General features: G+C 70.2%; 57 protein-coding genes and 2 tRNA genes (2 of these 59 running past the window's edge). 24 read left to right on the top strand and 35 right to left on the bottom strand.

Annotated elements, in window-relative coordinates; translation table 11 throughout:
* The 6 genes from FVQ89_RS07485 to FVQ89_RS07460 all read right to left on the bottom strand — a co-directional run.
* Positions 1 to 5 carry the beginning of a carbohydrate ABC transporter permease gene (locus FVQ89_RS07485; RefSeq protein ID WP_147901203.1) on the bottom strand. Its footprint begins 931 nt before the window's first position, so only the first 5 of its 936 coding nucleotides appear in the window; its start codon is at positions 3 to 5; the stop codon falls past the left edge of the window.
* A gap of 59 nt (positions 6 to 64) precedes the next feature.
* Positions 65 to 1330 (bottom strand): extracellular solute-binding protein, encoded by a 1266-nt coding sequence (locus FVQ89_RS07480; protein ID WP_147901202.1) that lies wholly within the window; start codon positions 1328 to 1330, stop codon positions 65 to 67.
* A gap of 57 nt (positions 1331 to 1387) precedes the next feature.
* Complete coding sequence (locus FVQ89_RS07475; protein ID WP_147901201.1) at positions 1388 to 2605, bottom strand: ROK family transcriptional regulator; 1218 nt, start codon at positions 2603 to 2605, stop codon at positions 1388 to 1390.
* 220 nt (positions 2606 to 2825) lie between these two features.
* Positions 2826 to 4103, bottom strand: coding sequence for an ATP-dependent Clp protease ATP-binding subunit ClpX (gene clpX, locus FVQ89_RS07470; RefSeq protein ID WP_147901200.1), 1278 nt, complete (start codon positions 4101 to 4103; stop codon positions 2826 to 2828).
* Between the two features lie 195 nt (positions 4104 to 4298).
* Positions 4299 to 4970, bottom strand: a complete 672-nt coding sequence (locus FVQ89_RS07465) for an ATP-dependent Clp protease proteolytic subunit (RefSeq protein WP_147901199.1) — start codon at positions 4968 to 4970, stop codon at positions 4299 to 4301.
* Positions 4971 to 4997: 27 nt separating this feature from the next.
* The gene (locus FVQ89_RS07460; RefSeq protein WP_147901198.1) at positions 4998 to 5585 is read right to left on the bottom strand and encodes an ATP-dependent Clp protease proteolytic subunit; all 588 of its coding nucleotides are present in this window, start codon (positions 5583 to 5585) and stop codon (positions 4998 to 5000) included.
* A gap of 317 nt (positions 5586 to 5902) precedes the next feature.
* Between FVQ89_RS07460 and FVQ89_RS07455 the strand changes: the two genes are divergently transcribed.
* Complete coding sequence (locus FVQ89_RS07455; RefSeq protein ID WP_147901197.1) at positions 5903 to 6394, top strand: tetratricopeptide repeat protein; 492 nt, start codon at positions 5903 to 5905, stop codon at positions 6392 to 6394.
* Here the strand turns inward: FVQ89_RS07455 and FVQ89_RS07450 are convergent.
* The 3 genes from FVQ89_RS07450 to FVQ89_RS07440 all read right to left on the bottom strand — a co-directional run bounded on the left by FVQ89_RS07450 (position 6391) and on the right by FVQ89_RS07440 (position 8502).
* The gene (locus FVQ89_RS07450; protein WP_147901196.1) at positions 6391 to 6906 is read right to left on the bottom strand and encodes a DUF1697 domain-containing protein; all 516 of its coding nucleotides are present in this window, start codon (positions 6904 to 6906) and stop codon (positions 6391 to 6393) included. The genes FVQ89_RS07455 and FVQ89_RS07450 overlap by 4 nt on opposite strands.
* Before the next feature lie 102 nt (positions 6907 to 7008).
* Complete coding sequence (tig, locus tag FVQ89_RS07445; RefSeq protein WP_147901195.1) at positions 7009 to 8388, bottom strand: trigger factor; 1380 nt, start codon at positions 8386 to 8388, stop codon at positions 7009 to 7011.
* 39 nt (positions 8389 to 8427) lie between these two features.
* Positions 8428 to 8502, bottom strand: a tRNA-Pro gene (locus FVQ89_RS07440).
* Between the two features lie 137 nt (positions 8503 to 8639).
* Here FVQ89_RS07440 and FVQ89_RS07435 point away from each other — a divergent pair.
* The 3 genes from FVQ89_RS07435 (at position 8640) to FVQ89_RS07425 (ending at position 9685) form a co-directional block, all read left to right on the top strand.
* Positions 8640 to 8825: a hypothetical protein gene (locus FVQ89_RS07435; RefSeq protein WP_147901194.1), complete on the top strand. Its 186-nt coding sequence runs from the start codon at positions 8640 to 8642 to the stop codon at positions 8823 to 8825.
* Between the two features lie 86 nt (positions 8826 to 8911).
* Positions 8912 to 8985, top strand: a tRNA-Gly gene (locus FVQ89_RS07430).
* 37 nt (positions 8986 to 9022) lie between these two features.
* Positions 9023 to 9685: a class I SAM-dependent methyltransferase gene (locus FVQ89_RS07425; RefSeq protein WP_147901193.1), complete on the top strand. Its 663-nt coding sequence runs from the start codon at positions 9023 to 9025 to the stop codon at positions 9683 to 9685.
* A gap of 105 nt (positions 9686 to 9790) precedes the next feature.
* Here FVQ89_RS07425 and FVQ89_RS07420 read toward each other — a convergent pair whose 3' ends face one another.
* The gene (locus FVQ89_RS07420; RefSeq protein ID WP_147901192.1) at positions 9791 to 10192 is read right to left on the bottom strand and encodes a GNAT family N-acetyltransferase; all 402 of its coding nucleotides are present in this window, start codon (positions 10190 to 10192) and stop codon (positions 9791 to 9793) included.
* Between the two features lie 200 nt (positions 10193 to 10392).
* On the opposite strand from FVQ89_RS07420, the gene FVQ89_RS07415 reads away from it, so the two are divergent.
* Positions 10393 to 10812 carry a hypothetical protein gene (locus FVQ89_RS07415; RefSeq protein WP_147901191.1) on the top strand — a complete coding sequence of 140 codons (420 nt, stop codon included), beginning with the start codon at positions 10393 to 10395 and terminating at the stop codon, positions 10810 to 10812.
* 33 nt (positions 10813 to 10845) lie between these two features.
* On the opposite strand, the gene FVQ89_RS07410 is transcribed toward FVQ89_RS07415, so the two are convergent.
* From FVQ89_RS07410 to FVQ89_RS07390, 5 genes are read right to left on the bottom strand one after another with little or no spacing between them, the layout of a single operon-like run.
* The gene (locus FVQ89_RS07410; protein ID WP_147901190.1) at positions 10846 to 11562 is read right to left on the bottom strand and encodes a hypothetical protein; all 717 of its coding nucleotides are present in this window, start codon (positions 11560 to 11562) and stop codon (positions 10846 to 10848) included.
* Positions 11563 to 11604: 42 nt separating this feature from the next.
* A complete protein-coding gene (locus FVQ89_RS07405) occupies positions 11605 to 12840 on the bottom strand; it encodes an MFS transporter (protein WP_147901189.1) in 1236 nt (411 codons plus the stop codon).
* Complete coding sequence (locus FVQ89_RS07400; RefSeq protein WP_147901188.1) at positions 12837 to 13442, bottom strand: helix-turn-helix transcriptional regulator; 606 nt, start codon at positions 13440 to 13442, stop codon at positions 12837 to 12839. The genes FVQ89_RS07405 and FVQ89_RS07400 overlap by 4 nt, the downstream gene beginning before the upstream one ends.
* Before the next feature lie 57 nt (positions 13443 to 13499).
* The gene (locus FVQ89_RS07395) at positions 13500 to 14051 is read right to left on the bottom strand and encodes a dihydrofolate reductase family protein (RefSeq protein ID WP_147901187.1); all 552 of its coding nucleotides are present in this window, start codon (positions 14049 to 14051) and stop codon (positions 13500 to 13502) included.
* A 36-nt stretch (positions 14052 to 14087) separates the two neighbouring features.
* Positions 14088 to 14588 carry a helix-turn-helix domain-containing protein gene (locus tag FVQ89_RS07390; RefSeq protein ID WP_147901186.1) on the bottom strand — a complete coding sequence of 167 codons (501 nt, stop codon included), beginning with the start codon at positions 14586 to 14588 and terminating at the stop codon, positions 14088 to 14090.
* A 154-nt stretch (positions 14589 to 14742) separates the two neighbouring features.
* On the opposite strand from FVQ89_RS07390, the gene FVQ89_RS07385 reads away from it, so the two are divergent.
* Entirely contained in the window at positions 14743 to 14928 is a 186-nt protein-coding gene (locus tag FVQ89_RS07385) for a DUF2510 domain-containing protein (protein WP_255513473.1), read from the top strand.
* 184 nt (positions 14929 to 15112) lie between these two features.
* Here the strand turns inward: FVQ89_RS07385 and FVQ89_RS07380 are convergent, their stop codons facing one another.
* The 6 genes from FVQ89_RS07380 to FVQ89_RS07355 form a co-directional block, all read right to left on the bottom strand.
* On the bottom strand, positions 15113 to 15751 hold the full coding sequence (locus tag FVQ89_RS07380; protein WP_222706073.1) for a response regulator transcription factor: 639 nt from the start codon (positions 15749 to 15751) through the stop codon (positions 15113 to 15115).
* A 15-nt stretch (positions 15752 to 15766) separates the two neighbouring features.
* Positions 15767 to 17125, bottom strand: coding sequence for a sensor domain-containing protein (locus FVQ89_RS07375; protein WP_147901184.1), 1359 nt, complete (start codon positions 17123 to 17125; stop codon positions 15767 to 15769).
* 64 nt (positions 17126 to 17189) lie between these two features.
* Positions 17190 to 20501, bottom strand: a complete 3312-nt coding sequence (gene cydC / locus FVQ89_RS07370; RefSeq protein WP_147901183.1) for a thiol reductant ABC exporter subunit CydC — start codon at positions 20499 to 20501, stop codon at positions 17190 to 17192.
* Positions 20502 to 20505: 4 nt separating this feature from the next.
* Entirely contained in the window at positions 20506 to 21546 is a 1041-nt protein-coding gene (cydB, locus tag FVQ89_RS07365; RefSeq protein WP_147901182.1) for a cytochrome d ubiquinol oxidase subunit II, read from the bottom strand.
* A 19-nt stretch (positions 21547 to 21565) separates the two neighbouring features.
* Positions 21566 to 23143, bottom strand: coding sequence for a cytochrome ubiquinol oxidase subunit I (locus tag FVQ89_RS07360; protein WP_147901181.1), 1578 nt, complete (start codon positions 23141 to 23143; stop codon positions 21566 to 21568).
* 103 nt (positions 23144 to 23246) lie between these two features.
* A complete protein-coding gene (locus FVQ89_RS07355; protein WP_147901180.1) occupies positions 23247 to 23819 on the bottom strand; it encodes a helix-turn-helix domain-containing protein in 573 nt (190 codons plus the stop codon).
* A gap of 66 nt (positions 23820 to 23885) precedes the next feature.
* Between FVQ89_RS07355 and FVQ89_RS07350 the strand changes: the two genes are divergently transcribed.
* From FVQ89_RS07350 to FVQ89_RS07340, 3 genes are read left to right on the top strand one after another with little or no spacing between them, the layout of a single operon-like run.
* Positions 23886 to 24842 carry an NAD(P)/FAD-dependent oxidoreductase gene (locus tag FVQ89_RS07350; RefSeq protein WP_147901179.1) on the top strand — a complete coding sequence of 319 codons (957 nt, stop codon included), beginning with the start codon at positions 23886 to 23888 and terminating at the stop codon, positions 24840 to 24842.
* 49 nt (positions 24843 to 24891) lie between these two features.
* Positions 24892 to 26976, top strand: coding sequence for a phosphate acetyltransferase (gene pta / locus FVQ89_RS07345; RefSeq protein WP_147901178.1), 2085 nt, complete (start codon positions 24892 to 24894; stop codon positions 26974 to 26976).
* Positions 26973 to 28112 carry an acetate/propionate family kinase gene (locus FVQ89_RS07340; RefSeq protein ID WP_147901177.1) on the top strand — a complete coding sequence of 380 codons (1140 nt, stop codon included), beginning with the start codon at positions 26973 to 26975 and terminating at the stop codon, positions 28110 to 28112. Before pta ends, FVQ89_RS07340 begins: the two co-directional genes overlap by 4 nt.
* A gap of 33 nt (positions 28113 to 28145) precedes the next feature.
* Here the strand turns inward: FVQ89_RS07340 and FVQ89_RS07335 are convergent, their stop codons facing one another.
* The gene (locus tag FVQ89_RS07335) at positions 28146 to 28955 is read right to left on the bottom strand and encodes a universal stress protein (RefSeq protein WP_147901176.1); all 810 of its coding nucleotides are present in this window, start codon (positions 28953 to 28955) and stop codon (positions 28146 to 28148) included.
* 72 nt (positions 28956 to 29027) lie between these two features.
* Here FVQ89_RS07335 and FVQ89_RS07330 point away from each other — a divergent pair, with 72 nt between their 5' ends.
* From FVQ89_RS07330 to FVQ89_RS07320, 3 genes are all read left to right on the top strand, one after another.
* Positions 29028 to 30656, top strand: a complete 1629-nt coding sequence (locus FVQ89_RS07330) for a GAF domain-containing protein (protein WP_147901175.1) — start codon at positions 29028 to 29030, stop codon at positions 30654 to 30656.
* The gene (locus FVQ89_RS07325) at positions 30653 to 31273 is read left to right on the top strand and encodes a response regulator transcription factor (RefSeq protein ID WP_147901174.1); all 621 of its coding nucleotides are present in this window, start codon (positions 30653 to 30655) and stop codon (positions 31271 to 31273) included. The genes FVQ89_RS07330 and FVQ89_RS07325 overlap by 4 nt, the downstream gene beginning before the upstream one ends.
* 113 nt (positions 31274 to 31386) lie before the next feature.
* Positions 31387 to 31881: a Dps family protein gene (locus tag FVQ89_RS07320; protein ID WP_147901173.1), complete on the top strand. Its 495-nt coding sequence runs from the start codon at positions 31387 to 31389 to the stop codon at positions 31879 to 31881.
* Positions 31882 to 31954: 73 nt separating this feature from the next.
* Here the strand turns inward: FVQ89_RS07320 and FVQ89_RS07315 are convergent, their stop codons facing one another.
* From FVQ89_RS07315 to FVQ89_RS07300, 4 genes are all read right to left on the bottom strand, one after another.
* Positions 31955 to 33460, bottom strand: coding sequence for an amidohydrolase (locus FVQ89_RS07315; RefSeq protein WP_147901172.1), 1506 nt, complete (start codon positions 33458 to 33460; stop codon positions 31955 to 31957).
* Positions 33457 to 34077: an FMN-binding negative transcriptional regulator gene (locus FVQ89_RS07310; RefSeq protein ID WP_147901171.1), complete on the bottom strand. Its 621-nt coding sequence runs from the start codon at positions 34075 to 34077 to the stop codon at positions 33457 to 33459. Before FVQ89_RS07310 ends, FVQ89_RS07315 begins: the two co-directional genes overlap by 4 nt.
* 38 nt (positions 34078 to 34115) lie before the next feature.
* Complete coding sequence (locus tag FVQ89_RS07305; RefSeq protein WP_147901170.1) at positions 34116 to 35063, bottom strand: Fpg/Nei family DNA glycosylase; 948 nt, start codon at positions 35061 to 35063, stop codon at positions 34116 to 34118.
* An 83-nt stretch (positions 35064 to 35146) separates the two neighbouring features.
* Positions 35147 to 35632 carry a ribose-5-phosphate isomerase gene (locus FVQ89_RS07300; protein WP_147901169.1) on the bottom strand — a complete coding sequence of 162 codons (486 nt, stop codon included), beginning with the start codon at positions 35630 to 35632 and terminating at the stop codon, positions 35147 to 35149.
* A 171-nt stretch (positions 35633 to 35803) separates the two neighbouring features.
* On the opposite strand from FVQ89_RS07300, the gene FVQ89_RS07295 reads away from it, so the two are divergent.
* From FVQ89_RS07295 to FVQ89_RS07275, 5 genes are all read left to right on the top strand, one after another.
* Complete coding sequence (locus FVQ89_RS07295; protein WP_147901168.1) at positions 35804 to 36391, top strand: hypothetical protein; 588 nt, start codon at positions 35804 to 35806, stop codon at positions 36389 to 36391.
* A gap of 85 nt (positions 36392 to 36476) precedes the next feature.
* Complete coding sequence (gene pepN / locus FVQ89_RS07290) at positions 36477 to 39035, top strand: aminopeptidase N (protein ID WP_147901167.1); 2559 nt, start codon at positions 36477 to 36479, stop codon at positions 39033 to 39035.
* Positions 39036 to 39092: 57 nt separating this feature from the next.
* Positions 39093 to 40046 carry a DUF2510 domain-containing protein gene (locus FVQ89_RS07285; protein WP_370454451.1) on the top strand — a complete coding sequence of 318 codons (954 nt, stop codon included), beginning with the start codon at positions 39093 to 39095 and terminating at the stop codon, positions 40044 to 40046.
* A 2-nt stretch (positions 40047 to 40048) separates the two neighbouring features.
* Positions 40049 to 40603, top strand: coding sequence for an ATP/GTP-binding protein (locus tag FVQ89_RS07280; protein WP_147901165.1), 555 nt, complete (start codon positions 40049 to 40051; stop codon positions 40601 to 40603).
* On the top strand, positions 40600 to 41031 hold the full coding sequence (locus FVQ89_RS07275; protein WP_147901164.1) for a roadblock/LC7 domain-containing protein: 432 nt from the start codon (positions 40600 to 40602) through the stop codon (positions 41029 to 41031). Before FVQ89_RS07280 ends, FVQ89_RS07275 begins: the two co-directional genes overlap by 4 nt.
* Here the strand turns inward: FVQ89_RS07275 and FVQ89_RS07270 are convergent.
* Genes FVQ89_RS07270 through FVQ89_RS07255 form a run of 4 tightly spaced genes read right to left on the bottom strand, consistent with a single transcriptional unit; the run spans position 41018 to position 43630 of the window.
* A complete protein-coding gene (locus FVQ89_RS07270) occupies positions 41018 to 41299 on the bottom strand; it encodes a metal-sensitive transcriptional regulator (protein WP_147901163.1) in 282 nt (93 codons plus the stop codon). The genes FVQ89_RS07275 and FVQ89_RS07270 overlap by 14 nt on opposite strands.
* Positions 41296 to 41598, bottom strand: coding sequence for a rhodanese-like domain-containing protein (locus tag FVQ89_RS07265; protein WP_255513472.1), 303 nt, complete (start codon positions 41596 to 41598; stop codon positions 41296 to 41298). Before FVQ89_RS07265 ends, FVQ89_RS07270 begins: the two co-directional genes overlap by 4 nt.
* Positions 41599 to 41621: 23 nt before the next feature.
* The gene (locus tag FVQ89_RS07260; RefSeq protein ID WP_147901161.1) at positions 41622 to 41927 is read right to left on the bottom strand and encodes a rhodanese-like domain-containing protein; all 306 of its coding nucleotides are present in this window, start codon (positions 41925 to 41927) and stop codon (positions 41622 to 41624) included.
* A gap of 50 nt (positions 41928 to 41977) precedes the next feature.
* Positions 41978 to 43630: an FAD-dependent oxidoreductase gene (locus FVQ89_RS07255; RefSeq protein ID WP_147901160.1), complete on the bottom strand. Its 1653-nt coding sequence runs from the start codon at positions 43628 to 43630 to the stop codon at positions 41978 to 41980.
* A 70-nt stretch (positions 43631 to 43700) separates the two neighbouring features.
* On the opposite strand from FVQ89_RS07255, the gene FVQ89_RS07250 reads away from it, so the two are divergent.
* From FVQ89_RS07250 to FVQ89_RS07240, 3 genes are read left to right on the top strand one after another with little or no spacing between them, the layout of a single operon-like run.
* Entirely contained in the window at positions 43701 to 44738 is a 1038-nt protein-coding gene (locus tag FVQ89_RS07250; RefSeq protein WP_147901159.1) for a mechanosensitive ion channel family protein, read from the top strand.
* A 14-nt stretch (positions 44739 to 44752) separates the two neighbouring features.
* Positions 44753 to 45151 (top strand): globin, encoded by a 399-nt coding sequence (locus tag FVQ89_RS07245; protein ID WP_147901552.1) that lies wholly within the window; start codon positions 44753 to 44755, stop codon positions 45149 to 45151.
* Positions 45152 to 45189: 38 nt separating this feature from the next.
* Entirely contained in the window at positions 45190 to 46845 is a 1656-nt protein-coding gene (locus FVQ89_RS07240; RefSeq protein WP_147901158.1) for an FAD-binding dehydrogenase, read from the top strand.
* A gap of 87 nt (positions 46846 to 46932) precedes the next feature.
* On the opposite strand, the gene FVQ89_RS07235 is transcribed toward FVQ89_RS07240, so the two are convergent.
* On the bottom strand, positions 46933 to 47607 hold the full coding sequence (locus FVQ89_RS07235; protein WP_147901157.1) for a hypothetical protein: 675 nt from the start codon (positions 47605 to 47607) through the stop codon (positions 46933 to 46935).
* Positions 47608 to 47659: 52 nt separating this feature from the next.
* Between FVQ89_RS07235 and FVQ89_RS07230 the strand changes: the two genes are divergently transcribed.
* The 4 genes from FVQ89_RS07230 (at position 47660) to FVQ89_RS07215 (ending at position 52115) form a co-directional block, all read left to right on the top strand.
* On the top strand, positions 47660 to 48574 hold the full coding sequence (locus tag FVQ89_RS07230) for an acyl-CoA thioesterase II (protein ID WP_147901156.1): 915 nt from the start codon (positions 47660 to 47662) through the stop codon (positions 48572 to 48574).
* A gap of 350 nt (positions 48575 to 48924) precedes the next feature.
* Positions 48925 to 50205: a glycine betaine/L-proline ABC transporter ATP-binding protein gene (locus FVQ89_RS07225; protein ID WP_147901155.1), complete on the top strand. Its 1281-nt coding sequence runs from the start codon at positions 48925 to 48927 to the stop codon at positions 50203 to 50205.
* Positions 50205 to 51113: a proline/glycine betaine ABC transporter permease gene (locus FVQ89_RS07220; RefSeq protein ID WP_147901154.1), complete on the top strand. Its 909-nt coding sequence runs from the start codon at positions 50205 to 50207 to the stop codon at positions 51111 to 51113. Before FVQ89_RS07225 ends, FVQ89_RS07220 begins: the two co-directional genes overlap by 1 nt.
* Before the next feature lie 114 nt (positions 51114 to 51227).
* A complete protein-coding gene (locus FVQ89_RS07215) occupies positions 51228 to 52115 on the top strand; it encodes a glycine betaine ABC transporter substrate-binding protein (protein ID WP_187264944.1) in 888 nt (295 codons plus the stop codon).
* A gap of 77 nt (positions 52116 to 52192) precedes the next feature.
* Here the strand turns inward: FVQ89_RS07215 and FVQ89_RS07210 are convergent, their stop codons facing one another.
* The 4 genes in view from FVQ89_RS07210 to FVQ89_RS07195 are tightly spaced (at most 51 nt apart) and all read right to left on the bottom strand, a layout consistent with a single transcriptional unit that may run on beyond the window.
* The gene (locus tag FVQ89_RS07210; RefSeq protein ID WP_147901152.1) at positions 52193 to 52597 is read right to left on the bottom strand and encodes a RidA family protein; all 405 of its coding nucleotides are present in this window, start codon (positions 52595 to 52597) and stop codon (positions 52193 to 52195) included.
* A 22-nt stretch (positions 52598 to 52619) separates the two neighbouring features.
* On the bottom strand, positions 52620 to 53102 hold the full coding sequence (locus FVQ89_RS07205; protein ID WP_147901151.1) for a thioesterase family protein: 483 nt from the start codon (positions 53100 to 53102) through the stop codon (positions 52620 to 52622).
* A 17-nt stretch (positions 53103 to 53119) separates the two neighbouring features.
* Positions 53120 to 54799, bottom strand: a complete 1680-nt coding sequence (ettA, locus tag FVQ89_RS07200) for an energy-dependent translational throttle protein EttA (RefSeq protein WP_147901150.1) — start codon at positions 54797 to 54799, stop codon at positions 53120 to 53122.
* A gap of 51 nt (positions 54800 to 54850) precedes the next feature.
* Positions 54851 to 54886: the 3' end of a hypothetical protein gene (locus FVQ89_RS07195; RefSeq protein ID WP_147901149.1), read on the bottom strand. Its footprint extends 426 nt past the window's final position; the window shows 36 of its 462 coding nt (coding positions 427-462); its start codon lies off the right edge, out of view — the gene reads right to left on this strand; it ends in the stop codon at positions 54851 to 54853.

Here is a 54886-nt window from a genome sequence, read left to right as displayed (position 1 = left end):
ACCATCTCGGCTCCGATGGGGGGCGGGGGCGGCGTCGGTGCCGCCCCCGCCGGGGTGGATGAGGTCAGTCGCCCGCGAGCAGCGGGTCGATCTGCGATGCGGCGTCGCTCAGGGCCTGATCGACGGGCTTCGAGCCGCGGAGGGCGGCCGTGAAGGCGTCGGTGAGGATCTGGTCGATCTGCGGCCACGCGGGCACCGGGGTGCGGGCCTGCGCGTTCTGCAGCTGCTGCACGTAGGCGGCGAGGTACGGAACACTCGTCACCGCGTCGGACTCGAGTCCCGCCTGCGTGACCGGCAGCTGGCCGACCTCCGCCATCGCACCCTGCGCGAAGTCGGAGAGCATGAACTTCGAGAACTCCCACGCGGCGGCCTGCTTGTCGGAGGTCGCGAAGGTCACGAGGTTCTCACCGCCCACGACCGAGATCGAGCCGCCGGGGCCGGCCGGAAGCGGTGCGCCCGTGATCTTGTCGCCCATGTCGCCCGAGAGCGAGGGGAAGATCCACGGTCCATCGCTCAGGGAGGCGTAGTCGCCGCCGCTGAAGCCGCCCCAGCTATCCGGGGATCCGCCGATCGACGACGGCCCGAGCAGGCCGGCATCGTTGAAGTCGACGAGCCATTGCAGCGCTGCCTGCGATGCCGCGGAATCGAGGTACCCGGTCGCCTTCGTGTAGGAGTCGTCGGTAACCGTGCCACCCGCGCTCCAGAACCAGGGGAACACGTTCCAGGGCCCGGCGCCTCCGAGTGCGAGGCCGTACACGCCCTGGCTCTTGAGCGCTTCGGCGTCGGCCGTCAGCTCCTCGAACGTGGTGGGCGGCTCCGGCAGCAGCTCGGAGTTGTAGACGAGCACCTGGGTGTTGGTGTCGAGAGGCAGCCCGTAGTGCTGGCCCTCGAACTCGTTCGTCGAGAGCGGTCCGGGAAGAACCGTGTTCGCGATGTCCGAGAAGCCGTCGAGGTCGTCGAGCGGCGTCAGCACGCCGAGGTCGGCGAACTCGGGCGTCCAGATGATGTCCATGCGCATCACGTCCGGCAGCCCTCCGCCACTCACAGCCGCGATGAGCTGATCATGCAGCCCGTCGTAGGGCATCACGACGGCGTCGACGGTGACGCCCGGGCACTCCTTCTCGAACTCCGGCAGCAGGACGTCGTTCAGTTGCGTGTTCTCGGCGCTATCGGTGCTGTAGGTGTGCCAGAACGTGATCGTTACCGGCGTTTCCGACGCGCACACGTCGTCTCCTGCTTGCGGTTGCTCTCCTCCGTCGCCGGAACATCCGGCGAGCAGGGTGAGCGCGGCGAGCCCGGCGATGGTGGGGATGATCGCCCGTCTCCTCATAGTGCAGACCTCCTTGTCAGCGTGATTGCAGATCCGCGGTCGTCCGCGGCGGGTATTTCAGGTGGTGCCGGGAGCGAGCGCCGCGCCGGAACTCAGCCGGGCACGGACGAGACGCCCCTGTTCTCCGCTCGCGCCATTGCTGTCGAACGGCGTGGCGAGAACGAGTGCAGCCGCCCCGAGGGCCCATTTGTCGTCGGCCCACGGCTCGACGACGAACGGGATGTCCCTGCGGCTCGGCATGAGGTGTCCCCGGAACGAGGATTCGAAGCCGGGCTGCCAGTGCCGCCACGCCTCCACCCCCTCGCCGAGGATGACGACGATCTCAGGATCGAGGGTGTGCACGATCCCGGCGAGTGTTCGTCCGAGTACGGCGCCGGCGTCCGCGTAGATGGTGCGAGCCGTGTCGTCGCCGCCGTCGGCGGCCTGTCGGAGGCCCTCCGCCGTACCACGCGGGCGCACGACGCCGCGCTCGAGCGCCTGCGCGACAAGGGCGTCCTCGCCTATGTACGCCTCCAGGCATCCGCGCGCCCCGCAGACGCAGAGCGGGCCATCGACCGTTACCGGGATGTGTCCGATCTCGCCCGCGGCGCCTGAGCCACCGCGGTAGATGGTTCCGTCGACGACGATCCCGCATCCGATTCCGCGGCCGATCGTGACGAGCATGTACGAGCCGTACTCGCGGCCGACACCGTAGAGGCGTTCGGCAGCGGCGAGGGTGTTGACGTCGTTGTCGATGAGCACGGGGACCCCGAGGGCCATGCGCAGCTTGTCGCCGAGGCGCGCCTCACTCCAGCCCATCGTCGGTGCCTGCACGACTCCGGAGTCCTGATCGGCGACCGAGCCGGGCACTCCCACCCCCACGCCGAGCAAGCGTCCGGGGTGATCGTCGACCGCCGAGCCGAGCAACTGGGTGAGCGCGTCGAGCGCGTTCGGTGCGCTCGCGTCGAAGGCGTGAGAGGTGGAGCGCGTGACGCTGCCGTCGATGTCGACGTCAACCACGGCCACGTGATCGCTCGCCACCTTCACGCCGATCGCGCCGGCGGCCGACTCCACGAGCCCGAGCACGCGACCGGGACGACCACCCTGCGACGGGCGCTGGTGCAGCTCTTCGACGAGTCCGCGCGCGATGAGGTCCCGAGTCACCTGCGTGACGGATGCAGGACTGACCGCGAGCGCGCGGGCGATGTCGGCGCGCGGCATCGGCCCTCGGGTTCCGAGGAGGACGAGCACTGCGGACGCGGCGAGGTCGCCACGCGCGGAGGTGCTGGATCCCATCGAAACCCCTTTGTTCACGACTTTATTAAGTCGGAAACAAAGCCCGGTGTCAACACCCGATTTCGAGAACGCCTCGACCGCATAGGGGAATCGCCTCAATCGGGGGCGGAAGGATCACGGCGCGAGGGCCGCAGCGCGCGTCAGTGACGCCGGACGGCGGTGTGGACGCGGCACTCCAGCGGCGAGGCCTCTCGAGCACCGCTCGCGGGATAGCTTCGGCTCAGGCGGACTTCTCGGTGCGACGCGCAGGTCGCGGCACGATCGTCGGCGCCGCGTTGTCGATGACCGCCTCGCGCGTCACCACCACGCGTGCGACCTCTTCGCTCGAGGGCACCTCGAACATGATCGGCCCGAGAACCTCTTCGAGGATCGCGCGCAGACCGCGAGCGCCGGTCTGCCGCAGCACCGCGAGATCCGCGATCGCCTCCAGAGCGCCCTGGTCGAACTCGAGCTCGACCCCGTCGAGCTGGAACATGCGCTGGTACTGCCGCACGAGCGCGTTCTTCGGCACCGTGAGGATCTCCATGAGCGCCGACTGGTCCAGCGGCGACACGGTCGTCACGACCGGAAGACGGCCGATGAACTCCGGAATCAGGCCGAACTTGTGGAGGTCTTCCGGGAGCACCTCGCTGAAGAGCTCCACCTCGTCGCGCTTCGAGTGCAGAGGCGCACCGAACCCGATGCCGCGACGGCCGACGCGCGCCGAGATGATGTCCTCGAGCCCCGCGAACGCCCCCGCCACGATGAACAGCACGTTCGTGGTGTCGATCTGGATGAACTCCTGGTGCGGATGCTTGCGGCCGCCCTGCGGCGGCACGGAGGCGACCGTGCCCTCGAGGATCTTCAGCAGCGCCTGCTGCACACCCTCCCCCGACACGTCGCGCGTGATCGACGGGTTCTCCGCCTTGCGGGCGATCTTGTCGACCTCGTCGATGTAGATGATGCCCGTCTCGGCGCGCTTCACGTCGTAGTCGGCAGCCTGGATGAGCTTCAGGAGGATGTTCTCGACGTCTTCGCCAACGTAGCCCGCCTCGGTGAGGGCCGTGGCATCCGCCACCGCGAACGGCACGTTCAGCCGCTTCGCGAGGGTTTGCGCGAGATAGGTCTTGCCGCATCCGGTCGGGCCGATGAGCAGGATGTTCGACTTCGCGATCTCGACGTCGTCGAGCACGGCATCGGCGGCGGCGATGGTCTGACGGGCGCGGATGCGCTTGTAGTGGTTGTAGACGGCGACCGAGAGCGCCCGCTTCGCGGCCTCCTGGCCGATCACGTACTCCTCGAGGAAACCGAAGATCTCCTTCGGCTTCGGCAGGTCGAACTCGCTCGTGGTCTCCTCGCCCGACTCGGCGAGACGCTCCTCGATGATCTCGTTGCAGAGCTCGACGCACTCGTCGCAGATGTAGACACCCGGACCCGCGATGAGCTGCTGCACCTGCTTCTGGCTCTTGCCGCAGAAGGAGCACTTGAGCAGGTCGGCGCTCTCACCGATACGTGCCATCTCGGTCTCCCCTCCGAAGCGGTAACGGAAGCCTAACCCGACAACGGGACGCGGATGTGCGAAGCGGAGTATTCGCGTCACGGCGGGTCGCATCCGGCGTGCCCCGTCCGCGCGCGTGCCGTGCGGACATGTACCCCGCACACGAACGCGCCCCGCCGTGAAGCGGGGCGCGTTCGTGGAACGGGTGTGTGCCGGTCAGGCCTTCGTCAGAGCCGGAAGGGTCTTGCGGCTGGTCAGCACCTGGTCGATGAGGCCGTACTCGAGGGCCTCATCGGCGGAGAGGATGCGGTCGCGCTCGATGTCGCCGTTGACCTGCTCCTGTGTGCGGTTCGAGTGACGCGACAGCGTCTCCTCGAGCCAGGTGCGCAGACGCAGGATCTCCTTCGCCTGGATCTCGATGTCCGACGCCTGCCCGCGACCGGCCTCACCGACCGCCGGCTGGTGGATGAGCACGCGCGCGTTCGGCAGCGCGAGGCGCTTGCCGGGCGTCCCTGCCGCGAGGATCACGGCGGCGGCGGAGGCCGCCTGGCCGAGCACCACGGTCTGGATCTGCGGGCGGATGTACTGCATCGTGTCGTAGATCGCCGTCATCGCGGTGAACGAGCCGCCCGGGCTGTTGATGTACATGACGATGTCGCGATCCGGGTCCTGCGACTCGAGCACGAGCAGCTGCGCCATGACGTCGTCGGCCGACGCGTCGTCGACCTGCACGCCGAGGAAGATGATGCGGTCCTCGAAGAGCTTCGCGTACGGGTCCTGGCGCTTGAAGCCGTAGGCGGTGCGCTCCTCGAAGCTCGGGAGGATGTAGCGCGACTGCGGCATGCGCTCGGCGAGATCGCCGCCCGACATGAAGGTGGGGGTGTCCATGGGTTCGTCCTTATCCGTCTCTCGCGCTTACTTCTTCTCGGTGCCCGCGCCGCCCACGACATCCGCGGCCGAGGCCCGGATGTGGTCGACGAAGCCGTAGTCGAGCGCCTCTTCCGCCGAGAACCAGCGGTCGCGGTCGCCGTCGGCGTTCACCTGCTCGATCGACTTGCCGGTCGCCTCGGCGGTGATCTGGGCGAGGCGGTTCTTCATGTCGATGATGAGGGCCGCCTGGGTCTGGATATCGGAGCTCGTGCCACCGAATCCGCCGTGCGGCTGGTGCAGCAGCACCCGCGCGTTCGGGGTGATGTAGCGCTTGCCCTTCGTGCCGGCGGTGAGCAGCAGCTGCCCCATCGAGGCCGCCATGCCGATGCCGACCGTGACGACGTCGTTCGGAATGAACTGCATCGTGTCGTAGATCGCCATGCCCGCGGTGATCGAGCCGCCGGGGCTGTTGATGTAGAGGTAGATGTCCCGCTCGGGGTCCTCCGCAGCGAGGAGCAGCAGCTTCGCCGCGATCTCGTTCGCGTTCTCGTCGCGCACCTCAGAGCCGAGCCAGATGATGCGGTCCTTCAGGAGGCGGTCGAAGACGCTCGGCGCGAATGCCGGTTCAGCCATGTGAGGGGCTCCTTGTTTCTCGGGGTCGTTCACGAATCTACCGGCGGCGTGTCGGCGGCTCTGCCGTGTTCGCCGTGGGCAGAGTGCGTGGCGGCCGCGGGTGCCGGAGCGCGCGCCGAGGATGCCGCGGGAGCCGCTGCCCGCGTGGATCTCCGCCGATCTGCCGCCCGCCGAGGGTCGTGCCTGTCAGAAATGCAGGAGATCCTTGCCGGTCGGGTCGGTGTTCCGGTGATTCCGGGTGATCCGACCGCGCGGGTCCTGCATTTCTGAATCGGATCGGCGGGAAACCGACCTGCCGAGCCGCCTACGGTGGGGTCATGGACTGGACGGAGCGGATGGCGGCGGTGTGGGCCGAGGCCGACGGCCTGACGGATGCGGAGCTCGTGCGTCGCATCGACGAGATCGCGGCGGAGCACCCCGATGAGCCGATCGCCCTGTTCGAGCGCGGCGGCGCCCGGGATTCGACGGGCGACGAAGCTGGGGCGGAGACGTTCTATCGCGCGGCGCTCGCGGCGGGGCTGCCGGCATCCGAACGGTCGCAATGCGTGATCCAATTGGCGAGCACCGTGCGGAACCTGGGCCGGCCGGAGGAGTCGATCGAGCTGCTTCGCGAGGAGTTCACCGACCGCGACGACGATCCCCTGGCGGAGGCGGCGGTCGCCTTCGCCGCGCTCGCGCTGGTCGATCTCGGGCGGCCGGTGGAGGCTGTGTCGGCTCTGCTGCACACGCTCACTCCGCACCTGCCGCGGTACCACCGCTCCGTGCATGCGTATGCGGATGCGCTGCTGGAGGGCCCGGCTGAGGGTTAGCCGACGAGCTTCTCGAGGGTGTTGAGGTTGCGGTTCGTAAGGTGCGGCTTGTACGCCGCCTTGGCGGTGGCCTTGCCGAACGGGGAGTCGAGCGTGTCGCCCTTGGGCACGGTCCAGTAGATGACGCCGTCGCCGGATGCGATGCGACCCTCGTCGGGGTCGGACTCAGTGGCGGCGAGCGTGGCGCGGGTGTCGTCGTCGAGCACGAACAGCACGTAGTCGTGCCAGCCGTCGCGGCCTCGTTCGAATGGGTAGGCATCGATGATCGCGCGCAGGGCGTCGATGGTGAGCACGTGCACCCACGCCGGGTAGCCGAAGCGGTCGCGGAGGGCTGCTTCGACGTCGTCTTTGACGGCGGATGCGGATGCCGCCGAGTCGAGGAGCACGTTGCCGCTCGCGAGGACGGTGCGGACTCCCTCGTAGCCGCGCTGTTCGAGCAGCTCGCGCAGCTCGGCCATCTTGAGGTTCACGCCGCCGACGTTGACGCCGCGAAGCAGCACCGCGTACTCCACGCCGCCACCCTACGCGCCGCCCTGCGCACATGCCTGAGGGGTCGCAAACCGCGGGAGACACGCCGTGTCTCGAGCAGTTTGCGACCCCTCAGGGGGAATGCGTCAGTGGGTGTGACCCTCGTGGTCGTGGCCCTCGTGGTCGGCGTCGACGCCGACGAGGTCCGACCCGTCGATGATCTCGGAGTCGTCGCTGCCGTCACCGAGCACGGTCGCGGTGAGAGCGGAGACGTCGACCGCCTTGCCCTTCTCGTCCACGACCTTGGCCTTCGACAGCGCCACGGCGATCGCCTTCGAGCGCGCCACCTCGCCGACCATGGCCGGGATCTGGCCCGAGTTGCCGAGCGCCTGGATGAACTCACCCGGCTCCATGCCGTACTGGGCCGACGCCTGCACGAGGTAGCTGGTGAGCTCGTTCTGGCTGACCTTCACACCCTCGGCCTCGGCGATCGCGTCGAGCAGCAGCTGCCGCTTGAAGACCTTCTCGCTCTCCTCGGCGACCTCCGCGCGGTGCACGTCGTCCTCGAGGCGGTTCTCGTTCTCGAGGTGGCGGTGCACCTCGTCATCGATGAGGCCCTGCGGCACGGGGATGTCGGCCTTCTCGACGAGGATCTCGACGAGCTTGTCGCGTGCGGCGGCCGCCTGACCGAACTCGCCGGACTTCTCCAGCTGCTCGCGGATGTCGGCGCGCAGCTCACCGATGGTGTCGAACTGCGAGGCGATCTGCGCGAAGTCGTCGTCGGCCTCGGGGAGCTCGCGCTCCTTCACGGCGAGGAGCGTGACGGAGATCTGCGCCTTCTCGCCCTGGTGGTCGCCGCCGACGAGGTCGGACTCGAACGTGGTCGACTCACCCGCGGTGAGGGTGTCGAGCGCCTCGTCGATGCCCTCGATCAGCTCACCTGATCCGATCTCGTAGGAGATGTTCGACGCGGTGTCGATCTCCTCGTCGCCGATGGTGGCGACGAGGTCGAGCTCGGCGAAGTCGCCCTTCTTGGCGGGACGGTCGACGGTGACGAGCGTGCCGAAGCGGGTGCGGAGGTTCTCGAGCTCGGCCTCGACCTCATCCGGTCCGACCTTCGAGCCTTCGACCTCGACCTTGAGCCCGTCGTACTTCGGCACCTCGAACTCGGGGCGCACGTCGACCTCGACGGAGAAGATGAGGTCGCCGGTGAAGTCCTTCTCACTGGGCCACGTGGTCACGTCGGCCTCGGGGCGACCGAGCGGGCGCACCTTCTCTTCGTCGGCGGCCTCGCGGTAGAAGCGCTCGAGCCCCTCCGAGACGGCGTGGTTGAGCACCTCGGCACGACCGACGCGCTGGTCGATGATGGGCGGCGGCACCTTGCCCTTGCGGAAGCCGGGGATGTTCACCTGCTCGGCGATGTGCTTGTAGGCGTGCTCGATCGAGGGCTTGAGCTCCTCGGGGGTCACGGTGATGCTGAGCTTGACGCGCGTCGGCGAGAGCTTCTCGACGGTCGTGCTGACCATGGGGATGTATCTCCTGGGGTTCTGTTCGCGGATGTTCCGTCGGGGCGACAGGATTTGAACCTGCGACCTCCCGCTCCCAAAGCGGGCACTCTAGCCAAGCTGAGCTACGCCCCGGAGTTCCGGGTGATCGTGCAGCCGGCTGTCGGGCGGGGCGACGGAGCGAGATCCGGCCCGAAAACGGCCTCGCACAGTCTAGCTGGTGCCAGGCGTGCCTTCGCCCGGATGTCGGTGGCCCGGCGCACCATATGCGCATGGCGAACATCGAGATCATGGAGGTGCGCGCGTTCGAGCCGCGCTGCACCGACTGCGGCGAGACCGGCCCCATCGAGTCGAGCGCGTTCTGGGCGATGGCCTGGGAAGAGGCGCACGTGTGCGTCGCGGCCCGGATCGACGCGGAAGCGGCCGAGCTGACGGAGGCGTCGCGCTTGAGCGCCTGAGCCGATCGGGTCGAGCGGACCGGTGGCCGGGCAACCGACTTCCCTACGCTAGACTCGCGTGGTTGCGCCCTCCGCGGGGGCGCTTCGGGGATGTAGCTCAATGGTAGAGCCCCAGTCTTCCAAACTGGCTACGCGGGTTCGATTCCCGTCATCCCCTCCAATCGAGCTTCCGGCGTCAGCAAGGAGCGTGCGAGCACATGTCACACGATGGACGCGAGAACGAACCCGGCGGTCGTACCTCACCGTCGTGGGGAAGCTACCGCCGAAGCATCGGCGACCGAACCAGCCTGTTCGGCGCCCTGCGTACCGAATGGGCCCCGATGAAGGCGCTCTACCCGGGCAGCTATCTCGATCTGTCCCCTTCGACCGCCATCCCGTCGGTCACCTACGTCGACCTCGATCGCCGCGCCGCCCGCTACTTCGCCGAGGAGTCGATCGTGCGGGCCGAGATCGAGGGCCGAACCCAACCAGGCGCGGGCACCGACATCGCCTTCCACCACGCCGACTACACGAAGCCGCTGCCGATCCCTCTGGCGAACTTCGACCTCCTGATCTCGCTCTACGCGGGACCCGTGTGGGATCACTGTCGCCAGTACCTTGCACCGGGCGGGCTGCTCCTCGCCAACACCAGCCATGGCGACGCGAGCCTCGCCGCGCTCGACCCGAGCCTCCAGCTCGTTGCCGCGGTGCACCACCGAGCGGGCGTGTACCGTCTCGACACGAGCGATCTCGACAGGTACCTCATCGCCAAGAGGCCAACTGCGCCAGACGCGGATGCGATTCGCCGACAGGGCCGAGGCATCGCCTATACGAAGACCGCCTTCGCCTACGTCTTCCGAGCCGTTGAAGACCACCGCTGATCCAAGGCCTCGGCGGCCGGCCAACGTCGGCCCCTGCGGGCTGGAGCGAAGGCCTCCGGGACGATGTGGGTCACCACACGCGCATCGCCACACGGAGGTCACGAACTAGCGGACGCTCACGACGTCCATGCCGGGTCCGCTCTCGGGCCGGCGCTCGAAGCCGTGGTGCTCGTAGAACTCGACCCGACCGCGGGCCGCAAAAAGCTGCACGTCGTCGACTCCGCGGCGACGCGCCTCGTCGACCAGGCGCTCCAGCACTTCCCCACCGATACCTGCACCGCGAGCTTGTTCGGTGACGATCATCTCCGTGACGAAGGCGTGAAGCGCCCCATCGCTGATGAGCCGCCCCATCCCGACCAAGCGGCCGGCGTCATCCCGCACGGTGCAGACCACCCAACTCCCGGACAACGCGCGCTCGAAACGGTCGAGGGTCCAGTCCGCCCAACCGGTCTCGTCATAGAGCGCCTTGAACTCCATCGCGGTCGGAGCGGAGAAGGAATAGTCCATCCCGAAACGGTACTTCGACACCGTCTCGGTAGCCGATGGGCCAGCGTGCGGTGGGGCTAGATCGTCACGCATCGTCGCCTGACTATTGCTTTACGAGCAATATGGCGGATAGACATCAAGCCCCTTCGCTGTGAATTGGGAGCATCGTGGTTTCTTTGAATAATCGATCACTCCTCCTTGCGCTTGCGATGGCTAGCGCAGTGGCGGTCACGGGCTGCTCCGAATCAAGCCTGGCGACGCCCCCGACAAGCGAGGCGCCCGCGGCCGCTGCCAACGCCGGTGGACTGCCCATCTACGAGTCACTCAGCTCCCCGATCCTCAACCAGGATGCAAGTGCTCTCCCCGTCTACGACGGAGACTTCTCCGACATAGAGCGATTTCTGCTCGTGACCGGGACGGACCAGGTGAGCGTCTCGGTCGACGGGGGAGATGAGATCGCCGCCGCGCTTCAGATGAGCGATGTTGGCGGGTCGACGCTGGCGCAATTCATCGGACTCCCCTTGTTCGCCCAAACCTCCTCTGGGCAACTGTGGAAGCTAGACCAACCACACGGCGAAGGGCAGGCGATCCCCGAGCTTCGAGATGCGATCGATGCTGCCGATTGGGAGGCTCTCGACTAGAGCCGACCAGTCGCGAACTTCGGCCGCTGTCGTCTAGCGCGACTCGATAGCCGGCCCGGCCGCGCCCCCGTCGTCATCGCCGTCGTCGTCCCGCGGCGGGGCCACGAACACATCCGACTGGCCGTAGATCGCTTCGTCGATGTCGGCGTCCTCGAACGGGTCTTCGGGCCACGAATCCGGGTCCGACCCGAGGGTCACCTCGGTCGGCACGACGATCACGGTCGCGCCGGTCACGCCGAGCGACTGCACCCGGTCGAGTGCGCTCCATCCGCCACCCGCGTGCGCGATCTGATAAAGCGCTCCGCCCAGGGTCGTCACATCCGCGGCCGCGTCCTCATCCGTGGCGTCGGGCCACGCCTCGCGGAACGCGTCGCGGCCCGCCTGCATCACCGACTCCTCATCGAGTACCTCGTAGTCGCGACGCTGATAGACGGATATCCCCGGAACATCGACAGCCTCGGGCTCCTCGTTTTCCGACATCGCGTCGATGAAGCTGTAGATCGCGCCGAGCGGAACTGTCGTGCCCGTGTAGGCGTACTGGGCGTCCGTGAACTCGGCGATGACCTCGGCGAGGGAGAGCGCGGACTCGAAGACCTTCGGTGTCTGCGCGTCGCCGCTCAGCGCCGCCACCCTCTCGGCGTGGGCGAGGATCGCGTCGCTCGCCGCCCGCGCGGCCGCCCGCAGCTGCTCCGCCCCCTCAGCCGTCCAGGGGGTGAACTCGTCGTCGAACTCGTCGCTCTCATCGCTCATGGCACGATCATGCCCGATCCGCCGCCCACGCATGAGCCTCACTCACACCTCGGCGCCACCCCGCTCCTCGCGCAGCGCCGGCAGATACAGCACCGCCCCGAGCAGACTGAAGGCCCCCGCCAGCACCACGGCGAGCGATGACGAGGTGACCTCGGCGAGCGGACCGAGCAGCAGCATCCCGACGCTCCAGGTGCCGCCCGCGACCATCGAGTTGATCGACAGCACCACCGCGCGGGTCGACGAGGTCGCCTGGCGGTGCAGCAGCGCGCTGTGCACGGGGTTCGCGGATCCATGGAAGAGGTACGCGACCCCGTACGCCGCGAGCAAGCCCACGGCCCCGGCGGCGAGCCCCATCACCACGACGAAGGCGCCGTTCAGCAGGCGCGCGAGGATCGCGGTGCGGGCCACCCCGATCCGCCTCGACGCCGTACCCGCTGCGGCCGAGCCGAGCGCGAACAGGCCCCATGCGGCCGCCGAGGCGGGTCCGTACAGCGCGGCCGCATCCGCCTCGCCGCCGAGCACTTCCGCAAGGCGCACCGGGGTGAACGTCTCGAACGCGACCATCGCGACGCTCCAGAACACCTCCACCAGCACCAGGCTGCGCAGCACCCGCGATCGCCGCAGCAACCCGATCCCCGCGCCGAGCGTCTCGCGGAGCCCCAGTGCCGCGGGCTCCGTGCGCACCCGCGGGGGCTCGCGCACGAGCACCGCCACGAGCACGAGGTTCACGAGCATGACCGCCACCGCGATGACGAACGGCAGGACGAGCGGTGACCACGCCTCCACCGGATGCCACGCCACGATCAGCCCGCCCACGAGCGCGCCACCCGCGATCGCCAGGCCGAGCGCGGTTCCCCCGCGGGCGAGGCCGCGCTCCACCGGATGCGCCGGATCGTCGGCGTGCGCCGTGTCGACGAACCACGCCTCCAACGGCCCCGAGTCGAGCACCCGGAACAGCCCCTGCAGGAGCATCGCGACCGCGAACATCCAGAAGCCCTCGGCCGTGACGAAGAGCACGGCGGAGACGACCGCGAGCGCGCCCGCGGCAAGCAGAACCGGACGGCGTCCGATGGTGTCCGTGAGGCCTCCCGTCGGCACCTCGAGTCCGAGCACCACGAAGCCCTGCACCGCGAGGAGCACGCCGAGCTCCGCGAGCGAGACGCCCCGCTCGAGCGGCAACAGCACGGTGAGCCCGAAGGTGAGTCCCACCGGCAGCCACCGGGTGACGACGAGCAGCACGAGGCGCCGCTCGGCCTGCGGCGCGGTGATCGGAGTCACGGCTCGCGCTGATGCGGTGCACGCAGGTCGACGGGCCGCCGGAACCGCGACATATGGACGCGGAGGGCGCGCGTGTCCCCCGCCCCCGCCTGGCGGTAGCGGTCGACCAGAGCCTCGAGCTGCCGCTCGAACTCGTCGAGCTGCTCGGGCGTCACCTGCAGCACCGTGTCGTCGAGGCCCAGACGATCGGCCCACTCGGCGGGCCACGTCTCGCTGACATCCAGCCACTGCTCGGCGCGCTCCGCGTTCTGGCGCACATAGTCGCGCTGCAGCCAGCCGAGTGCCGTGCGGGCATCCTCGTCGCCCGCGAAGTCGGAGTCGGTCCACGAGTGGCTATCCGTCGAGGCGCGCCAGAGCCGCCGCTTGCCCGCGCCCTCCTCCGTGTCGACCACGAGACCCACCGACTCGAGGGCACGCAGGTGGTAGCTCGTGGCTCCCGTGTTGGTGCCGAGATCGGCCGCGAGCTCTGTGGCCGTCGCGGGGCCGTGCAGGCGCAACCGCCCCAGGATCCGCGAACGCAGCGGATGCGCGAGCACCCGCACGGAACGCGCGTCGAGGCGCATGCCGGTGTAGCCGCCGGGGGTCGAGGTCGCATCGCTCATGCGGCGATCCTCGCATGCAGAGAGTCTATGCACAAGTTCTGTGCATAGATCCGCCGGCTATCGCGTCGAGTAGATCGACAGCATCCCCGGACCCGCCATCTCCGTCGACATCAGCGTCACCTCGACCCCGCCGCGGAACAGCTGCCGCCCCGCACCGAGCGCGACGGGGAAGGTGAGCAGCCGGTACTCGTCGACGAGTTCGGCGGCCGCGAGCGCCGAGACCACCGATCCGCTGCCGATCACGACGATGTCGCGCACGGCGACCGTGGCGCGCACCCAGTCCTCCAGCGATCCGTCGATCTCTGAGGAGTTCGCCCATGCGTAAGGATCGATCGGACGGTGCGTCGCCACCACCTTCGTCGCACTGTTCATGACCTTCGCGAAGTCGTTCTCGCGAGACGGCCAGAGGGTCGCGAAGTGCTCCCAGGTGGTGCGACCGAACAGCAGCACGCCAGTCGACATGATGTCGCCCAGCGCGAACTTGTCACCGGCCACCCCCTCCGGTCCATAGCGCATCGCCCATCCGCCGAAGGGCGTGCCGCCGCGCCCGTCCGGATCTTCGACAACCCCGTCGAGGGTGATGAACTGCACCACGATCAGCTTGCCCATGACGTCTCCGTCCCGTCTCGTACCCGCGCGAGCCGATCAGCCCGCGTGCCTCATCCGGTGCCGCTCGAGCAGCCGCTCCGCCTGCGGCCCCGGCATGCCCGGGCCGGGCAGAGCCTCGACCCTGTCAGCGTCGTCCAGCACACCGCAGATCTCGCACACGAGGCGCATCCGCACCGGATGCTCGCCCGCGTGGTGGAGATAGCGCACCGGCTCGCCCGACGGCGCCGCCCACCGGTCGCCCCACTCGGTGAGCGCGATGAGCGCGGGGGCGAGATCCCGCCCGCGGTCGGTCAAGCGGTACCGCGGCGACTCCTCGCCATCCGCGGTGACCCGCTCCATCACGCCCGACTCGACCAGGTGCTCGAGCCGCACAGCGAGCACGTTCGTTGCGATACCGAGGCTGCGCTGGAACTCGACGAAGCGCGTCGAGTCGGCGAACAGCGCGTTGCGCATGATCAAGAAGGTCCAACGCTCCCCGAACACCTCGAGGGTGCGCGAGATAGAGCAAACCTGCGTCTCGTAGGCGCGTCCCAACATGCCGCAACCGTATCCGCGCCACTTGCATGAAGCAAGCACCGCTTCTGACCGGGAGAAATCCGTTGCGCCCCCGAATAGGGGGCAGTACTATCGCGTCAGCCGCTCCGCCCTACCCCCCTGCTGCGGCTGAACCCGTCCCCTTCAGGAGCAACCCATGACCACCGTGGTGACCCCTGCCACGTCCGCCGCCCCGGCGGGCTGGTATCGCGATCCGCTCGGCATCCCCCAGCTGCGCTGGTGGAACGGCATCTCGTGGACCAACCACATCCACGAGGACCCCGCCGTGCAGAGCGGGTGGCGCACAGAATTCGGAACGAACGTCCACACCTCCGTCGCCTGACGGACCCTCAGCCCGTGCCCGGACCCGTGGGGCGCGGAGATACACCTGCACCCCGCTCCACAGCCGATAGTCGGTGCTTCTGACGGGTGGAAGCATCGACTGTCAGCCGACGTGCGGGCGTCGATCGATGATCCGCCCGCACGTCGGCACTACGAGCCGCGAGCTGCACCGCGCACCCAATGGCTCAGCGCTGCAGCAGCGCGAGCACCGCGAGCACGCGGCGGTGGTCGGTGCCCGACTCCTCGAGTCCGAGCTTCGTGAAGATCGCGGTGACGTTCTTCTCCACCGCACCCACGCCGATGAACAGCGACTGGGCGATGGCGGTGTTGCTGCGCCCCTCCGCCATCAGCTGCAGAACCTCGCGCTCCCGCGGGGTGAGCGAGGCGAGCGGATCGTTGCGGCGGCCGATGAGCTGCGCCACGACCTCCGGGTCGAGCACGGTACCACCCGCGGCGATGCGGTCGATCGCGTCGGTCAGATCGGCGAGCGAGGCGACGCGATCCTTCAGCAGGTAGCCCACTCCCCCGCCGCCGGAGCCCAGCAGCTCTTGCGCGTAGGCCACCTCGACGTATTGCGAGAGCAAGAGGATGCCCATGGTCGGATGCTCGGTGCGCAGGCGGATCGCGGCCCGCACCCCTTCATCGCGGAACGTAGGCGGCATCCGCACGTCGAGCACGGCCAGCTCGGGCGCCAGGTCCTCGACCTCGGCGAGCAGTTCGTCCGCGTCGCCGTAGGAACCGACCACGTCATGTCCGGCCTCTTCGAGCACGCGGACGAGCCCCTCTCGCAACAGCACCGAATCGTCGGCGACCACGACGCGCACGCTCACACCCCCAGGCTAGGCGGTCGACGTCGGTAGCTGAGCGGTGAGCGGAAGGTGCGCGATCACGTGGGTGGGTCCGCCGATCGGGCTGCGCAGCTCCATCACGCCGCCGAGGCCGCGCAGGCGCTCCTCGATCCCGGTGAGTCCGTGCCCCGGAACCGCGGATGCGCCTCCCGTGCCGTCGTCGGTGACCACGACATCCAGCCACGTGGCATCGCCATCGGGCACCCGGCGCAGCTCCAACCGCACCCACGCGTTCCTCGCACCTGAGTGCTTGGCGACGTTCGTGAGCGCCTCCGCCGCGATGAAGTAGGCGTTGCGCTCGAGTTCCGGCGGCAACTCCAGCTCCGGCGGGAGGAACGACTCGATGTGGGTGGGCAGGGGCGAGCGCACGGCGAGTGACTCGAGCGCGGCGACGAGCCCCCGGTCGAGCAGGATGGGCGGCGCGAATCCACGGGAGAGTGCACGCAGTTCTTCGAGCGCCTCCTTGGACTGCTGCATCGCACCTGCGATCAGTTCGCGGGCCGCCTGCGGGTCCTTCTCGAGCTGACGGTCGGCGGACGCCAGATCCATCTGCAGCCGGACCAGCCGCTGCTGCGGGCCGTCGTGAATGTCGCGCTCCAGGCGCCGGAGGGCGGTTCCTTCCGCGGCGACGGCGGCCGTGCGGGCCACCGACAGGTCGGCGACCTGCTCGCTGAGGCGCTCCGCCTGGAAGGCGGCGAGCATCCCTCGCGCGACGGAATAGTGCACCCACGTGAGGCCGTGAGTCACGAACGGAAGCGAGAGCAAGAACGCGAGCCCGACGACGAACGTCACCAGCGGCCCTACGACCGAACCGAGCTCGAGCCAGTCGGGGATGCGCTCCACCACGCGCGCCGGAATCCTGTCGCTCCAGCCCGCAACCGACCAGTGCGCGTCGCCTGGGAGGAACTGCACCCAGATCCATGCGGTCGTGCCGCCCAGCGCGATCGACAGCCAGACGATCGTGATCGTCCACGTGACGATGCCCACGATGAAGTTCACGATCGCACCGTGCAGCAGGTACAGCCAGTAGTGCCCGTCGACGACCGGCCCGAGGATCTTGGCGAGAACGCCTCGACGTTCGGCGCGGTCCCAGCGGGGCGGAGTGATGGGCGGGTACATCGCACCGCGCAGGCGCAGCAGCTCGAACATCCCCAACGCGCGCGAGCAGAACAGCGCCGCGACGACCACGAAGATGCCGATGACGATCGCGATCGTGCCGACGCCGACCAAGAACAGGGTCGTCAGCAGGGTGGTGGAGATGATGATGATGGGCAGCACCGGCAGCAGGAAGCCGAGCTCGGGCAGCAGCCCCGCCCAGTAGCGGCCGTACCCGCGACGCGTATCGGACATGCCACCAGCATCGTGGACGCCCGCCGCGGGCGTCATCCGGCTCGCAGACGGATGCGGGGTGGGGTCAGCCCCCGATGCGGACATCCGCAGACGGTCGCCCGAGTTCCACGACGCCGTCCCGGCCATCGCGGTCGAGCGGGCGGTGCGACACGAGCACCACGATTCGATCCGCCGAGGCCTGGTCGATGTCGCGCATCAGTTCGCGTGCGGTCGGTTCGTCGAGGTGCGCGGTGGGCTCGTCGAGGAGGAGCACCTCGGCGCGGCTCAGCAGAGCGCGCGCGACGGCGAGACGCTGCCGTTCGCCGCCGGAGAGCGCGCGGCCCGCCTGCCCGACCCTCGTCGCGAGTCCGTCGGGCATGCTGCGCACGAGGTCTCCGAGGCCGACCCGTTCGATCACGTCAGTGAGTTCGGCGTCGGAGACGGGATCCTCACGGTCGCGCCCGATGAGGAGGTTGCCGCGCACGGTCGAGTCGAAGACGTGCGCCTCCTGCGGGCACCACGCCACGTGACGGCTCCACGACGAGCGGGACAACTCGGCGACGGGCACGCCGTCGACGGCGATTCGGCCGGCATCCGGGGTGAGCGAGCCCATCACCATCGCCAGCAGAGTCGACTTGCCCGCACCCGATGGTCCGTCGATGCGCAGTCGTCCCCCGCGTCCGACGGCGCCGTCCACATCCGCGAAGAGCGTCGCACCGGTGGTCGGCAGCACGCGCGTCACACCATCGAGTTCGATCCGCTCGACCGGACCGACGACCTCGCGCTCGCCTCTGGGCGCAACCGGCGCGTCGAACACGGGCGCGATGCGCGCGAGGACCGCCCGCATGGCCGGGATGCGCCGCGCGGCCGCGGTGACCTGATCCACCGCCTCTGCGACGGCGAGCGCCAGGAGCGACACCACTGCGACGGTCGCGACCGGCATGGTCGCGGGTGCCAGCACCGGAACCGCGACGGCGAGACCCGCACAGCCGACGATGGCCACGGCGGATCCGACACCGGCGGCGGCGGCCGACCGGCTCTCAGCGGATGCGAGGCGGCGTCCCAGCGCGTCCACCTCGGCGACGGCGGCGGGGGCCAGCCCGCCACCGCGCAGCTCGTCTGCGGCCTCGCCGAGCGCCGCGATGCGACGCACGAGAGAGGATCGCAGGGCGACCCGCTCGGGACCCGCGCCCCGGGCCGCCACCAGACCTCCCGCCGCCGCGAGGACGACGGTCACGGCGAGCACGGCCCAGACCACCCCCGCGAGCTCCGGTGCGAGCAGAGAGGTCACGACGCCGACCCCGGCGACCGCCACGACTCCCGCCGCGAGGGGCGGCACGATCCGCGGCAGGTGCTCGCGCAGCTCCGCCGGCTCCGTGACGAGCACGTCGAGTGCGGCGCCCCCGCCGAGCAGGGTGCGCATCGCCGGGCCGTGGGAGGCGAGGCCGCCCCAGAGCCGCAGCCTCAGCGCATCCGTCGCCCGGAACACCGCGTCATGAGAGAGCAGACGCTCCACGTACCGCGCGATCGGGCGCCCGAGGCCGAAGAAGCGGACGCCGACGATCGCGACGAGGAGGTACATGATCGCCGGCATCTCGGAGGCGCGCACGATGAGCCAGCCGGAGACCGCCGTGAGCGAGAGCCCGAGGCCGATCGCGAGAGCACCCATCCCCGCAGAGCCGACCCACCGCCACGGGGCGGCGCCGAGAACCGCGCGCAGCACGCGCCATTCGCCCGAGCGCGACACCGCCACGCCACCCTCCGTGCGGGTGAGCGGTATCGCGCCGGCAGGGTTCGAGGGCATCGCGCCCGCGGCGGCGGGAAGGGAGTCGGGGAGGTCCCCGTCGACGGCGGTGGTGGCGACGGCGGCATCGACGGGGACGGTCTCATCGGCGAGCGCGAGCGTCGCCGCTTCGTGGGTGACGAGCACGGTCGCCACGCGGTCGGCGCGGCGACGGATGGCGTCGCGGGCCAACTGGGCGGAGCCCTCGTCGAGGTGCGCGGTCGGTTCGTCCAGCACGAGGAGCTCGGCGCCCGCATCCACCCGGGCGAGGGCGCGCACGAGACCCGCGCGCCGCTGCTCCCCCGGGCTGAGCTCCGCGAGCGGCGCGAGCAGGAGCCCTTCGATACCGAGTTCGGCCGCGAGTGCCCGCGCCGTGTCGGCATCCGCGCCCGCGAGCGCGAGCTCGTCGCGGAGCGTCGCGGTCGCGAACCTCGGCGTCTGGGCGAGGTAGGCGGTGCGAGAGATGTCGCCCGTGACGGTGCCGTCGCATCGGGCGTCCGCGGGAAGCGCCCCGACGAGGGCCGCGAGTACCGTCGACTTGCCCGCGCCGCTCGGTCCGGTGACGGCCGTGATCCGACCGACCATGGGGCGCACCGTCACACGGTCGACGACCGGCTCGCGCCCGAGGTAGCGCACGCGGAGTGCGTCGACGCCCGGCTCACCCGGCGCCGGGAGCACCGCAGCACGCCCGTCACCGAGCAGTCCGCGCACACGGGTGAGCGCCGCAAGGCCATCCTGCGAGGAGTGGAACGCGGCACCGACGTCACGCAGAGCGGTGAAGCACTCGGGGGCGAGGAGCAGCACGAGCACGGCGACCTCGAGGGTGACGTCGCCCGACAGCAGCCGGATGCCGAGGAACACCGCGACGACCGCCACCGAGATCGTGGCGATGAGCTCGAGCGCGAGCGCCGAGAGGAACGCCGTGCGAAGTGTCAGCACCGTGCGGCGGCGGTAGTCGCGCTGGATCGCGTCGAGCGCCGAGAGCTGCTCGTCGAGGCGCCCGAGCCCCACGAGCACGGGAAGACCGCGTGCGAGTTCGACGAGGTGATCGCCGAGGCGGGTCAGCGCATCGGTCGCGTGCTCCACGCGGTCGCGGGTGTGCATGCCGATGAGCACCATGAACAGCGGCACGAGCGGGATGGTGCAGGCGAGCACGATGGCCGACACGAGATCGGCACCCAGCACCCGCAGGCCCGCGACGAGCGGGATGACCGCAGCCGAGATCATCGCCGGCACGGCGGTCCCGTAGTAGTCGTCGAGCGCGTCGAGCCCTTCGGTCGCGAGCACGGCGGTGCCGCCACGCGTCGGGTCGCCCGCCGCGATGCGCGACACGAGGTCGTGGCGCAGGCGGGTCTTCGCCCGGATCGCGGCGCGCCGGGCGAAGACCGCCTGCACCCAGACGGCGAGACCGCGGAGCACGACCCCGGCCGCACCGAGCGCGAGCCATGCGCGCGGGTCCTCCCCCGCCGCGAGCGCCGCCAACTGGCGCGCGACCGACTCGGCGACGAGCACGATCCCCAGCGCCCCCGCGAGCGAGGCGACGGCGACAGGCCAGAGGGCGCGCACGCCGCCCGGACCGAGATCCGGGCGGCGGCTGGCAGGCGCGTCGGTCATGCGATCAGGCCGCGGTCGTGCGCACGGCGGGCACGGGGTCGTGCGCCTCGGGCAGGTGATGCGGTGCGATGCGCTTGCGGAAGACCCAGTAGCTCCACGCCTGGTACGCGAGGACGATCGGCAACGCGACCGCGGTGACCACCGTCATGACGGTCAGCGTGTAGGTGCCGCTCGCCGCGTTCCAGATGGTGAGGTCGTAGGCCGTGTCGATCGTCGAGGGCAGCACCACCGGGAACACCGCCGCGAAGATCGAACCCGCGCCGAGGGCTCCGAAGGCCGCGAACCCGGTGAACGCCCGCCCTTCGCGGCGGGAGCGGGCGAAGAACCACCCGAGCACACCTGCCACGACGGCCAGACCGAGCAGGGTCCAGCTGAGCGGGTTGCCACCGCCCTGCAGCTCGACGAGGATCGCCCATCCGGCGATCGGCAGCAGCGCGATCGGGGCGAGGCGCGGAACGAGCCGCCCCATCCGCTCGCGCACCGGGCCGTCGGTCTTGAGCGCCAGGAAGGTCGCGCCGTGCACGAGGCAGAAGCCGACGAGCGCGAGCCCGCCGAGGATGGCCACCGGCGTGAGCCACACGAACGGTCCACCCACGCGGTCGCCGTTCTCGTTGATCGGCAGGCCCGTGGTGGTGAGCGCGAGGCCCGCGCCGAGGCCGAAGGCGACGACCGCCGAGCCGAGCCCGATCGACCAGTCCCAGAACCGGGTCCACGAGCGCGAGACCAGCTTGCCGCGGTACTCGATCGCAACCGCCCGCAGGATGAGGCCCAGCAGTACGAGCACGAGCGGGATATAGAGGGTGGAGAAAAGGGAGGCGTACCAGAGCGGGAAGGCCGCGAAGGTGCCGGCGCCCGCCGTGAGCAGCCACACCTCGTTGCCGTCCCACACGGGGCCGATCGTGTTCAGCATCACGCGGCGGTCCTTGTCGTCGCGCGCGCTGAACAGCATGTGCATGCCCACCCCGAGGTCGAAGCCCTCGAGGAGGATGTAGCCCGTCCAGAGCACCGCGATCGCGACGAACCAGACGATGGGGAGTGCGTCCATTTTCTGTGTGCTCCGTTTCTCAGTACGCGAATGCGAGGACGTCGTCGCGCTTCTCGGCGTCGTCGTCTCCGTCGTCGTCGTGGGGCGCGAACCGCTCGGGCATGACTCCGGCGATACCGGCTCGCGTGTACCGGGCGAGCAGGATCACCTCGACGACCATGAGGATCAGGTAGACGAGCCCCAGGGTGACGAGCGAGAAGACGATCTCGAAGCCGTCGACGCCGGGCGACACCGCCGCTGCGGTGAACATGAACACCCCGTCAACACCGCTCGGGTTCGGGTTCGGCGCCACCACGAAGGGTTGGCGACCCATCTCGGTGAAGATCCATCCGGCCGCGTTCGCCCCGAAGGGAGCGAGGATGCCGAAGATCGCGAGCTGCATGAGCGGCTTCGAGTTGGGCACCGTGCCCTTCCGGGTGATCCACAGCGCGACCGCCGCGGCGAAGGCGGCGAGCGCCCCGAATCCGATCATGATGCGGAAGCCCCAGTAGGTGACCTCCATGATCGGCAGGTACTGGATCTCCTGACCGGCGCGCTCGCCGTACATGGGGTCGTCCGGCAGCGTCGTGCCGTACTGCTGCTCGTACTCGGGGATCAGCTCGTTGATGCCGGGCACGTCGGTGGTGAAGTCACCCTTGGCGAGGAACGACAACAGGCCCGGGATCTCGATGACGGGCGTCACCTTGTCGCAGTCCTGCGCGCCCAACTCGCCGATCGAGAGCACCGAGAAGCTCGTACCGGTGTGGCACGCGGCCTCGGCGGCGGCCATCTTGAGCGGCTGCTGCTCGTACATGAGCTTGCCCTGGATGTCGCCGGTGATCGCGACGGCGCCGAATCCGACGATCGCGACGACGGCACCGATCCGCAGCGAGGTGATCCACACGCGGTGGTCGGCACGGTCTCGTCCCGGGATCTCGGGGGCCTCGCCCACGATCACGCGTCCCTTCGCGTCGACCGTGTCGATGCCGTCACGGCGCCGGCGCCACAGGTGGTACCAGCTGATGCCGAGCAGGAAGCCGCCCGCGACCGCCACGGCACCCGCCATCGTGTGCGGGAACGCCGCGAGGAGCGTGTTGTTGGTGAGCACCGCCCAGATGTCGACGAGCACCGGCTTGCCGTCGACGAACTCCACGCCGACCGGGTGCTGCATCCACGAGTTCGCGGCGAGGATGAAGTACGCCGAGATCCACGAGCCGATCACCGCGAGCCACAGGGTCGCGAGGTGCACCTTCTTGGGCAGGCGGTTCCAGCCGAAGATCCAGAGCCCGAGGAACGTCGACTCGACGAAGAACGCGAGGAGTCCCTCCATGGCGAGCGGAGCCCCGAACACGTCGCCGACGAAGCGGGAGTACTCGCTCCACGCCATGCCGAACTGGAACTCCTGAACGATGCCGGTGGCGACGCCCATGATGAAGTTGACGAGGTAGAGCTTGCCCCAGAACTTCGTCATCCGGAGCCACTTCTCATCCCCCGTGCGCACCCACATCGTGTGCAGGATCGCCACCAGGAGCCCGAGGCCCAGGGTGAGCGGCACCATCATGAAGTGGTAGACGGTCGTGATGCCGAACTGCCATCGGGCGATTTCGAGCGGATCCACGGGACTCCTCCCTCAGGACCGCCCCGACGGCGGTCTCCCGACTCAACCTTCCGACTCTGGAAGGTCGCACGTCAGGGCCTAAGGTCCCGCGCCGTCGCGACGGTCACAGCTCCGGCATGTGGATGCGTTGGCCCTCGGGTCCGGAGAGGTGCAGAAGCTCGACTCCGGCGTCGTCGGCAGCTCCGATCCAGTGAGGAGTCCTGGTGTCGAACTCGGCGGCCTCCCCCGCCTCCAGCACGAAGTCGCGATCCGCGAGCACGAGCCGCAGCCGACCGGAGATGACGTAGAGCCACTCGTTCCCGCGGTGGGTCTTCAGCTCGACGCGCTCCCCCGGGCGGGGCGGAGGAAGGATCTGCTTCACGACCCGGATGCCGCTCGATCCGCGACCGAGCGGCATCATCACGCCTCCCCGGTGCGGAATACGACGGATGTGGACGCGCGGGTCGCCCGCTTCGGGCGCACCGACGAGTTCATCGAGCGGCACGTCGTAGACCCGCGCGAGCGGTAGGAGCAGCTCGAGCGCGGGACGCCGCGCCCCCGATTCCAGCCGCGAGAGGGTGCTGACCGAGATTCCCGAGTCGCGCGAGACGTCGGAGAGTGTCAGGTCGCGACGCGTCCGCAGGGCCCGCAGTCGCTGACCGACTCCGGCCAGAGTGCGCGTGAGTTCGTCGTCCATCCCGGGAGTTTGCCATATTGGCAAGCTTCCTTGCTGAGCGTCGCGCGCGCGACTCAGGATGGACCCATGACAGCCAGCTCTCCCGCCGCCCCGGTCGACGTCGCCATCGTCGGAGGAGGGCCCGCCGGTCTCTCCGCCGCGATCGCTCTCGGCCGATCCCGACGTCCCGTCGTCGTCATCGACGCCGGCGAACCCCGGAACGCACCGGCCGCGCACGCGCACAACGTGTTCAGCCGCGACGGCGCGGCGCCCTTCGAGTTGCTCGCCGACTCGCGCGAGCAGGCGCGCGGCTACGGCGTCCAACTGCTCGACGACCGCGTCGCGCAGGTCGCACGGGATGAGGACGGCTTCACCCTGCGCACGGCGGGCGGCGGCGTGGTGCGCGCCCGCCGACTGCTGCTCGCATCCGGGTTGCGCGATGTCCTGCCCGACATCGCCGGCATCGCCCACCACTGGGGTGACTCGGTCATCCACTGCCCCTACTGCCACGGCTGGGAGGTGCGAGATCGCGCGGTCATCGTGATCGGTACCGGCCCGCACAGCGCCCGGCAGGCGCTCATGTTCAGCAGGCTCAGCGCCGACGTCACCTTCATTCGGCACGATGCCCCGGTGGATCCCGAACTGGATGCCGCCATCGCCGCACTCGGTGTGCGGATCATCGAGGGCCGGGTGGCGGAGGCGCGTGACGACACGGATGGCACCCTCGCGGCGGTCGTCCTCGACGACGGACAGGTGATCCCGAGCGGCGCGATCGCGATCGGACCCCGGTACGAGGCGCGCACCGAGCTCTTCGAGCAGCTGGGCGGCGTGCCGGAGGTCGTGCCGGGAGCCGGCACCGTCATCCCCACCGACGCGGTCGGGCGCACGCCGCTGCCCGACGTCTGGGCGGTGGGCAACGCATCCGATGCCACCGCGATGGTCGGCGCCTCCGCGGCGGCCGGCACCATGGCGGGCGCCCAGCTGAACGTCGACCTCCTCCTGAAGGAGGCGGCCGACGCCCGGGCGGGTGCGGGGGTCGCCTAGGTCGAAGGACCCACCCTACGCACACCTTGCTCGCGTAGCGTGGTGTGACGTGGCGACCCGCATCTATCTGACCAGCGCCGAGGGGCGCACCGGCAAGTCGACCGTCGCGGTGGGGCTTCTTGAGACCCTGACCGCGAGCGTCCCGCGAGTGGGCGTCTTCCGCCCGATCGTGCGCGGCGACGTCGAACGCGACTACGTGCTCGAACTGCTCGTGGCGCACGCGAGCGCGGGGCAGAGCTACGACGACTGCGTGGGCGTCGACTACGACGCATTGCATGAGGATCCGGAGGCCGCGCTCGCGACGATCGTGGAGCGCTTCGCCGACGTGGAGGCCCGCTGCGACGCGGTGCTCATCCTCGGCTCGGACTACACGGACGTCGGCACCCCCACGGAGCTCGGCGTCAACGGCAAGATCGCCGCGAACCTCGCCGCACCGGTCGTGCTCGTCACGGGCGGACGGCAGCCGGACGGCGACGACGCCCGCACTCCGAAGCAGTGCGCCGAGATCGCCCGCATCGCGCTCGACGAGCTGCGTGCCGAGCACGCCGAGGTGCTCGCCGTGATCGTCAACCGCGCCGACCCGGAGCGCATCGACGAGACCGCCCGCGGGGTCGCCCAGGCGACATCCCTTCCTGCGTGGGCGATCGCGGAGGACCCGCAGCTCGCGGCACCGCTCCTCGGCACCGTGCTCGAAGCGGCCGAGGCCGAACTGATCCGGGGCGACGCCTCGGCCCTCGACACCCCCGTGCTCGCCACGACGATCGCGGCGATGTCACTGCCCAACGTGCTGCCTCGGCTCATCCCCGGAGGCATCGTGATCGTGCCGGGCGACCGATCCGACGTGCTCGTCGGCATGCTCGCCGCGCAGCAGGCGCAGACCTTCCCGGCGCTCACCGGCATCATCCTCAACGGCGGATTCGAGATGGATCCGGCGATCGAGCGCCTCGTCGACGGCCTCGCGATCCCCCTGCCGATCGCGCGCACCGAGCTCGGCACCTTCGAGACGGCCGTGCGGATCACCCAGGCCCGCAGCAGGCTCGCCGCCGACTCCCCCGCGAAATACGCGCGCGCTCTCGCCCTGTATGCGGAGCACGTCGACGCCGCCGAGGTGATCCGCCTGCTCAGCCTCCCCGCGGAAGGCGTCATGACGCCCATCCGCTTCGAGTACTCGCTCGTCGAACGCGCCCGTGCAGCCGGGAAGCACATCGTGCTGCCGGAGGGCGACGACGACCGCATCCTGCAGGCCGCCTCGATCGTCGTGAAGCGCAAGATCGCGTCGCTCACGATCCTCGGCGACGAAGTCTCGGTGAAGCAGCGGGCGGCTGCCCTCGGGCTCGAACTCGGCGACACCCGGATCGTGTCGACGACCGACCCCGAGCTACACGACAAGTTCGCCGCCGAGTACGCGCGCATCCGGGCCCACAAGGGCGTCTCGGCTGAGCTCGCCGCGGACACCGTCACCGACGTCTCCTACTTCGGCACCCTCATGGTGCACCTCGGCCTCGCCGACGGCATGGTCTCGGGCGCGCGCCACACCACGGCGCACACCATCCGGCCGGCGTTCGAGATCGTGAAGACGGCACCCGGCGTCTCCGTCGTGTCGAGCGTCTTCCTCATGGCCCTCGCCGACCGCGTGCTGGTCTACGGTGACTGCGCCGTGATCCCGGAGCCGACGGTCGAGCAGCTCGCCGACATCGCCATCTCGTCGTCCGACACCGCCCAGCGCTTCGGCATCGACCCGCGCGTCGCGATGCTCTCGTACTCGACGGGTGAGTCGGGCTCCGGTGCCGAGGTGGAGCGTGTGCGCGCCGCGACCGAGCTCGTGCGCCAGCGCGCGCCGCAGCTGCCGGTTGCCGGGCCCATCCAGTACGACGCCGCGGCCGACCCGACCGTGGGTGCGTCGAAGATGCCCGGATCGGAGGTGGCCGGCCGCGCGACCGTGTTCGTGTTCCCCGACCTCAACACCGGCAACAACACCTACAAGGCGGTCCAGCGCTCGGCCGGCGCGGTGGCGATCGGCCCGGTGCTTCAGGGTCTCGCGAAGCCCATCAACGACCTCTCCCGCGGCGCGCTCGTGCGCGACATCGTCAACACCATCGCGATCACCGCGATCCAGGCGGAGGGCACCCGATGAGCGACGACATCCGCCGGGTCTTCGTGCTCAACGTCGGCTCGAGTTCGATCAAATACCGCGTCGTCGACCTCGAGACGGGCGAGGCGCTCGCGGAGGGCCTCGTGGAGCGGATCGGGGTGCGTGGCTCCGGCGTGCCCGATCATCACGCCGCGATCGTCCAGGTGCTCGACGAACTGCGGGACGTGCCGATCGACGCGGTCGGACACCGCGTCGTGCACGGCGGTACGCGCTTCGTGCAGTCGACGGTGATCGACGATGACGTCGAGCGCGAGATCGGAGCCCTCGCCGACTTGGCGCCCTTGCACAACCCGCCCGCGCTCGCCGGCATCCGTGCGGCGCGGGCCGCGCTCCCCGACCTGCCGCACGTCGCCGTGTTCGACACGGCGTTCCACGCCACGATCAGCCCCGCAGCACGCGACTACGCGATCGACGCCGAAGTGGCGGCCCGCACGCGCATCCGCCGGTTCGGATTCCACGGCACCTCGCACCGGTACGTCTCCCGCACTGCCGCCGAGCTGCTCGGTCGGGCGGGCGATCCGGAACTGAAACTCGTCGTGCTGCACCTCGGCAACGGCGCCTCCGCGACGGCCGTGCAGGGCGGGCGGTCCGTGGACACATCGATGGGCATGACCCCGCTCGAAGGTCTCGTGATGGGCACGCGGTCGGGCGATATCGACCCCGCGATCCCCCTCTATCTCGCGCGCGAGCACGGCTACACGACGGCACAGCTCGACGAACTGCTCAACAAGCGTTCCGGGCTGCTCGGGCTCGCGGGGCGCTCCGACATGCGCGAGCTGGTCTCCGCCGCGGATGCGGGCGACATGCAGGCGGCGCACGCGCTCGACGTGTACGTGCACCGGCTGCGGCACTACATCGGCGCCTACGCGGCGGTGCTCGGCGGCATCGACGCGCTCGTCTTCACCGCGGGGGTCGGCGAGAACGCCGACGACATCCGTCGTCGCGCGGTCGCAGGCCTCGGCTTCCTCGGTCTCGCGATCGATCCCGCGCGCAACGCGGTCCGCTCGCGCGAGCCGCGGATCATCTCGCCCGACGGGGCGGCGACGGCCGTGCTGGTGGTGCCGACCGAGGAGGAACTCGAGATCGCGCGGGAGACGCGCGCCGCGGCCACCCGGTAGGCGGGCGTCCGGACGAGCGAAGCCGCGCGGGGACTACGGGCGGACGACCAGGACGGGCGCGTTCGCGTTGATGAGCACGCCGTGCAACGTCGACCCGATCGGCGAGCGAGCAGGTCCCGTCGAACCGGGGCCCACGACCAGCAAGGCCGCCCCACGCGAGGCGTCGAGCAAGGCCTCCGCCGCCGGTCGCGTCGAGATGCGCGAACGGATCTCGATGTGGTCGGCAACCTGACGCGCCGCCTCCGCGGCGAGCACCAGCGGCCCCTCGACGCGCGACCGGGCGCCGCGCACGGCCTCCGGTGGCACGGCGTGGATGAGCGTGAGCCGCGTGCCGCGCTCCTTCGCCTCCTCCGCCGCGCGACGCGCGACGAGCGCGGCCGTCTCCGCACGATCGATGCCCGCCACAACACCCTCACGGAAGCGCAGGTCGACCTCGGGCACGACCGCCACCGAGCCAGGCGCGGCGAGCGCGAACTGCACACTCCGGGACCCCAGGAGCCGGCCGGACGCGTAGCCCGTCTTGCCGGTGCCGACGACGATGGTGTCACCGTCGTGCGCCCGCTGCGCGAGCGTCCACGCGGGCACGCCCGTAGCGAGCTCCGCGCTCACCGCGAGCTCGGGGAACGCGTCGTGGACGATGCGCTCCGCCTCGCGGATGATCCGCTCCCCCGCTTCTTCCGCCTCATCCTGCAGATCGATGCCCATCATCCCGGCCTCCGGGTCGACGACGTGCACGAGCTCGAGTTCGGCGCCGTCCCGACGTGCGTGACGCGCCGCCCAGTCGAGGGCCGCGCCTGCCGGCGACGACCCGTCGACGCCGACGAGGTAGCGGGAGTGATCCATGACCCGACGATCGCATCGGATGCGCGCGCATGCCCGGGCCGAAGGTCCCGCCGGTTCTGAAAGACTGGCGGCATGCACGATTCGCCCGACGAACCGCGCCTCCGGCGCCTCGTGGAGGCCGTGCCCGACGTGATCGGGGAGCTCGATCTCGCAACCGTGCTCGAGCGCATCGTCCACGCCGCCGTCGACCTGGTCGACGCCCGGTGGGGCGCGCTCGGGGTCATCGGCCCCGACGGCAGCCTCGCGCAGTTCGTGCACGTCGGCATGAGCGCGAGCGACGCACGCGCGATCGGGCACCTGCCCGAAGGCCACGGTGTGCTCGGTGCGGTGATCGACACGGGCGAGCCGATCCGTCTCGAGCACCTCGCCGACGACCCGCGATCCGCCGGATTCCCGGCGGCGCATCCGTCGATGGACGCCTTCCTGGGGGTGCCGATCCGGATCCGCGATCGCGTATTCGGCAACCTGTACCTCACGGGCGAAGACGGCGGGCGGGCCTTTTCGGAGGAGGACCAACGCCTCGTCGGGTCGCTCGCGGCCGTCGCGGCGATCGCGATCGAGAACGCGCGACTCTACGAGGAGTCAGTGCGCCGAGAGCGTTGGTCGACGGCACTGGCGGAAGTGAGCGCGGCGCTGCTGTCGGAGGACACCGTCGACATCCTCGCGGTCCTCGCGGAGCGCGTGGCCTCGGTGATCGACTCGGAGCTCGTCTGCGTGATCGTCGCCGACGGCGAGAGCGACGGCGTTCCGATGCTGCGCGTCGACACGGCCCGCGGAGTCGGCGCAGATGCGCTCATCGGCCGCCGCTATCCCGCCGAGGGCACCCTCTCGGGACGCGCGATCGCCACCGGAGTGACCGTCTCCACCGACGGGGAGATCGGCGAATCGGTCGTGCGCGACGGCCCGAGTGCGGCGATCGCGCTGCCCGTGCACTCCGGCGAGAAGGTGCTCGGCGCGCTCACCGTCTACCGTGCGACGGACGCGCCGCGCTTCACCGACGCCGACCGGGCGATGGCCGCCGAGTTCGCGCTGCAGACGGGCGTCGCGATCGAGCTCACCCGGGGACGGGCGGATCGCCAGCGGCTCGCGCTCGTCGAGGAGCGCGCGCGGATCGCTCGCGACCTGCACGACCACGTCATCCAGCGACTGTTCGGCACCGGTCTCGCCCTGCAGGCGGTCGCGGCGAGGGCACCCGAGACGGCGGACGCGATCGCCGCGCAGGTGGATGCGATCGACAGCGCGATCGGCGAGATCCGTACGGCCATCTTCGCGCTCGCCTCGCGGCCCGCATCCGACGACTCGATCCGCCACCGCCTGCTCGATGTCGCCACCGATGCCGCCCCCGGCCTCGCCAACCCCCCGCTCGTGACCTTCAGCGGGCCGGTCGACCTGCTGGTCCGCGGCGGGGTGGCGGACGACGTCCTCGCGGCGGTGCGGGAGAGCCTCGCGAACGCGGCCCGGCACGCCGCCGCATCGCGGGTCGAAGTGGCCGTGACCGCCGACGAGGATCAGGTGACCGTCACCGTCGACGACGACGGCGTGGGGCTCCCGGAGGGCTCACGCCGCGCATCCGGCACCCGCAACCTCGCCGAGCGCGCCCAGCAACGCGGCGGCAGCTACGAGCTCACGCCGCGCCCCGGCGGCGGAACCCGCGTGCGCTGGAGCGCACCCATCGCGCCCCCCGAGAGGAGCACCCCGTGACCCGCGTCTTCCTGGTAGACGATCACGAGATCGTCCGCCGCGGCATCGCCGACCTCATCGACGCCGAACGCGACCTGGAGGTCGTCGGCGAGTCGGGCACCGTCCGCGGCACCCTGGGCCGCGTCGCCGCGACCCTGCCGGATGTCGTCGTGCTCGACGTGCGGCTGCCCGACGGGGACGGCATCGGGCTCTGCCGTGCGATCCGCTCCGCACACCCGGAGGTGCGCTGCCTCATGCTCACCGCCTACGACGACGACGAGGCGAGCCGGTCCGCGGTGCTCGCCGGGGCATCCGGATACGTGCTCAAGGACATCCGTGCGCGCGGGCTGCTCGACGGGATCCGCAAGGTCGCCGCGGGCGGCGAGCTGCTCTCGGCCCGAGTGAGCGAGAGGGTCGCCGAGTCGTTCCAGACCCCGCGGGTGGACGAGCCGGAGTTCACCCTCCGCGAGCGCCAGGTGCTCGAGCTCATCACCGAAGGGCTCACCAACCGTCAGATCGGCGACCGCCTCGGCCTCGCCGAGAAGACCGTCAAGAACTACGTCTCGGGCCTGCTCGCGAAGCTCGGAATGGAGCGGCGCACGCAGGCCGCGGTCTACGGGCTCGAGCACCGCCGCTGACCCCTGGATGCCGGCCCGGTGAGGCGAGCCTCTGCTTCGTTGCGGAATAGCACCGCGCGAGTACCGTTGAACCAGACGGTGGCCGATCCGATCGGCCCAGAAGGAGGAATACGATGACCGACTCGAAGACCAAGGCCATTCCCACCAGCCAGGTCGACCCGGATGTCACCGCGGGAGTCGCGCAGTTCCTCGGCCCGGTGGTCGTCGACCTGCAGGCGCTCGCCGTCGACGGCAAGCAGGCGCACTGGCACGTGCGCGGCGAGAACTTCCAGGCCGTCCACCTGCTCCTCGACGATGTGGTCGCCCACGCCCAGGAGTTCGCCGACCTCGCCGCGGAGCGTGTGGTGGCCCTCGGGCTCCCGATCGACGCCCGCATCCAGACCGTCGCCGCGAAGACCTCGACACCGGAGCTCGCCGCCGGGTTCCAGCAGTCGGGCGACACCATCGCAGCCGTGATCGCGTCGATCGACGCGACCCTCGCGACGGTCCGCACCGCGATCGACGAGCTCGACGAGCTCGACCAGGTGTCGCAGGACGTCGCGGTCGAGATCGCCCGCGGACTCGAGAAGGACCGCTGGTTCCTCTTCGCGCACGTCGCCGCCGAGTAGAAGCTGTTCCACGCCAACGGGCGTCGCCTTCGGGCGGCGCCCGTCGTGCTGTCCGGGGACGCTGAGCGGGGGCTCAGCCGAGGGACCCGGTCGGCTCCCCCGCGACGAGCGTCGCGTGAACGGGCATCGTGCGCAGCCCCTCCGGCGAAACCGCGTGCGGATCCGCGTCCAACACGACGAGGTCGGCATCCGCCCCGGCGACGACTCCGCCGGACCCGCCCCACGACGCCCGGAGAGCGGCGGCGAGCGGCACGGCCTGCTCCGGATGCCACGGCTCGCGCCCGTCGCGTGAGCGCGTGACGGCCGCGGCGATCGTGGCCCACGGATCCAGCGGCGCCACCGGCGCGTCGGAACCGAACTCGAGCCGGGCGCCGGCGTCGAGGAGCGCCCGATAGGCGAAGGAGCGGTCCGTTCGCCCCTCCCAGTGGTGGTCGGCGACGTCCCGGTCGTCCATCGCGTGCTCGGGCTGCACGCTCGCCGTGACGTCGAGGTGCGCGAACCGTGGCAGATCCTCACGCCGCACGAGCTGGACATGCTCGATGCGTCCGCGCGCCGGGGCCTCGGCGGGGATGCCGAGGGCCTCGAAGGTGTCGAGCGCCTGCGTCACCGCGCGGTCGCCGATGGCGTGGATGGTCGGCACGATCCCCGCCGCGAGCGCGTCGCGTGCTGCCGCGAGAAGGTCGGCGTCGCTGTAGCTGGGGAGCCCGTGGAGCGCGTCGATCGCGCCACCTAGCACCCCGTCGGACGGATACGGGTCGTCGCACCATGCGGTGAGCGAGTTGAGCGCGCCGTCCGTGAAGAGCTTGAACCAACCCACCGTCGCAAGCCCGTGGGAGCCCGGAAGCTCCTCTCCCGTCCGGAGCCCCGTGGCGCGCACGCGGTCGAGCCCCTCGGGGTAGACGCACGCGATGACGCGCAGGCTCCGAGCGCCAGCCGCCATCCGCCTCCCCCAGGTCTCCACGGCGCCGGTCATCTCGAGGTCGACGATGCCGGTGACCCCGCGGCGGGCGGCAGCGGCAGCGGCGTCCGTCGCCCACGCGTCACGCGTCGCCTCGTCGGCAGCCTGCAGCCGCTGCCCGAGATCGAACGCATCCTGCTCGCGGATCACGCCGTCCGCGCTCGTCACCCCCATCCGTGCCAGGAGCGCCCGGTTGGCCCACACGGTGTGCACGTCGCCCGAGATGAGCGCGACCGGGATCCCGCCGAACTCGAGCAGTTCGGCGGAGGGCTCGTCGGCCCACAGCGCATCACGGAAGCCGCTGCCCACGAGCACCTCGCCGGCGGGCCAGCCCGCATCGATCCGATCGCGCACGAGTCGCGCGGCGTGTGCCGCCGAGGTCGCAGCCGACACATCGAGGCGCCGCGAGAGTGCCGCCCACTGGTCGAAGTGCACGTGGCCGTCGCGCATCCCGGGCGCGAGGAACCGTCCGTCGAGTTCGACGCGACGCGCCCCGTCCGCGTCGAGCGCACGCCCGATCCGGGCGATCCGCCCCTGCCGTAGGAGGACATCCGCCGGTTCTGAGGCCGTGGCGTCCGCGCCGACGAGTCGCACTCCGGCGAGGAGCAGGGGGGCGCTCATTCGCGGCCCTCGAGGCGCTCCATCTCGTCCGCGAGCGCCGGGTGCGCGTACGGGCCGTCACCGCGCAGGCCCTCCCTGATCCGCGCGCGCACCTCCGGTGCCTTGTTCTGGCTCAGCTTCGCGCGTGCGTCCCAGCGTGTCACCCGGATGCGGAGACCCACGGTGCCCTTCGCGACCCGCTCGGCGTAGGACTCGTCGATCGTGAGCGACCGGGGCTCGGGCATGACCTGCTCGAAATGGTCGGTGAGGCGGTGCAGCACCTGGAAGTTCTCCTCGGGCGACAGCAGCTCGGGCACGCCCCACAGATGGGCCGTCACGTGGTTCCAGGTGGGGATGAAGTCACCCTCGGCGTACCAGTTCGGCGAGATGTAGCCGTGCGGTCCCTGCGCGATCACGAGCACCTCGTGCTGCCCCAGCTCATGGGCGACCTCGTCCGGGCGGCCGAAGTGCGAGACGACCACGATCTCGTCGCCGTCCGAGTCCTCCACGAGGGTCGGGTAGTGCGAGGCGACGAGCCCACCGGATGCCGGCGACACGTAGGTCATCCACGGGTTGCCCTTCAGCAGGCGGATCACCTCGTGCGCGTCGGTCATGAGGTAGTGCGGGGTGTGGCGCATCCGTGCTCCTTCAGCTCGGGTCGGTCAGCTCGGGTCGGTCAGCTCTGATCGGCGGGGCACCAGTAGAGCTTCCGGCCGCCGAGCTCGGTCATGGCGATCGGGGTGCCGCACACGCGGCACGGCTCGCCCGCGCGGTGGTAGACCCAGTGCCGGTCGTCGCGTGACGCGATCGCACGACGCCGGCCCTCCTCGTCGAGGTCGTCGATCGTGAGCATGTGGCCGGTCTCCACCCCGATGCGCAGCAGGTGCACCCAGTCGCGCCAGAGCCCGCGGACCGTCTCCTCGGGCACCTCACGGCCCGGTCGGAACGGGTCGAGGCGGGCTCGGAACAGCAGCTCGGCGCGGTAGACGTTGCCGATACCCGAGACGACGGACTGGTCCATGAGCAGAAGCGCGATGGGCGTCGGCTTCCGACGCACGACCGCCGTGAAGCGTTCCTCGCCCTCGGCCGGGTCGTCGACGAGCGGATCGGGACCGAGCTTCGCGATGGCGCGGTCGACCTCCTCGATCGTCAGCACCTCGCACGCGGTCGGGCCGCGCAAGTCGGCGCAGGCCGTCTCGGTGAGCAGCCGCACACGCACCTGACCGACGGGCTCCGGCGGCCAGGTCTCGAGCTCCGGCTCGAGCTTCTCGGACTCGGCCATCCGCAGGCGCGTGCGTCGCGGCGCTCCGATCGACCAGGGCGAGTCCTCGTGGGCGCCGACAACCGTGCCGGTGCGCTCGGCGTCGGGTGCGGATCCGACGGAGATATCGCCCGCGAAGTCCCACGCGCCGTACATGCCGAGGTGCACCCGCAACCACAGACCGTGATCGAACTCGAGGAACAGCTGCTTGCCCACCGCGCGCGACTGCACGATCGAATGACCGTCAAGCTGCGCGGCTCCCTGCGCGAACCGGCCCTGCGGCGAACTCACGGCGACGGGCGACCCGGTGAAGTTCGCCGCGAACTGCCGCGCGATCCGATGGACCGAATGCCCCTCGGGCATCTCTCCCCCTCCGCGAGAGTACGCAAATCTGCGTGCTGTGAGTCGTGAGAGTACGCGAAAGTGCGTACTCTCACGGGGTCGGGCTAGTCGATCGAGTGACCGGCGATGCGGCCCAGCGTCTCGTACTCGGCCAGCTGCGCAATGCGACGCGCGTGGCGTTCCTCGCCCGAGAACGGCGTCTGGATGAAGCGGTCGATGAAGGTGATCGCCTCGTCGACACTGTGTTGGCGCGCGCCGATCGAGATCACGTTCGCGTCGTTGTGCTCACGCGCGAGCTCGGCCGTCGAGAGGTTCCACACGAGGGCCGCACGCACCCCCTCGACCTTGTTGGCCGCGATCTGCTCGCCGTTGCCGGATCCGCCGAACACGACGCCGAGCGCCTCGACTCCGGCGCGCTGGTCACGCACGACCGCACGGGCCGCCGCGATGCAGAAGCTCGGGTAGTCGTCCAACGGGTCGTAGCTCTGCGGGCCGTGGTCGACGACCTCGTGCCCGGCGTCCGCGAGGTGCTGCTGAAGAGTCTGACTGAATTCGAGGCCGGCGTGATCGGTCGCGATGTGGATGCGCACCCGACGAGTCTAGGCGGCCACCCCCTAGCCACTGCGGGCCTGGAGGAGGACAATCGGTCTACGACCACGTGCGAGGTGATCAGGATGCGCCACCGTTCTCCCTTCGTCCCGGATGTCATGCCGCAACTGTCTGCCGGCAGGCACCGCAATCCCCGGCGAGGCGCCTGCTTCATGGAGTTCGCCTCCTACCTGGCGGGTGAGAGGTGGAGCGACCATCCCGCCTGCACCGATCGGACGCTCTCGGCGCTCGCGCGGGGCGTGAACGACCTCGTGTCCGACGAGCGTCGCGGCGAACTGGTGCCGCTGATTCCGCGCGTCGTCGGGCTGAACGGCCATCACCTCGGGCTCGTCGTCGCGCTGCGCGCCGCGGTCGAGGCGCTGCCGATCGCGAGCATGGAGCGACAGCGCGTGCTCGCCGCGGGCATCCTCTCCACCTGCGCACTGCTCGAGATGAACGACGTGCCGTCTCGTGGCATCCGGTCGGCGGCCGCGCACGCGCTCGACCAGACCCCGGATGCAGCACGCTGGGCCCGGGAGCACATCCAGCAGATCTCGCCCCGCTATCCGCACCTCGACGAGATCAGTTGCGAGCTCGTCGTGGCGACCGCGGTGATCGGCGCGGCGCGCGCGTGCGTGGCCGATCCCGAGACGTATCTCGTGCGGATGCTGGAGCGAGCGATCGACGACGCGGAGGCGCTCGTGCGGCCGATCGTGGTGGGCGCGGCGCCCGCCGCTCGGCCCGCTCCCGCACTCGTCTGATCGGAGGTCCCGTCGGCGCCCCGCGGGCGTCACGGGGCTGACCTAGGCTGGTGCCCGGACACGATCCGAGAGAAGGAGCACCTGCATGCCTGGAGAGAACCTCACCCGCGTCGAAGCCCAGGAGCGCAAGGCGCTTCTGGAGGTCGAGAGCTACGACGTCACGCTCGACCTGACCACCGGGGAGGCGACGTTCCGCTCGACGACGACGGTGCGTTTCACGGCCACGCCGGGCTCCTCCACGTTCATCGACGCCTTCACGCGCGGCGTGCACAGCATCGTTCTGAACGGTGTCGAACTCCCGGCGGATGCGGCCGACGGTGCGCGCATCCGGCTCGACGATCTCGCCGAGGCGAACGAACTCGTCGTCGACGCCGACTTCGCCTACACCAACACCGGCGAGGGTCTGCACCGCTTCGTCGACCCCGTGGACGACGAGGTCTACCTCTACACGCAGTTCGAGGTGCCTGACAGCCGCCGCGTGTTCGCCGTGTTCGAGCAGCCCGATCTCAAGGCCACGTTCGCCTTCACGATCACCGCGCCCGAGGCGTGGCAGGTCATCAGCAACTCCCCCACCCCCGAGCCCGAGCCCGCGGGCGACGGAATCGCCACGTGGCGCTTCGCGCCCACTCCGCGCATCTCGAGCTACATCACGGCGCTCGTCGCGGGGCCCTACGAGGTGGTGCGCAGCGAGCTCACCAGCAGCGACGGCCGCACGATCCCCCTCGGCATCTTCGCCCGCCGCTCGCTCTTCGGCTACCTCGACGCGGACTACATCTTCGACACCACCCGCAAGGGCTTCGCCTACTACGAAGAAAAGTTTGGCTACCCCTACCCGTTCGAGAAGTACGACCAGCTCTTCGTGCCGGAGTTCAACGCCGGAGCGATGGAGAACGCGGGCGCCGTCACGTTCACCGAGACCTACGTGTTCCGCTCCAAGGTCACGGACGCCATCAAGGAGCGCCGGGTCGTCACGATCCTGCACGAGCTCGCCCACATGTGGTTCGGCGACCTCGTGACCATGAAGTGGTGGAACGACCTGTGGCTGAACGAGTCGTTCGCCGAGTGGGCGTCGACGATCGCCACCGCGGAGGCGACGGAGTGGACCCACGCCTGGGCGACGTTCCAGGCCATGGAGAAGAGCTGGGCGTACCGGCAGGACCAGCTGCCGTCGACGCACCCGGTGGTCGCCGACATCCGCGACCTCGAAGACGTGCAGGTGAACTTCGACGGCATCACCTATGCCAAGGGCGGATCCGTGCTGAAGCAGCTCGCCGCCTGGGTCGGCATCGACGCGTTCTTCGCGGGTGTCGGCGCGTACTTCCGCGCCCACGAGTACGGCAACACCGAGCTGGCCGACCTGCTGCGCGAGCTCGAGACGTCCTCCGGACGCGACCTCTCGACGTTCTCCTCGCAGTGGCTCGAGACGGCGGGAGTGGCCACCCTCGCGCCTCAGATCGAGACGGAAGCGAGCGGCACGATCACCTCGTTCCGGATCCGTCAGACGGCCCCGGCCGACTACCCCACCATCCGCCAGCACCGCATCGCGGTCGGCTTCTACTCCTTCCCCTCCGCGGCGGCAGACGCGCCTCTGATCCGCGTGCACCGGCACGAGTTCGACCTCGCGGCCGAGGAGTGGAACGAGATCCCCGAGCTCGTCGGCATGCCCAAGCCCGACCTCGTGCTCCTCAACGACGACGACCTCGCCTACGCGAAGATCAGGCTCGACGAGGCCTCGTTCGCGGTGGCGGTCGAGGCGCTCTCGCGCATCGAGGAGCCTCTCGCTCGGGCGCTCGTGTGGGGTGCCGCGTGGGACATGACCCGCGACGCCGAGATCCCCGCACGCGACTACGTGCGTCTCGTCCTCGGCAACATCGGGCCGGAGTCCGAGTCGACGACGATGCGTCTCGCGCTCACCCAGCTCGTGCAGGCAGCACGCTGGTACGTCGACCCGGCGGCCCGCGAGCAGACCATCCGCGAGGTGGGCGACGGGCTGTGGGCACTCGCGCAGCAGGCCGACGCCGGCTCCGACGCGCAGTTCCAGTTCGTGAAGTTCTTCGCGAACGCGGCGTCCACGACCGAGCACGCCGCCGCCTTGCAGGGCCTGCGGGACGGCTCCATCGCGCTCGACGGTCTCGAGATCGACACGGATCTCGACTGGGAGCTCCTCGAGGGCCTCGTGCTGGTCGGCGCGGCGGGCGAACTGGAGATCGCCGCCACCCTCGAGAAGGACGACACCGCCAACGGACGTCAGGCGGCGGCCCGGGCACGGGCGACGATCGCGACCGCCGAGGGCAAGGCGGCGGCGCTCACCGCGGCCCTGACCGACACGTCGATCCCGAACGTCGTGCTGCGGAACATGGGTATGGGCTTCACCCATGTGAACGACCCGTCGGCGCTCGAGCCGCTCGTGGCGGAGTACTTCGATGCGCTCACGCACGTGTGGGAGGAGCGCAATTTCGCGATCGCGCAGTACATCGTGCACGGCTTCTACCCGTCGCCCCTCGTCTCGACGGAGCTCGTGGACGCCTCCCGGGCGTGGCTCGACAGCCACACGGAGGTGCCCGCGCTCCGGCGCATGGTGATCGAAGAGCTCGCCGGCGTCGAGCGCGCCCTCGCCGCCCAGGAGCGCGACCGGCAGGGCTGAGCCGCCGATTCCGACAGCGCCGCGCACCCCCAACTCGGGGGCGCGCGGCGCTGTTGCATGCGGGAGTACGTTGAGCGGGAAATCCCGACGCTGCAGCATCCGGCCGCAGTGGACATAAGGTGCCCCGGCACCGCAACCCGAACGAAGATGACCAGCCGGACCGATACCCAAGCGGTCCAGGCAGGGTGGTACCCAGACCCCCTCGGCATGCCCCAGCTGAGGTGGTGGGACGGCCGAGCCTGGACGCAGCACACCCACGTGCGTCGAGCAGCCCAGCCGACGGCGCCCGCCGCCACGCGCTTCGCAGAGCCCGAGACCCGCACGGAGACGCGCACGGACAGCGCCGGCGCCGGCGCCGCTCCCCGCCGGCATGCGCCGACGCGCCACGGCGCCCACGAACTGCCTGCCGGTACCGGGAGCATCCCCGAGCTCGGATGGGCGGGAGCGGCCCTGACTCTGCACTCGGTCCAGGCGGCCCGCGTGCCGATGCTCATCGAGCTCGGCGTGAGCGGGCATCCGACCATCCGCATCGACGCGCGGCACCAGGCATACAGCTGGGAGCTCGGCCTCGAGTGGTTCCCCGAACGACCCGCGGGAGTTGTGGTCTCCATCGAGCTCGTCGGCGAGCACACCCCGCCGCCCTTCGCACTTCCCGGCGAGAGCCTCGACGCTCTGCTGTGGAAGGTCGGCCGCGCGGCCTTCCCGGAGCGTCTCGCCCCGTGGCTCGAGGAGGGCGAGGCGTACCGGCTCACGCGCTGGCCGAACTGGACGAGCCTCGCTCCCGAGACCGACCACATCCGTCAGACCGCGATGCTCGCGAATGCCCACCTCACCGTCGATCAGCTCGCCGCGATGTCCGGCCGCACCATCGAGACCACGCGCACGCTCGTCAACGCGCTGAGCCTCATGGGGGTGCTCACCGCATCCGCTCCGGTCGACGCGACCGCAACGCCGTCCGCACCGCTCGAGGGCGGGCTGTTCCAGCGCCTGCGCGAGCGATTCCGGATCTGACCATGCCCGAGCACGTGATCCTGTTCGCCGGGCCGATGGGCGCCGGCAAGTCGACCGCGATCCGTGCGCTGAGCGACATCGAGGTCATCTCGACCGAGGCGACCAACACCGATCGCGCCGGGGCGGACAAGGACACCACGACGGTGGGTCTCGACTACGGCGAGATCGATCTCGGCCCCGACGAGAAGGTGCGCCTCTACGGCGTGCCCGGCCAGAGCCGGTTCGATTTCATGTGGTCGATCCTGCAAGAGCGGGCGATGGGGCTCGTCGTGCTCGTGAGCGCGACGATGCCGGAGCCCGAGCGGCTCGTGCACGAGCACCTCTCGGCATTCGCCCCGGTGGCGCGACGCGGGGGCGTGGTCATCGGCGTCACCCACGTCGAACCGGGGATGACCGACCTGGGCGATCGCATCGTCCAGGCTGCGCATGCCGTGATCCCCGAACGACCGACCCCTGTCTTCGCGTTGGATGCGCGCGATCCGCAGCAGATGCGCACTCTCCTGCTTTCGCTCGTCGCCGACATCGAGACCCGCATCGCCATGGCGGTGCCGTCATGAACGGCCTCGCCCCCCTGCACCGCGATCCGCGCGTCGTCGAGGCCGCGGATGCCGCGCTCGCGCAGCTCGCCGAGCGCTGCCCGACCCTGCGCATCGCGATGATCGCGACCGACGACGGCTTCGAGGTCACCCGTGTGGAATCCGCTCTCGGCGCACCCGACGACGACCGGCTCGCGAGCATGGCGAGCACCCTGATCGCGCTCGGCGACGCGACGATCCGCGCGCTGGCGCTCGGCGGGACGAGCCACGTCGCGATTGCGGGCACCCGCGGCTCCGTGCTCGTGCGCCGGGTGGGCGATCACCCCCTCACGCTCGTGGCCGTCTTCGCACCGGCGACCGACGTGGACGGAAAGGCGGCACGGATGGTGGCCGCCGGGCTTGCGGCGGCGCTCGCACCGGAGGCCGAGCCCGCGCTCAGGCGAGCGTGAGGAAGAGCTTCTCCAGCTCGCCGACGGTCAGTTCGCCCTCCACGGGCTCGCCCGACCCGTCGCGCACAACGCAATCACGCATCGCGCCCGCGACGATCGCGAATCCAGCGCGATCGAGCGCGGACGAGACCGCCGAGAGCTGAGTCACGATGGCGCGGCAGTCGTCGCCGCGCTCGACGGCCGAGATGAGCGCCCGCAGCTGACCCTCGGCACGCTTGAGGCGGTTCGCGATCGCCCGGCGCTCGGACTCGTCGGTCATCGTGCTCATCGTCGGCCTCCCACCACGCGCTCACCGGCACGCTTCCAGGCGAGGATGCCACCCCGGAGGCTGTGCGCGTCCACGCCGCGAGCGCGCAGCATCCGCGCGCCCTGCGCCGAGCGCACACCGGACTGGCACATCACGACGATCGGGGTGTCGGCGGGCAGGTCGCCCGCCCGTCGCTCGAGCTGATCCAGCGGGACGTGACGCGCGACCGGTGCGTGCTCCGTCTTCCACTCCCCCGCAGTGCGCACGTCGACGAGTACGGCACCGTCATCCATGAGCGCTCGCGCTCCCGCGACATCCACGGATGTCCTCCGGAACCAGGCCATCAGGCGGCGCCCCGTTCGACGGGCAGCCCGGCCGCGATCCACGCGGTGATCCCGCCTGCGACGTCGATCGCCTCGATGCCGTCCTCCTCGAGCGCCGCGGTCACACGCGCGCTGCGGCCGCCCGAGTGGCACATGATGTAGAGCGGTCGGGCCGCGGGGAGCTCCGCGCCACCGTTCGCGAGCAGCGAGAGCGGCACGAGATGCGCTCCCGCGACGTGCGCGTCGTTCCATTCGTATTCCTCGCGGACGTCGACGATCACGGCGTCGTCGAGGGCGGCGAGCGCCTGCGGGTCGATCTGCTGCATGGGGGGTCCTCTCATCGATGGGGTGGGGGTGGATCGCTGGCGAGTCGTCGTCAGACGCGGGTGACTTCGTGGGCGAGTTCGCGGGCACGCGTACCCGCGTGCCAGGTGAGGTAGCCGCCGTCGAGGTTGGCCACATCCACGCCGTGCGCGGCGAGCAGGCGGAGGGCGGTGTGGGCGCCCTGCCCGACGCGGCAGTGCACGATGACGCGCCCGCGACGGAGCTCGTCGACCCGCGCGCGCAACTGCTCGACGGGGATCCACTCGGCACCCGGGATGAGCCCCTCGGCGAGCTGTCCCTCGGCGCGGACGTCGATGAGACGGGCGCCTTGGGTGACGGCCTCGTCGAGCTCATGCCACTGGATGGCTCGCTCGCCCGAGCGACGGTTGTCGGCCACGTAGCCGAGCATCGCCACGGGGTCCTTCGCTGACCCGAACTGCGGTGCGTAGGCGAGCTCGAGCTGTGCGAGCTCAGAGGCGCGCAGCCCGCCGCGCATGGCGGTCGCGATGACGTCGATCCGGCGCTCCACTCCCGCGGTTCCTACGGCCTGCGCCCCGAGGATCCGGTCGTCCGAAGGATCGACGAGCAGCTTCAGCGCGATCGGACGGGCTCCGGGGTAGTAGCCCGCGTGATGGAGCGGATGCGTGTGGATGACGCGGTGCTCGCGCCCTGCCGCCCTCAGGGCTGCCTCGGACGCCCCCGCAACGGCAGCCGTCACGCCGAAGGCGCCCACAACGGCCACACCGATCGTCGGGGCCGCCGACACCGGGATGCCCGCGATGGCGTCCGCGACGAGGCGACCGTGCAGGTTCGCGGGACCCGCGAGGGGAATCGAGCGGGTGCCGCCGAGGATCGCATCCGCCTTCTCGGCGACATCCCCCACCGCGCGGATCGCGGGGTCGGAGGTGCGGAACTGCTCGTCGACGAGCACGCCGCCCGATGCCCCTGTGGCGAGGCCCGCTGCACGGGCTAGCTCGGACTCGGGGCGCACGCCGATCGCCGAGATGACGAGGTCGGCGAGGATGCGCTCACCCGAGGCGAGCACGACCTCATCGAGGCTGATCGAGACGGCGCTGGAATCGAGGTGCAGGTCCACGCCCGCCGCGATCGCGGCCTCGGCGACTCCGACGACCATCTCGGGGTCGAATCCGGTCAGCAGGTGCGGCGCGCGCTGCACGAGCGCGACCTCGAGCCCACGCACGACGAGGTTCTCGGCGATCTCGACGCCCACGTACCCGCCGCCGAGCACGACGACGCGGCGGGCGTCGCGCAGGCGCTCGGCGATCCGGTCGAGGTCGTCGATGCCGCGCAGAGCGAGCGTGCGCTCGGCGCCCGGGATCTGCGGTCGGATCGCGACGGCGCCCGTGGCGAGCACGAGGTCGTCGTAGGGGAGACGCTCCATTCCCGAGGGCCCGCGCACCACGACGACGCGTGCGATGCGGTCGATATCGATCGCGGTCGTCCGGGTGCGCACGTCGAGGGCGAATCGGCGCGCGATCGCCTCGGGATGCTGCAGCACGAGATCGTCGCGCTCCGCGATCACGCCGCCCAGGTGGTACGGCATCCCGCACGTGGCGACCGACACCTCCGACCCGCGTTCCACGACGGTGATGTGTGCGGTCTCGTCGAGGCGGCGCAGCCGCGTCGCGGCGGACATACCCGCCGCCACTCCTCCGACGATCACGACACGACGTTCGGTTCCCATGACGCCATAGTATACCCCCGGGGGTATTCTTCGCTGAGTCGTCGACGGAGCCGAGGAATAGGCTGACGGCATGGACGACGTGACCGCGAGCTGGGCTGCAGCGGTCTCCGACTGGTGGGAGGGAATCGGCGCCTTCCAGGTGCCGCTCCGCATCGCGGCGATCATCATCGTCGCGGTCCTCGTGAGGATCGTGCTGCAGTTCGCCATCAACCGCACGGTGCGCGGGATCGTCACCGGCGTCAAGCGCAAGTCGGGAGTCGAGGACACCCAGGCGATCCACGCCTCTCCCCTGGCAGCGGTGCGGACCGTGCAGCGTACCCGCACCCTCGGGGGCGTGCTCTCGAGCGCCCTCACGACCGTCGTGCTGCTCGTCACGATCGTGATCATCATGACCGTGCTCGCCCCCAGCGCCGCCGGCGCACTCTCTCTCATCACCGCAGCTCTGGGTGCGGGGCTCGGCTTCGGCGCGCAGAACATCGTCAAAGACGTCCTGAACGGCATTTTCATGGTGATCGAAGATCAGCTCGGCGTCGGCGATGTCGTGGATCTCGGTCCGGCGACGGGCGTGGTCGAGGCGGTCGGCATCCGCATCACCGACATCCGCGACGTGAACGGCACCCTGTGGCACGTACGCAACGGCGAGATCCTTCGCGTCGGCAACCTCTCGCAGGGCTGGGCCCGCGCGATCATCGATCTCGCCGTGCCCTACGACACCGACATCGACGAGGTGCAGGCGCTCATCCTCTCGACGGCGATGGAGCTCGCGAACGAAGCGAAGTGGAAGCGCGTCATCATCGAGAAGCCGGAGGTGTGGGGCATCGAGTCGATCTCGTCGGAGGCGGTCGTCGTGCGCCTCGTCGTGAAGACCCGGACGAGCTCGAAGGACGACGTCGCCCGCGAGCTCCGCGCCCGATTGAAGCGCGCTCTCGACGCTGCGGGCATCCAGCTCCCCGCACTCAACTCGATCGTGCTCACCGGTTTCGATGGCGCGGCGTCCGTGCGCGGCGCCCGACCGCCCAAGACCGCTCAGCTGCCGCTCGTCGAGCAGGCGGAGCACGCGCAGCAGAAGACGCGGAAGACACCGCGCCGCCCGAAGGGAGACTCGTGAACCTCGCGATCCGGATGGGAGAGGGCGGCGACGTCGTCGGCAGCAGCTTCTGGTCGGAGGTGGGGGGCCGGGCCACCTTCGAGAAGCTCGTCCGCCGCTTCTACGAGGGCGTGCGCACCGACGACGTGCTCTGGCCCATGTACCCGGAGGACGACCTCGAGGGTGCGATCCAACGGCTCACCGGGTTCCTCGAGCAGTACTGGGGCGGCCCCGGATCCTACAGCGAGCAACGCGGCCACCCCCGGCTGCGGATGCGCCACGCGCCCTTCCCGGTGACGTTCGAAGCGCGCGACCGCTGGCTCGCCCATATGCGGGTCGCCGTCGACGAGCTGGAGCTCAGCCCGATGCACTCGGCCATGTTGTGGGACTACCTGGAGCGCGCCGCGCACGCGATGGTCAACACCGCCGGATAGCGTGGACTGAACCAGCACCACGAAGGGGGACTACGCGGATGGCAGAGCAGGCGGACGCGATCATCATCGGAGCGGGGCTCGCGGGCCTCGTCACGGCAGCGGAGCTCGTCGAGGCGGGCAAGCGGGTGATCATCCTGGACCAGGAACCGGAGGCGAGCTTCGGGGGCCAGGCCTGGTGGTCGTTCGGAGGGCTCTTCCTCATCGATTCCCCCGAACAGCGCCGCATGGGCGTCCGCGATTCTCACGAGCTCGCGCGTCAGGACTGGTTCGCAAGCGCCGAGTTCGACCGCGCGGAGGACGACTGGGGGCGCGAGTGGGCCGAGGCCTACCTCGCCTTCGCCGCCGGCGAGAAGCGCGCGTGGCTCCGTGAGAAGGGCGTCTCGTTCTTCCCCGTCGTGGGGTGGGCCGAGCGCGGGGGCTACACCGCCACGGCGCACGGCAACTCCGTGCCGCGCTTCCACATCACCTGGGGCACGGGGCCCGGAATCCTCGAGCCGTTCATCCGGATCGTCCGCGAGGGCGTCGAGCAGGGTCTCGTCGAGCTGCGCTTCCGGCACCGCGTCGACAAGCTCGTGAAGCGCGGTGCCGCGGTGGTCGGGGCTTCGGGCGTCGTGCTCGCCCCGGACGACGCCGAGCGCGGCGCGCCGAGCAACCGTGACGTAGTCGACGACTTCGAGGTCTCGGCACCGGCCGTGGTGGTCGCCTCGGGTGGCATCGGCGGCAACCACGACCTCGTCCGCGAGAACTGGCCGGAGTGGCTGGGAACGCCCCCCGCGCACATGCTCTCGGGTGTCCCTGCGCACGTCGACGGTCGCATGCTCGGCATCGCCGCGACCGCGAAAGCGCGGCTCGTCAACGGCGACCGGATGTGGCACTACTTGGAGGGCATCGAGAACCACTCCCCCGTGTGGCCGCAGCACGGCATCCGCATCCTGCCCGGTCCGTCGAGCATGTGGTTCGACGCGACCGGCCACCGCCTGCCCGTCCCGCTGTTCCCCGGGTTCGACACCCTCGGCACTCTCGAGTACCTGCGTCAGACCGGGCACGATCACTCGTGGTTCGTGCTCGACCAGTCGATCATCGAGAAGGAGTTCGCGCTCTCGGGCAGCGAGCAGAACCCGGACCTCACCGGCAAGAGCGTGCGCGAGCTACTGCGCCAGCGCCTCGGCAAGGGCGCCACGGATGCCGTCGAGGCCTTCAAGGAGAAAGGCCCCGACTTCGTGGTCGCCGACACCCTCGACGACCTCGTCGCCGGCATGCGCCGCCTCGCCCCGGAGGTGGAGCTCGACGTCGTCTCGCTCCGCCAGGAGCTGGAGGCGCGCGACCGCGAGCTCGACAACGCGTTCACGAAGGACGCGCAGGTGACCGCCGTGCGCGGGGCGCGGAAGTACCGCGGCGACCGCCTGATCCGTGTGGCGAAGCCGCACAAGATCCTCGACGAGCGGCACCGGCCCCTCATCGCCGTGAAGCTCCATGTGCTCACCCGCAAGAGCCTCGGCGGCATCCAGACCGACCTCGACGCCCGGGCGCTCAACGCCCAGGGCAAGCCGATCCGCGGGCTCTACGCGGTCGGCGAGGCGGCCGGATTCGGTGGGGGCGGCATGCACGGCTACCGCGCGCTCGAGGGCACCTTCCTCGGCGGATGCCTGTTCTCGGGGCGTCAGGCGGGCCGCGCGATCGCCGGAGCGGTCTGATGGGTCCCCGCTCGCGCGGGAGTCGGACGTGCGTGCGATCATCTCGCATGCGCGTCTCGAACCTGCAGACCGGCGTGTGTTTGCCCGCTAGCGGGAGAGCGTCCACGCGCGGCGCTTCACGAGCACGTGCCCGCGCACGGTCGTGAGGCGCGTCCACGGACCCGTCTCGTAGACGACCACCTCGTCGTCGCCGAGGAAGCCGAGACTCTCGGCTGCGAAGGCCGCTCCCGTGGGCACGTGCTCGAAGCCGGGCGTCTCTCGCCCCCACACCTCGCCCCGCACGCGGCGCACGATCGACTCGCCGACCGCATCCGGCACGGCTGCCCCGACCTCGGCGATGCCGTCGCGCGCGACGCGTGCGAGAAGCTCGGTCGCCATCGGCGGCACCCGGTGCCAGCCCCCGCGGGGAGGTGAGATCGCCGCCCAGGTGACCGTGTGCACCTCCATGGGTAGACCCACCTCGACCGTCTGGCCGCTGGACTCCGCGAGCTCGCGCGCGCGCGTCACCCGATCGAGCAGCGATCGCACGGGCACCACCACGTCGAATCCCTCGCGGCTCGAGAGCGCGAAGGTGCGCAGCCCGAGAACGGTCGGGGTCTCGTCAAGTAGCCCGACCGGGTAGAGCACGGCGACGTACACCGCGAGCACCCCACCGCCGCCGATGAGGCGCACGGAGCCGTCCTCCACTCTCTGGGCACGCCCGAGGAACACCTCGAGATCGGCCAGAGAGGCAGGATCGGCCAGGGCGAACGAGCGAGTCACGACTTCCCCAGCCTAGCCGGGGTGACGCACGTCGGCTCCTAGACTGGCACCCATGAGCGACGCCCGCCGGGGACAGGATCCGCTCGCCGATCTGCTCGCCGCGCTCGAACTCACCGACACCGGCGCGCGGACCGACGAGGACATCTTCACCGGCCCGAGCCTGTGGATGCCGGGCGGGCGTGTGTTCGGCGGTCAGGTGTATGCGCAGTCGATCATGGCGGCGGTCCGCACCGTAGCGCCCGACCGCGCCATCCACTCGACCCACGGGTACTTCCTGCGGCCCGGTGACGTGGCGTTGCCCATCACCTTCGCCGTGGACCGCATCCACGACGGCCGGTCGTTCTCCACCCGACGCACGCAGGCCTACCAGAACGGGCAGCCGATCCTCTCGATGATCGCCTCGTTCCAGGACGACGACCCGGGGCTGGATCATCAGGTCGACGCCCCCGAGGGGGTGCCCGACCCCGAGTCACTCCCGACGACCGCCGACATCCTCGGCAGGGTGGATCACCCGGTGGCCAAGTTCTGGGCCACGAGCCGCGCGTTCGACATCCGCCACATCGAACAGCCGATCTACTACCGCGCCGACCCCGCGCGCGTCGCGCACCAGGCCGTGTGGATGAAGGCGCTCGGCACGCTGCCCGACCAGCCCGAGCTGCACCGCGCAGCCCTCGCCTACGCGAGCGACTACACGATCCTCGAATCGGTCATGCGCGCCCACGGCATCGCGTGGACGCATCCGGGGCTCAAGATGGCGAGCCTCGATCACGCGATGTGGTGGCACCGTCCGGCTCGGGCAGACGAATGGCTGCTCTACGTGCAGGAGTCGCCTACGGCCTCGGGTGGCCGCGGTCTCGCCACGGGACGCATCTTTACCCACGACGGCATGCTCGTGGCGAGCATCGCGCAGGAGGGGATGGTGCGCGTGCCCGACCTCGACGACGCGGATCCGTCCCCCGCGCGGTAACAAAGCGGTAACGAAGCGCACCCGCGGAACTCGTCGGCGAAACCGCCGCATGCCCTGTGAAACCGGGGCCGAGCGAGGGTTCCGCAACGGAATCGGTCGCCAGACGCCCTCGGGACGAGCCTGTTACGGTGGCCCACGGCCCTGCCGACGACGCGTCCGACACGACCGGCGGCCACCCCTGACGCCCAGGACCGCGCGCTTCACGGCCATCGCCGCCGGAGCTCGTACGGCAACGCGACGTCGCGCGCCGCCACCCGGCGGTGCCGCATCCGCATGTCCTCACGACAGCTGATGCCTCGTGCGCCCGGACCGCTGACCGAAAGCCCCGCCTCCGCGGGGACCAGGAGAACGTGACCGACATCGCCCTTCGCGCCGACGGCCTTTTCAAGGTCTTCGGCCGCTCCCCCGCCGACGCCGTCCAGAAGCTCCGCGCCGGAACTCCACGCGACGAGCTCGGCGGCCCCACCGCCGCCGTCATCGACGCGAGCTTCGACGTCCGCCGCGGCGAGATCTTCGTCGTGATGGGGCTCTCCGGCTCCGGCAAGTCGACGCTTATCCGCATGCTCAACGGACTGCTCGACGCGACCGACGGCACCGTCGAGATCGCCGGCGAACAGCTCACCGGTATCTCGCCCAAGGCGCTGCGCGAACTGCGGCGCCGTCGGGTCTCGATGGTCTTCCAGCACTTCGCCCTGCTCCCCCACCGCACCGTGCTCGACAACGTGGCTTACGGGCTCGAGGTGCGGGGCACCTCGAAGCGCGAGCGCATCGACCTGGCGCGACGCACGATCGAGCTCGTCGGCCTGGGCGGCTGGGAAGACCGCCTTCCGGGTGAGCTCTCCGGCGGGATGCGGCAGCGCGTGGGGCTCGCGCGTGCCCTCGCCGCCGACACCGACATCCTGCTCATGGACGAGGCGTTCAGCGCCCTCGACCCCCTCATCCGCCGCGAGATGCAGGAGCAGCTGCTCGAGCTCCAGGCCGCTCTCGGCAAGACGATCATCTTCATCACCCACGACCTCAACGAGGCGATGTTCCTCGGCGACCGCATCGCGGTCATGCGCGACGGGCGCATCGTGCAGATCGGCACCCCGGAGGACATCCTCACCGACCCCGCGAACGACTACGTCGAGCAGTTCGTGCAGGATGTCGACCGCGCTCGCGTGCTCACCGCGGCATCGGTCATGGAGCCGGCCGCCCCGACCGTCGGATCCGGTTCCGGCCCGCGCGCAGCCCTCCGGGCGATGCGCGACTCCCGCACGGCGGCGGCGTTCGTGGTCGACCGCGACCGGCGGCTCGTCGGCACGATCGGCGACCGGGCCGCCCTGCGTCTCCTGCAGAAGGGCGAGCAGCGCATCACCTCGGCCATCAACCCCGAGGTCGCAACCGTCAGTCACGACTCGGCGCTCATCGAGCTCTTCGTGCCGGCGGCCGAGTCGCCGCTGCCACTCGCCGTCACCGACGAGCGTGAGCGCCTCGTGGGCGTGCTGCCCCGCATCACGCTTCTCGCCGCGCTCGGCGGCGGTGCGACCGCCACCGGCGAGATCTCGCTCGGGGTCCCCCTGCCCGCAGAAGTCGTCGAGGAGGCACTCGCGTCGAGCGAGTCCGCACGCGCCGAGAGGAAGGACAGCTGATGGACATCCGCATCCCGGTCGGCGACTGGATCGACGGCTTCGTGAACTACGTGATCGAGAACTTCTCCGCCTTCTTCCGCTTCCTCCGCGAGATCTTCGTCGGCATGTACGACGCCGTCGACTGGGTGCTGCGCACGCCGCCCTTCTGGGTGATCCTCGTCGTCGCCGTCGTGCTGGCCCTCCTCGCCCGCGGCTGGATCTTCGCCGTCGGCACGGCCGCGGGGCTGCTGCTGATCGCCTCCATGGATCAGTGGGACAACGCGATGGACACCCTCGCTCTCGTGAGTGTGGCCGCATTCATCGCGATCGCGCTCAGCATCCCCATCGGGATCGCCGCCGCGAGGTCGCGGCTGGTGTCGGCGATCGTGCGGCCGATCCTCGACTTCCTGCAGACGATGCCCGCGTTCGTGTACCTGATCCCGGCGATCCTGCTGTTCCGCGTCGGAGAGGCGCCCGGCATCGTCGCCACGATCGTGTTCGCGATGGCCCCGGGTGTGCGCCTCACCGAGCTCGGCCTCCGCGGCGTCGACACGGAGGTCGTGGAGGCGGGTCACGCGTTCGGCGCGACGCCCGCGCGCATCCTCCGCCAGATCCAGCTGCCTCTCGCGCTGCCGACGATCATGGCGGGGGTCAACCAGGTGATCATGCTGTCGCTCTCGATGGTCGTGATCGCGGGCCTCGTCGGCGCGGACGGTCTCGGGTCCGAAATCGTCGCGAGCCTCGCGCGTCTCGACACGGCGCTCGGCGTCGAAGCCGGTCTGTCGGTGGTGATCCTCGCGATCCTGCTCGACCGCTTCACCGGATCCTTCGGTCAACGGCGCGGGCTGCTCGCGGCCGTTCAGGCCCGATCCGTGGCACGCCGTCGCGAGGCGGAGGCTGCCCCCGCCTCCCCCATGACCGCCGCCTGAGCGCGGCCCCCGATGTCGCGGACGCCCACGCGTCCGCGTCGCCGCCCGGCTCCGGCCTGCGGCATCCCCAGGTGGCCTGGGAGATCCCCGTGCCACGGAAAGGAAACACACAGCATGCGCATGCACAGCAAGGCGCTTCTGGCGGCCTCGGCCGCCACCGCCCTCATCCTCACCGGATGCGCCACCGAGGAGACCTCGGGCGACGCCGGCGGCGACAAGGGCGACATCACGCTCGCCGTGTTCAACGGCTGGGACGAGGGCATCGCCAGCTCCGAGCTCTGGAAGGCGATCCTCGAGGACAAGGGCTACAACGTGGAGTTGGAGTACTCCGATGTCGCTCCGCTCTTCGCCGGTCTCTCCACGGGTGACTATGACTTCGCCACCGATGTGTGGCTGCCCACCACCCACGCGGAGTACATCGAGGACTTCGGCGACGACATCGTCGACCTCGGCGCGTGGTTCGACCAGGCCGCCCTGACCGTCGCCGTGAACGCGGACGCCCCGATCGACTCCCTCGCGGAGCTCGCGGACCACGCCGACGAGTTCGGCAACGAGATCGTCGGCATCGAGGCGGGCGCGGGACTCACCGCGGCTGTCGAGAACTCCGTGATCCCGACCTACGGTCTCGACGGCATGGACTTCACGACCTCGTCGACCACCGCGATGCTCACCGAGCTGAAGGCGGCGACCGACGCGGGCGAGAACGTCGTCGTGACCCTGTGGGAGCCGCACTGGGCCTACAGCGCGTTCCCGATCAAGAACCTCGAGGACCCGGAGGGCACCCTCGGGACGGCCGAGGGCATCCACACCTACACACGTACCGGCTTCGAGGACGACTTCCCCGAGGTCGCCGAGTGGCTGTCCGCGTTCTCCATGGACCCGGAGCTGCTGTACGACCTCGAGAACGTCATGTTCAACGAGAACGACACCGACGACTACGGCCCCGTCGTGGACCAGTGGATCGCCGACAACCAGGAGTACGTGGACTCGCTGACGTCCTGATCCTCGTATCTTCGCGCGGCGCCGGCTCCTTCGGGGGTCGGCGCCGTCGCGTGTCCGGAACTATGCGGCGCCGGGCACTATCCGGCAGCGGGCGCGAGCGCCGAGCCGACGACAGCGGTGACCTCGATCTCGATCCGCATCGCGGGGTCCATGAGCGGCACCTGAATCATCGTCGCGGCCGGGCGAGCCTGCCCGAAGGCCTCCCGCAGCACCGGCCAGCATGCTTCGAAATCGCCGCCGTCGGGCAGCAGGTAGTGCACCCGCACGACGTCGTCGAGGCTCGCGCCGGCTTCCGCGAGCGCCGCCGCGATGTTGCGCAGCGTCTGCGCCGCCTGCTCGGCGACATCCGCCGAGATCTCGCCGGTGGCGTAGTCGTATCCGGTCGTGCCCGAGACGTAGACGGTGTCGCCGACGACGACCGCGCGCGAGTAGCCGATGCGCTCTTCGAATGCGGATCCGGACGAGATGAGTCGACGGGTCACGGTGTTCGTCTCCAAGGTGCGTTCAGTTGCGGGAGGGGAACACTACCGGCGGTTCGACGTAGGGCGCAAAGAGCTCACGGAGCTCGTCGGGCAGCCGCGTCGGACGCCCTGTCGCGGCGTCGACCAGCACGAGCGTCGTCGAGGCGACCGTGTAGAGCGTGCGCGGCTCCACGCCCACGGGCGAATACACCTCGTAGCAGACCTCGAAGCTCGCACCCCCGAGGCGTCCGAGCCATAGCTCCACGTCGATGGGGCTGCGCTGGTACGGGATCGGCGCGCGGTACTCGACTTCCTGCCGGGCGATGAGGCTGAAGGTCGCCGCGGAGGGTCCGGCGTCGATCACCGCGGTGGGGCGCACGGTCGCCGGATCTGCATCTGCATCCGGACGCCAGAAGGCCTCGATGCGCGCCTCCTCCAGCAGCCGCAGCATCTCGGCGTTGTTGACGTGCGCGTAGGCGTCGAAGTCGCTCCAGCGAAGCCGGATCGGGATGTTGATACGGGCCATCGGAACGACTCGCCGCCTCAGTCGCGGGTGAGCTTGCGGTACACCGAGCGGTGCGGCTTGGCCGCCTCGGGGCCGAGGCGTTCGATCTTGTTCTGCTCGTAGGCCTCGAAGTTGCCCTCGAACCAGTACCAGTTGGCCGGGTTCTCGTCGGTGCCCTCGTAGGCGAGGATGTGGGTCGCGACCCGGTCGAGGAACCACCGGTCGTGGGTGATCACCACAGCGCATCCGGGGAACTCGAGCAGCGCGTTCTCGAGCGACTGCAGAGTTTCGACGTCGAGGTCGTTGGTGGGCTCGTCGAGCAGCAGCAGGTTGCCGCCCTCCTTGAGGGTGAGGGCGAGGTTCAGGCGGTTCCGCTCACCACCGGAGAGCACACCCGCCTTCTTCTGCTGGTCCGGGCCCTTGAACCCGAACTTCGAGACGTACGCGCGGCTCGGGATCTCGGTCTTGCCCACGGTGATGATGTCGAGCCCGTCGGAGACGACCTCCCAGAGCGTCTTGCTCGGGTCGATGTTGGCGCGGGTCTGGTCGACGTAGCTGATCTTGACGGTCTCGCCGATCTTCAGGTCGCCCGAGTCGAGCGGCTCGAGGCCGACGATCGTCTTGAAGAGGGTCGTCTTTCCGACGCCGTTGGGGCCGATGACACCGACGATGCCGTTCGGCGGGAGGCTGAAGCCGAGGCCTTCGATGAGCGTGCGCTCGCCGAAGCTCTTCTTGAGGTTCTTCGCCTCGATGACGACGCTTCCGAGTCGCGGCCCCGGCGGGATCTGGATCTCTTCGAAGTCGAGCTTGCGGGTGCGCTCCGCCTCCGCGGCCATCTCCTCGTAGCGGGCGAGACGGGCCTTCGACTTGGCCTGGCGTCCCTTGGTGTTGGACCGGACCCAGTCGAGCTCGTCGGCGAGGCGCTTCGCGAGCTTCGCGTCCTTCTTGCCCTGCACCTGGAGGCGCTCGGCCTTCTTCTCGAGGTACGTGGAGTAGTTGCCCTCGTAGCCGATGAGGCGGCCGCGGTCGACCTCCGCGATCCACTCGGCGACGTTATCGAGGAAGTACCGGTCGTGGGTGATAGCGATGACGGCGCCGGGGTACTTCTGCAGGTGCTGCTCGAGCCAGAGCACGCTCTCGGCGTCGAGGTGGTTGGTGGGCTCGTCGAGCAGCAGCAGGTCGGGCTTCTGCAGCAGCAGCTTCGCGAGCGCGACGCGGCGCTTCTCACCTCCGGAGAGGTAGCGGACCTCGGCCTCGGCGGGCGGGGTGCGCAGGGCGTCCATCGCCTGCTCGAGCTGCGAGTCGAGGTCCCAGCCGTCGGCGGCGTCGATCTCCTCCTGCAGCACGCCCATCTCGGCGAGCAGCGTGTCGAAGTCGGCGTCGGGGTCGGACATCGCGGCCGAGATCTCGTTGAACCGGTCGAGCTTCGCCTTCATGGCGACGCCCTCCTCGATGTTCTCGAGCACCGTCTTCGACTCGTCGAGCTCGGGCTCCTGCATGAGGATGCCGACCGAGAACCCGGGGGTGAGCTTCGCCTCGCCGTTGGAGGGGGTGTCGAGACCCGCCATGATCTTGAGGATCGTCGACTTACCGGCGCCGTTGGGGCCGACCATGCCGATCTTCGCGCCCGGCAGGAACGCCATCGTCACGTCGTCGAGGATGAGCTTCTCGCCCACCTTCTTGCGGGCGCGCACCATGGAGTAGATGTATTCGGCCATGGGTTCGAGTCTATGGGCGGGGCGGGAGTGCGCGTTGCCGGGCGAAGCCGCTCAGGCGGGGCGAGGGGTGCCGACGATGCAGCGGCC

The organism is Homoserinibacter sp. GY 40078 (assembly GCF_008017545.1).
In the GTDB taxonomy this organism is placed as follows: Bacteria; Actinomycetota; Actinomycetes; order Actinomycetales; family Microbacteriaceae; genus Homoserinibacter.
Note: the sequence above shows the minus strand (reverse complement) of the source record. Positions and strands in the feature narration are given on the sequence as shown.

What these genes read in the sequence shown, in the direction of transcription:
- FVQ89_RS07480 (WP_147901202.1), bottom strand. Translation starts at nt 1,330, where the DNA reads ATGAGGAGACGGGCGATCATCCCCACCATCGCCGGGCTCGCCGCGCTC.
- FVQ89_RS07475 (WP_147901201.1), bottom strand. Translation starts at nt 2,605, where the DNA reads ATGGGATCCAGCACCTCCGCGCGTGGCGACCTCGCCGCGTCCGCAGTG.
- clpX (WP_147901200.1), bottom strand. Translation starts at nt 4,103, where the DNA reads ATGGCACGTATCGGTGAGAGCGCCGACCTGCTCAAGTGCTCCTTCTGC.
- FVQ89_RS07465 (WP_147901199.1), bottom strand. Translation starts at nt 4,970, where the DNA reads ATGGACACCCCCACCTTCATGTCGGGCGGCGATCTCGCCGAGCGCATG.
- FVQ89_RS07460 (WP_147901198.1), bottom strand. Translation starts at nt 5,585, where the DNA reads ATGGCTGAACCGGCATTCGCGCCGAGCGTCTTCGACCGCCTCCTGAAG.
- FVQ89_RS07455 (WP_147901197.1), top strand. Translation starts at nt 5,903, where the DNA reads ATGGACTGGACGGAGCGGATGGCGGCGGTGTGGGCCGAGGCCGACGGC.
- tig (WP_147901195.1), bottom strand. Translation starts at nt 8,388, where the DNA reads ATGGTCAGCACGACCGTCGAGAAGCTCTCGCCGACGCGCGTCAAGCTC.
- FVQ89_RS07435 (WP_147901194.1), top strand. Translation starts at nt 8,640, where the DNA reads ATGGCGAACATCGAGATCATGGAGGTGCGCGCGTTCGAGCCGCGCTGC.
- FVQ89_RS07425 (WP_147901193.1), top strand. Translation starts at nt 9,023, where the DNA reads ATGTCACACGATGGACGCGAGAACGAACCCGGCGGTCGTACCTCACCG.
- FVQ89_RS07420 (WP_147901192.1), bottom strand. Translation starts at nt 10,192, where the DNA reads ATGGACTATTCCTTCTCCGCTCCGACCGCGATGGAGTTCAAGGCGCTC.
- FVQ89_RS07410 (WP_147901190.1), bottom strand. Translation starts at nt 11,562, where the DNA reads ATGAGCGATGAGAGCGACGAGTTCGACGACGAGTTCACCCCCTGGACG.
- FVQ89_RS07400 (WP_147901188.1), bottom strand. Translation starts at nt 13,442, where the DNA reads ATGAGCGATGCGACCTCGACCCCCGGCGGCTACACCGGCATGCGCCTC.
- FVQ89_RS07395 (WP_147901187.1), bottom strand. Translation starts at nt 14,051, where the DNA reads ATGGGCAAGCTGATCGTGGTGCAGTTCATCACCCTCGACGGGGTTGTC.
- FVQ89_RS07390 (WP_147901186.1), bottom strand. Translation starts at nt 14,588, where the DNA reads ATGTTGGGACGCGCCTACGAGACGCAGGTTTGCTCTATCTCGCGCACC.
- FVQ89_RS07385 (WP_255513473.1), top strand. Translation starts at nt 14,743, where the DNA reads ATGACCACCGTGGTGACCCCTGCCACGTCCGCCGCCCCGGCGGGCTGG.
- FVQ89_RS07375 (WP_147901184.1), bottom strand. Translation starts at nt 17,125, where the DNA reads ATGTCCGATACGCGTCGCGGGTACGGCCGCTACTGGGCGGGGCTGCTG.
- cydC (WP_147901183.1), bottom strand. Translation starts at nt 20,501, where the DNA reads ATGACCGACGCGCCTGCCAGCCGCCGCCCGGATCTCGGTCCGGGCGGC.
- cydB (WP_147901182.1), bottom strand. Translation starts at nt 21,546, where the DNA reads ATGGACGCACTCCCCATCGTCTGGTTCGTCGCGATCGCGGTGCTCTGG.
- FVQ89_RS07355 (WP_147901180.1), bottom strand. Translation starts at nt 23,819, where the DNA reads ATGGACGACGAACTCACGCGCACTCTGGCCGGAGTCGGTCAGCGACTG.
- FVQ89_RS07350 (WP_147901179.1), top strand. Translation starts at nt 23,886, where the DNA reads ATGACAGCCAGCTCTCCCGCCGCCCCGGTCGACGTCGCCATCGTCGGA.
- FVQ89_RS07340 (WP_147901177.1), top strand. Translation starts at nt 26,973, where the DNA reads ATGAGCGACGACATCCGCCGGGTCTTCGTGCTCAACGTCGGCTCGAGT.
- FVQ89_RS07335 (WP_147901176.1), bottom strand. Translation starts at nt 28,955, where the DNA reads ATGGATCACTCCCGCTACCTCGTCGGCGTCGACGGGTCGTCGCCGGCA.
- FVQ89_RS07330 (WP_147901175.1), top strand. Translation starts at nt 29,028, where the DNA reads ATGCACGATTCGCCCGACGAACCGCGCCTCCGGCGCCTCGTGGAGGCC.
- FVQ89_RS07320 (WP_147901173.1), top strand. Translation starts at nt 31,387, where the DNA reads ATGACCGACTCGAAGACCAAGGCCATTCCCACCAGCCAGGTCGACCCG.
- FVQ89_RS07315 (WP_147901172.1), bottom strand. Translation starts at nt 33,460, where the DNA reads ATGAGCGCCCCCCTGCTCCTCGCCGGAGTGCGACTCGTCGGCGCGGAC.
- FVQ89_RS07310 (WP_147901171.1), bottom strand. Translation starts at nt 34,077, where the DNA reads ATGCGCCACACCCCGCACTACCTCATGACCGACGCGCACGAGGTGATC.
- FVQ89_RS07305 (WP_147901170.1), bottom strand. Translation starts at nt 35,063, where the DNA reads ATGCCCGAGGGGCATTCGGTCCATCGGATCGCGCGGCAGTTCGCGGCG.
- FVQ89_RS07295 (WP_147901168.1), top strand. Translation starts at nt 35,804, where the DNA reads ATGGAGTTCGCCTCCTACCTGGCGGGTGAGAGGTGGAGCGACCATCCC.
- pepN (WP_147901167.1), top strand. Translation starts at nt 36,477, where the DNA reads ATGCCTGGAGAGAACCTCACCCGCGTCGAAGCCCAGGAGCGCAAGGCG.
- FVQ89_RS07285 (WP_370454451.1), top strand. Translation starts at nt 39,093, where the DNA reads ATGCGGGAGTACGTTGAGCGGGAAATCCCGACGCTGCAGCATCCGGCC.
- FVQ89_RS07280 (WP_147901165.1), top strand. Translation starts at nt 40,049, where the DNA reads ATGCCCGAGCACGTGATCCTGTTCGCCGGGCCGATGGGCGCCGGCAAG.
- FVQ89_RS07275 (WP_147901164.1), top strand. Translation starts at nt 40,600, where the DNA reads ATGAACGGCCTCGCCCCCCTGCACCGCGATCCGCGCGTCGTCGAGGCC.
- FVQ89_RS07270 (WP_147901163.1), bottom strand. Translation starts at nt 41,299, where the DNA reads ATGAGCACGATGACCGACGAGTCCGAGCGCCGGGCGATCGCGAACCGC.
- FVQ89_RS07260 (WP_147901161.1), bottom strand. Translation starts at nt 41,927, where the DNA reads ATGCAGCAGATCGACCCGCAGGCGCTCGCCGCCCTCGACGACGCCGTG.
- FVQ89_RS07255 (WP_147901160.1), bottom strand. Translation starts at nt 43,630, where the DNA reads ATGGGAACCGAACGTCGTGTCGTGATCGTCGGAGGAGTGGCGGCGGGT.
- FVQ89_RS07250 (WP_147901159.1), top strand. Translation starts at nt 43,701, where the DNA reads ATGGACGACGTGACCGCGAGCTGGGCTGCAGCGGTCTCCGACTGGTGG.
- FVQ89_RS07245 (WP_147901552.1), top strand. Translation starts at nt 44,753, where the DNA reads ATGGGAGAGGGCGGCGACGTCGTCGGCAGCAGCTTCTGGTCGGAGGTG.
- FVQ89_RS07240 (WP_147901158.1), top strand. Translation starts at nt 45,190, where the DNA reads ATGGCAGAGCAGGCGGACGCGATCATCATCGGAGCGGGGCTCGCGGGC.
- FVQ89_RS07230 (WP_147901156.1), top strand. Translation starts at nt 47,660, where the DNA reads ATGAGCGACGCCCGCCGGGGACAGGATCCGCTCGCCGATCTGCTCGCC.
- FVQ89_RS07220 (WP_147901154.1), top strand. Translation starts at nt 50,205, where the DNA reads ATGGACATCCGCATCCCGGTCGGCGACTGGATCGACGGCTTCGTGAAC.
- FVQ89_RS07215 (WP_187264944.1), top strand. Translation starts at nt 51,228, where the DNA reads ATGCGCATGCACAGCAAGGCGCTTCTGGCGGCCTCGGCCGCCACCGCC.
- FVQ89_RS07205 (WP_147901151.1), bottom strand. Translation starts at nt 53,102, where the DNA reads ATGGCCCGTATCAACATCCCGATCCGGCTTCGCTGGAGCGACTTCGAC.
- ettA (WP_147901150.1), bottom strand. Translation starts at nt 54,799, where the DNA reads ATGGCCGAATACATCTACTCCATGGTGCGCGCCCGCAAGAAGGTGGGC.